A 57671-nucleotide genomic window follows, 5' to 3' on the forward strand; every position below is an offset into this window, starting at 1 on the left:
TCTCCTCAATATCGTGATCTCCTTCCGCCGCGCAAGCGCGCATCTCGGCTGTTGGGCGAAAGGAAGCGCGGCCATCGCAACCGTCTCGGCCCTGCTCGATGCCGCTTGACGCTCGCGCATAATCGTATACGTTATCCGAAAATTTAAGATAACGTATACGATCACGGCCCCGGGAGGAATGTTGCATGTCACCTCTTCTGGCGCCGTGCCTCGGCTACGCCACCGCTGTATTCGTAAGGAACTGAGACGGAAATGCGCACATCGAAAGTCATCCATGTCGTGAGCTGCCATGCCGAAGGAGAGGTTGGCGACGTGATCGTCGGCGGCGTCGCCCCTCCTCCGGGCGCGACCGTCTGGGAACAATCACGCTGGATCGCCAAGGACGAGACCTTGCGGAACTTCGTTCTCAACGAACCGCGCGGCGGCGTCTTCCGGCATGTGAACCTGCTCGTTCCGCCAAAGAACCCCGAGGCACAGATGGCCTGGATCATCATGGAGCCGGCCGATACGCCGCCCATGTCCGGATCGAACTCGATCTGCGTGTCGACCGTCCTGCTCGACACCGGCATCATCCCGATGCAGGAGCCGATCACCCGCATGGTGCTGGAGGCGCCGGGCGGCCTGATCGAGGTGAAGGCCGAATGCCGCAACGGCAAGGCCGAGCGCATTCATGTGCGCAACGTCCCGTCCTTTGCCGACAAGCTCGACGCGAAGCTGGAGGTCGAGGGCATCGGCACGATCACCGTCGATACCGCCTATGGCGGCGACAGCTTCGTGCTTGTCGATGCCGCCTCGCTCGGCCTCAGCCTCCAGCCCGACCAGGCGCGCGACATCGCCCGCCTCGGCGTCAAAATCACCGAAGCCGCCAATGAGCAGCTCGGCTTTCGCCATCCTGTCAACGACTGGAACCATATCTCCTTCTGCCAGATCACCGATCCGGTCCAGATGAAGGACGGCGTTCTCTGGGGAAAGAACGCCGTCGCCATTCGTCCCGGCAAGATCGACCGCTCGCCGACCGGCACCGGCTGCTCGGCGCGCATGGCCGTTCTGCATGCAAAGGGTCAGATGAAGGTCGGCGACCGGTTCGTCGGGACATCGCTCATCGACACGGAATTCCATTGCAGCATCGACGGCGCCGTCGATCTCGACGGCACGGCCGCGATCAGCCCGATCATATCAGGCCGCGCATGGATCGTCGGCACGCACCAGCTCATGGTCGATCCCGATGATCCTTTCCCGGCCGGATACAGGCTCTCCGACACTTGGCCCATGGATCTCTAGAGGAAAGCCAATGCGTCGCGAAGGACGGCATTCGCAGGAATGCCTTCCTCGCGATTTGAACTGAACGCAAATAACTGGGAGGATAATCTTGCGTACTTCGTGGAAATCGACCGTTTCGGTCGTATCTTTGCTTATCGCTCTTTCGCTGCCGGGCTTCGCCGTGGCCGACGAACCCGTCACCGGCGGCACGCTGCGGATTCTTGCGACCGGCGAGCCTGATCATATCGATCCTGCGCTGGCAGGCATGGTAAACACCAACAACCTGCTGCGCGCCATATCGCGGCAGCTGGTCAGCTACCAGGCTTCCAACGACCCCGATATTGCCATCAAACCGGTCGGCGATCTCGCGACGGAGGTTCCGCAGCCGACGGACAACGGCCTGACCTACACGTTCAAGCTGCGCCAGGGCGCCATGTGGAATGCACCTTCCGGCGCGCGCCAGATTACCTCGGCGGATGTGAAGCGCGGCTTCAAGCGGCTTTGCAATCCGCTCATGCAAGCCTCCACGCTGACCTACTTCACGGCACTCATCTCCGGCCTGAGCGAATTCTGTGACGGCTTCGCCAAAGTGCCGCCGACCGTCGCCGACATGAAGAAATACATAGAAGAAAATGACGTAAAGGGCATCGAAACGCCCGACGACCAGACGGTCGTTTTCAAGCTCAAGGAACGCGCGGGCGACTTCATCTACATGCTCTCGCTGCCCATGCCGGCTCCGGCTCCGATTGAAGTGCTCGACTATCTTCCCGACAGCCCGGAATACCGCACGCATTTCGTCGGAAGTGGCCCTTACACCATCGGCGAATACACGCCTGATACCAGCCTGAAGCTGGTGCGCAATCCCGCCTGGAAGGCGGAAAGCGATCCGCTGCGCAAGGCCTATGTCGACGATATCGAAATCACCATGGGGCTGCAGGCCGACGCCATCATGCAGCAACTGCAGTCGGGAGACGCCGATCTTGCCTATGACATCAATGTCCCGACGGCCATCCTGGCGACTCTCGCCGCCAATGGCGACGATAAGCTGACCGCGCTATCGGCCGGCAACACGAACTTCCTGTTCATCAACACCGTCTCCGACAACAACAAGGGCGCGTTGAAGGACATCCGCGTGCGCCAAGCGCTGGAATATGCCATCGACAAGGCCGCGATCGTGCAGCAGTGGGGCGGCCCGAAGGTTGCCGAACCCGCCACGGGTATTTTGGGGCTTGGCGTGCTCGGGCATCACAAGTTCGACCTCTATCCCTCGCCGGAATCCAAGGGCGATCCGGAGAAGGCCAAGGCCCTGCTCGCCGCGGCCGGCTTCCCGAACGGCATCACACTGAAGATGCCCTATCGCAACAAGGATCTGGAGGTGGCAACGGCCGCCACCATCCAGGCCAGCATGGCGCGCGCCGGCATCAAGCTTGAACTCGCGCCCGTAACTGCCGCCGACTACTACTCGAAATTCATGACCAATCCGGTGAACACGAAGAACGGCACCTGGGATATCGCGCCCGTGGGCTGGACACCGGACTGGGTTGGCGGCGCTGCGCGATCCGTCTTCCAGCCGCAATTCACCTTCGACGGCACGCATCAGACCTACAACTACACTGACTACAACAATCCGAAGGCAAACGAGATTGCCGCGAAGGCAATCAACGCCACCACGCCGGAGGAAACCGGAAAACTGTGGGCTGAGGTCGATGAAATGGCCATGGCCGACGCGCCGGTGGTTCCGCTGATCGCCAACAAGAACCCGCGCTATCGCAGCGAAGCGGTGAAGAACTTCCAGCCCTATGCCCTGGGTGTGGAAGGCGATTGGACCAACCTCTGGATCGAACGCTGATCCGTCGCTCCCATGCATGGCGCCGCGGCTCCGCTGCGGCGCCTGAACGCAATCTCGGTTAAAATGCGAGGTTACCCTTGACCATTCTGGAGGCAAAGGGGCTGACGGTCGATATCCCGACCGAGGATGGCGTCGTACATGCCGTACGCAACGTCTCCTTTTCGATCAGGCCCGGTTCGATTTTCGGCATTGCAGGCGAATCCGGCTCGGGAAAGAGCGTGCTGACACAGGCCGTCATGGGGCTCCTGCCCAATGCCGATGTTCGCGGCGAGGTCTGGCTCGAGGGCCGGAATCTTCTCAGCCTGCCGCAATCGAGCATGCGCGCCTTGCGAGGCGGGCGCATCGGCATGGTCTTTCAGGACCCATTGTCGAGCCTGCATCCCTTCTACACCATTGGCTCGCAGATCGCCGAGGTCCTGCATACGCATGAGACGATCGATCGCGAAGCCGCTCGCGCCCGGGTGATCGATATGCTCGGCAAGGTTGGCATCCCCTCGCCCGCCGAACGTTTCGACAGCTACCCGCATCAGTTTTCAGGCGGGATGCGCCAGCGCGTGATGATCGCCATGGCGCTCATCCTCAATCCTGCGCTCATCATCGCCGACGAGCCGACGACCGCGCTTGACGTCACCGTTCAAGCTCAGATCATCGATCTGCTCGACACCATGCGGCGCGATTTCGGCACCACCATCATTTTAATCACGCACGATCTCGGCCTGCTGTCGAGCGTCGCCGACGATGTCATGGTCATGTATGCCGGCAACCGGCTCGAATACGGGCCGGCCCGCAGCGTTTTCCGATCACCGGCACACCCCTATACGGCGGGATTGCTGCGATCGACACCGGCAAGCTACGCGCCGGGCACGCAGCTGGTTCCGATCAGGGGGCGTCCGCCGAGCCTGCTGACAACGCCTGCCGGATGCATCTTCGCGCCGCGCTGCAGCGAGCAGCTTGCCGACTGCACGAAACGGGTTCCGCCCTTGCGCGTCTATAGCGACGGCGTCGAATCCCTCTGTCTGCTGGAACCGAAGACCGCGCCGCCTTCGCTTGCCGGGACCGTCGGGAAAACCGGGGCCAAGGCTGCCCACTCCGAACAGATCGCGAGGATTGAAGACGTCCGCCTCACCTATCATGTCGGCAGCTTCTTCGGGCAGAAACGCACCCTCGAAGTCCTGAAAGGCATCGACCTGACGATTGCGCGCGGAGAAACGGTCGGCCTCGTCGGTGAAAGCGGTTGCGGAAAGTCCACTCTGGCTCGCATCGTCGCCGGACTGACGCCGGCGACGTCGGGCAAGATCAACGTGCTTGGCCACGATATGAGCAATCTCAAGGGCCGCGAATGGCGCGAGATGCGCCGGCAGATCCAGCTCGTCTTCCAGGACCCGTTCGGATCGCTCAATCCGCGCCGCCGCGTGGGTGCCATCATCGGCGATCCCTTCCGCCTGCACGGTGTCGCGTCGGGAGAGGAGCGCCGCGAAAAGGTGCGGCATCTGATGGAGACGGTCGGCCTCAATCCAGAGCACTATAACCGCTTTCCGGCGGAATTCTCCGGCGGCCAGCGCCAGAGGATCGGCATCGCGCGCGCCTTGGCCCTCAATCCGGCGCTCATCATCTGCGACGAACCAGTCTCGGCACTGGATGTATCGATCCAGGCGCAGGTCCTCAATCTGCTCAAGGAATTGCAGCGGGAGCTGGGCCTGACCTATCTGTTCATCTCGCACGATCTCTCCGTCGTGCGCCACATCTGCGACAGGATCGCCGTCATGCAAGGCGGCAAGATCGTCGAGCTGGCCGCGTCCGAGCAGCTCTTCGCCGATCCGCGGCACCCCTATACCCGCACATTGCTATCCGCATCGAAAACACTTTCCGTCGCCGATGATGGAAAGCCCCCGAGGTCATTGATCGAGACGAGACAGGTGACAGCATGAACGACGTCGCAACACCAGATGCTTCAACGCAGACGGACGTGGTGCAGCGCGGCTCGCTCGAGCTGACGCTGCGCCGCCTGCAGCGTGACAAGGCGAGCATGATCGCCCTCGGCGTCATTCTGGTCATCGTCGTGCTCGCGATCACGGCGCCCTGGATCGCCGCGTTGACCGGGCATTCGCCCATCGAGCAGTTCCGCGATACCGGTCTTTCGCCGGCCGGCATTCCTGTCGGACCGGGCGAACAATTCTGGCTCGGCACCGATCAGCTGGGCCGCGACGTGCTGGTGCGGCTCGCCTATGGCGCCCGTATCTCCCTGCTGGTGGGAGTATTCGCCTCTGTGCTGGCATCAACGATCGCCGTGATCGTCGGCACGACGGCAGGTTATCATGGCGGCCTGACCGATATCGTGCTCAGCCGGCTGATGGATCTCGTCATGAGCGTCCCTTTCCTGCTCTGCGCCCTTGCGCTCGTATCGGCCTTCGGCCCTAGCCTGATGCTCAGCGTCTGCGTGATCGTCTTCTTCAGCTGGGCTCCAATGGCGCGCGTCATCCGCGGTCAGGTGATCTCGCTGCGCAAGCAGGATTTCGTTCAGGCGAGCCGCTCGCTCGGCGCTGGCCCTCTTTCGATCATGGTCGTCGACATCCTGCCCAATCTGGCGGCTCCCATCATCGTCTACACCACCATGCAGATCCCCAGCTCGATCGTCTTCGAGGCGACCCTGTCGTTTCTCGGCATGGGAATCGTGCCTCCGACGCCGAGCTGGGGCGGAATGCTGGCGGACGCATCGTCCAACTCCCTCTACCTCGTCGCCTGGTGGCTGGTCTTCGTGCCCGGCACGGCGCTGCTGCTGACGACACTTGCCTTCAATATCCTCGGCGACGGTCTGCGCGACGCGCTCGATCCGAAGAGTGCACGCACCGTCCGTCGTTTCAGGCTGCAATCCAAGGGAGCGTCCAAGCGATGATCCGATTTCTTACCCAGCGCCTGATCTTCGGCGCGGGCGTCCTTCTGATGCTCTCCGCCTTCGTGTTCTTCCTGTTCTTCGTTGCGCCCGGCGACCCTGCCCGCATGATCGCCGGCGACAAGGCGACCGAAAGCCAGCTCGAACAGATCCGCAAGAATCTCGGCGTCGACCGGCCGATCGTCGTGCAATATGGCGCCTTCATGCAGAAGGCACTGTCAGGCGACCTCGGCTTTTCCTACCGCAACCAGCAGCCGGTCGCGCCGATCATCGTTCGACGGATTCCCGTGACCCTGTCCCTTGTTTTGGGCGGCGCGCTGCTTTGGCTCGCCATCGGCATCCCGATGGGGATCATGTCGGCACGATACGCCGGCGGCCTGCGGGACCGCATCGGACAAGCCTTCATCCTCGTGGGTTTGAGCTTTCCGACCTTCGTGCTCGGGATGATGTCACTCTATCTCCTCTACTTCATCCCCAAGCAGGCAGGGTTCACTCTCTTCCCTCCCGGCGGGTACAAGGCACTGTCGACCCAGCCGCTGCTTTGGGCATGGCATCTCGTGCTGCCGTGGACCACGCTGGCCTTGACCATGGCCGCGGTCTATGCCCGGTTGACGCGCGGCCAGATGCTCGACGTGATGGGCGAGGACTATATCCGCACCGCTCGCGCCAAGGGCCTCAGCGAGCGGCGCGTGGTCTGGAAACATGGTCTTCGGGCGGTGCTGACGCCGCTTGTCACCCAGCTCGGGGCCGATATCGCCATGCTGCTCGGCGGTGTCATCATCATCGAACAGGTCTATGGGCTGCAGGGCGTGGGCGCGCTTGCGGTTCAAGCCGTCGCCAATCAGGATCGTCCCATCATCATCGGCGTCGTATTGCTCGGCGGAGTGTTCATCGTCATATCCAATATCGTCGTCGACCTCTTCTACGTGTTGCTCGACCCCCGCGTACGCTGAAAGACCATCATTATGATCGTTTCCGAATACACCATCCCCGGAATGCATATCCGCGATCACGTCCTAACCGTGCCACTCGACTGGTCCGATCCATCCGGCAGGACCATCGAGTTTTTTGCGCGCGAGGTCGTCGATCCGGTCCGCAAGGCCGAAACGCTGCCGGTTCTCTGCTTCCTGCAGGGCGGCCCCGGCGGCAAGTCGCCCCGCCCCACGCGCGGCGGGCCGTCATGGCTGGTCGAGGCCCTGAAAACGCATCGCGTCATTCTGCCGGACCAACGCGGCACGGGGCGCTCCACTCCGGTCGACGCGGCGACGATCGGCCAGCTCGATGGCGAAGCGGGTGCGGACTATCTGGCCTGCTTCCGCGCCGATTCCATCGTCAGGGATCTGGAGCATTTCCGCAAAACGGCGCTTGAGGGCCGCCGCTGGCAAACACTTGGCCAGAGCTATGGCGGCTTTCTTACCCTCACCTATCTCAGCCAGGCGCCCGAGGGCCTGTCCGCCTGCTATATTGCCGGCGGCATTCCCAGCCTCCAGCCTGACGCCGATGAGGTCTATCGCCACACCTATCCCCGCGTGCGAGCCAAGAATGCCGCTTACTACAAGCGATATCCGGGCGATGTCGCGCTCGTCGGCAAGATTGCGGATTTCATCGACGGAAACGACGTGCGCCTGCCCGACGGCGACCGGCTGACCGTGCGTCGCGTCCAGACCGTCGGCCTCGATTTCGGCATGGCGCACGGCTTCGAGAACATTCACTGGCTGATGGACGAGGCCTTTGCGGACGGGAAGCAGGACAGGCTTTCGGATCACTTCCTGGCTTCGGTCATGAACCTCACCTCCTATCACGGCAATCCGCTGTTTGCGGCCATCCATGAGGCGATCTATGGAGAGGGCGACGGCGCGACGGCCTGGTCAGCCGAACGGCTGCGTGCCGATTTCCCCGAATTCGATCCGGCCGCGCGGCCTTTGCTGTTTACCGGCGAAATGATCTACCCTTGGATGTTCGAGGAGATTTCCTCCCTCAAGCCGTTCAGGGCGGCTGCCGAAACACTGGCTCAGCGCCCGCATCATAGCGCGCTCTACGATCGCGATCGTCTCGCAGCAAACGAAATCCCGGTCGCCGCCGCGATCTACCATGACGACATGTATGTCGACGCCGGCCTTTCGCTGCAAACCGCGCGCGCAGTCGGCAATCTGGATTTCTGGATCACCAATGAATTCGAGCATGACGGCATTCGCCAGTCGGCATCGGTGTTCGAACGGCTTGCCGCGTTCGTCGCGCAAAAGGGCGGGCCGCTTGCGGCGGAATGATCGTGGGGATGACGATGAGCAAAACTGAAAATACCAGCAGGCTGACCAATGTACGCACCTGGCTTGCAAGGGCGAAGCTGGATGGCTTGATCGTCCCGCGAACGGACGCCCACCAGAGCGAAGTCACGGCGGCGCATGACGATTGCCTGGAACATATAAGCGGCTTCACCGGCTCCGCCGGCATGGCGTTCGTGCAGCAGGAGCAGGCGCTGATCTTCGTCGACGGACGCTATCAGGTGCAGGTGCGCAACGAAGTGGATCTATCCGCCTTTGCCGTTCATCATCTCCATGACGATCCGCTTGATCTCTGGCTGAGGCATCGCGGAAAGCCGGGTTGGCGGATCGGTATTCACACCCTGCTCATCAGCGGCGCCCTCTATGAAAAGCTGCTGGCGGGATGCAAGGCGGCGGGTGTCGAACTGATAACGCTCGATGCGGATCCGTTCGATGAAATATGGATCGACCGGCCGCCGCGGCCGGTCGGTCTCATCCGGGCAATGCCGCCTGCGGTTTCCGGAGAGACGTCGGCAAGCAAGCGCGATCGGATCGCGGGCAGACTAAAGGCGCTGGGTGCGGATCAGCTGGTGGAGACGTCGCCCGACAACATTGCATGGCTGCTGAATGTGCGCGGTTCCGATGTCGCCATGGACCCCGTGCCGCATTCCTTCCTGCTGCTCGATGCCGACAATCGCGCGCAATGGTTCGTCGATCACCGCAAGCTCGGCAACGATCGGGTCGAGTTCGAATTGTCCGATGTCACGATAGCCGACCCGGAGGACTTTCTCGGTGCCGTCGGAAAGGCGTCAGCAGGCAAGACGACGCTGATCGACCCCGACTTCGCGCCGCAAGCGGTCCGCGCCCGCATCAAGGCGGCTGGGGGCCAGACGATCGAGCAAACGAGTCTTCTTGCAAGCGCCAAGGCCACCAAGAATGCCACGGAGCTGGAAGGCTTTCGCGCCTGCCACATCGAGGACGGCATCGCGCTTACCAATTTCCTGGCCTGGCTCGACAGAGAATGGCATCGCCGGCAGGCCTCGGAGTTGCTCCTGACCGAATTGGACGCAGAGGAGCAACTGATCGCCTTTCGCGCCAAGCATGCCGGCTATTTCGAACCGAGCTTCCGCACGATCTCGGCCGCGGGCGGCAATGCGGCCATGTGCCACTATCATGCCCAACCCGATACGAATGCCGCCATCGAAGAGAACAGCTTCTATCTGATCGATTCCGGCGGCCAATACGCCAACGGGACGACGGATGTGACCCGCACCGTCCTGTTCGGCGAAGCTAGCGATGAAATGCGGGAGACCTATACCGCGGTTCTGAAAGGCTTCATCGCACTGGTGACGGCGCGCTTCCCGCTTGGAACACAGGGGCACCAGCTGGACGCGCTGGCACGCCGCCCGCTATGGGACATGGGACTGGATTACGATCATGGGACGGGGCATGGCGTCGGCCACAATCTACTGATCCACGAATATCCGCACCGTTTCGCGAAAAAGCCCAACCCGCACAATCTGGAACCCGGCACGATCATGACGGTCGAGCCCGGCTATTACAAGGCGGGCGCCTTCGGCATTCGGATCGAGAACCAGGTGGAGGTCGTGGCCGACAAGCCGGGCTTCTGCCGCTTCGATAGCCTGACGCTGGCACCCATCGATCTTCGCATGGCCAACCTCGACAGCCTGACGGCGGCGGAAATCGATTTTCTAGACACTTATCACGCACACGTTCGTTCGCAGCTTTCGGAGAAGATCGACCCTGAGACCCGCCCCTATCTCCTCCGGCATACGCAGCCAATCGCGCAACGCCATCAGGCTAACGAGCGATGATATCGCCCCGACTGACACTCAAGCGCCAGGTCGCGCACGGCCCGCGACAGCCGATGCGCCTAAGTCAAACGGAAGCAGAGTTCCGACACTGGATGACGTGCCGGGCTTCTTGCGCGATACCACTCCCCAATCTCAGCCGCCGCGGGTTACACCGTTGTGTGCAACGCCATGGCATATCCCGACTGCCCGTATTTGTTCGAAGCCGCGATGCAGCGGAGATCCCACAACATCACGTCACCCTGAAAATCCTCTGCGCGCTTTCGGAGGCCAACGGATTTGGGCAACGGTTTCGAGCATTTCTCCAGCGGCTTTTGCCCGCCGATCAGAATTTTCCGACCATCAGGCAAAGGATGATGAACATCATCTGAGCGGCGATCTGCGCCGTATTGGTCGTGGAGTCGTATTGCGGCGCGACTTCCACGACATCTGCCCCAACGACGTTAACCCCCTTCAGGCCGCGAAGAAGCGCAAGAGCCTGTCCAGGCGACAGACCGCCCACTTCGGGAGTGCCTGTGCCAGGGGCGAAGCCAGGATCGATGCTGTCAATGTCGAAGGAGATGTAGGTCGGATGATCGCCGACCAACATCCGTGCCTTTTCAACAAGAGCCTCGATGCCGATACCGGCCACCTCTTCGGCGTGAATGACCGTCATCCCCGATTCATACGAGAATTCCCAAAGATATTCGGCTCCTCCTCGAATTCCGATTTGGATCGTGCGATCGGGGTCGAGAACGCCGTCCAATACGGCAAGGCGAAACGGCCCGCCGTGCTGAAATTTTGCGCCTTCGTATGGTCCGGCCGTGTCGCAGTGGGCATCGATGTGGATCAGGCCAACGGGCTGCTTTTCACCAACGGCCTTCAAGATCGATGACGTGATTGAATGGTCGCCACCCACGCTGAGCGGCCTTATCCCGGCGGCCACAAGGCGCTTGTAGAACGCCTCGATATCGGAATGGCAGCGCGCGAGATCATATCTGCTCTCCATCGGCACATCGCCGATATCGGCAATCTTGGCCTCCGAAAAGGGGGCACACCTCAGGACATGTTCGTAGGGACCAATGCGTTCGATGGTTCTCAACGCCCGGGGGCCGAACCTGCTTCCGTTCCGGTTGGTGACACCCAGATCCATGGGAACTCCCACAAGCGCCACATCGATCCCGCCAAAATCGGGGAGGTCCTGAGCGTTTGGCAGGTATGGCGCATCAAGGAATGTCGGGACACCGGCAAATGGCCACCTGCGCTTGTCGCTTCCGTTGAACTGAGACTTGGCGACCTTTGCAAAATCCGCGTCGAAAATATCTCCCCCCGACGCAGCCAAATACTTTTCCCTGAGCGCGCGCAGCTTCTCGGTATCCATTGTTTGATTTCCTCCTTACGTTGATGTCACCTTTGGCCCGGAACCTGACATCATGCCCAAGTCGGCCAGCCGGCCATTGCGATAGGCGCGCCAATGTGGCGTCACCCAATCAGCGTCTTTCTTCGCGCCAGCGCTCCACCTCTTCAACGCGCGCCTTGCCGCCGCGTGGCCCATGGACAGTGACCGAACGCGAGGCGGCGGCGACGGCAAAATCGAGGGCATCGGCAAGGGGCTGGTTGCGGGCGAGACACCATGTGAGCGCTCCGCCGAAGGTATCGCCGGCGCCGGTTACGTCTGCTACGGCAACTGGGTAGCCGGCTACATGCGCGCGGCTGTTCCCGTCAAATGCTTCCGCACCCTCGGCGGCCAACGTGCGCACGACCCAACCAATCTTATTGTCGCGTATCCAACCGCCAATGCGGGAAAGGTCATCATGACCGAAGGCGTTTCGGAAGCCGACCTGGTTGAAGATGACGACGGCCGCTTCCGTGAGATAAGGCAGATCCTCAGGCGCGCAGCCACCCACATCAAGGTCGAAGATGGCGCGGCGGCCGTGACGGCGCAGATCGGCCAGTAGGTCGGCCTGCCCAAGCGGACCTTCCTCGGTCTCCGCATGCAGACGGCGAACGCGGTAAAGTGTGGTGTAGAGGAAGCCCGGCTGACGCAGAGCCGCGAGCGTTGCCGGCGCCAGCCACATCGGCTGTTCGCCCATCTCGACCGTAAGGACGACGTGCTCGCCATCTATCAGGAAGATGAAATTGCGCGATTCCGGAATGGCGGGATCCGTCAGCATATGATCGACCCCGACACCGTTTTGCCTGAGATCGGCAATCATGCGGTGCGACAGCGGGCTATCGTTCAGCAAGGAAATGAACTGGGTGTCACCGCCAAGGGTCGCATGTACGACCGCTGCGTTTGCGATTGAGCCACCGATCTCGGCTGGCAGTTCCCTGACCATGCCCTTGTCGGCACGGCCGGGCCAGCGATCGGCGGTGTAATATTCGTCAAGCGCCACGTCGCCGATGAAAAACGCCGTCATGCGCCCGACCCTTCGTTGGTGCGGACTTGCAGCGGTCCGGCGGCAACCGGGACCCACGGGCTTTCGCCGAGGCCGCAAATCGCCATCCAATAATAGGAGGTCGGGCCGGAGACGCCTCTGCAGGCATCATGCCAGACGTTGCGGTGCATCACCACTCCCTGCCCTGGAGCGATGATGAACGCCTCGATATCGTCGCGGTGCGGCGCGCTGGCCATCGAGGCCGGTGCGACGGCAAGAACCACCGCTTCGGCGGCGCAGAAGATCGCCTCTTCCGTCTGCGGATGCCGCTCCATGGCCGTGCAGTTCCAAGGGGCGCTTCCACCGCGCGTCATGCCGAGATGGCCCGAGCCGCCAATCAGCGGCCTGCGGGTGAACCCGTCGGTCCATCCTTCGCCCGTCGTCCGGATTACATCCGGATCGGCATCGCCGATAAGATCATAGACCTTGCCGTAGCGGGCGAAATTCTCGGCCGTTACATGCCGTGCGACGATGGAGCTCATACGGTGCTCCGTGCGGTGCGAACGGCCCGCATCAGGCGGGCGACATGCGCGGCCTCGACGCGGCCGGTATCTTTGTGGTTGTCCTTGAACCAGCTCCCAACGATTGCGCCATCGGCTTCAGCGAGCTGCTCGACGGCATTTGCTTCGGTGAGGCCGGCGCCGATGAGAAGCGGAGTGCCGGCTCCAGTTGCCGAGCGGAAGCGCGCGACCTTCTCCATATCGGTCGGTTGACCCGTGGCGTCCGACGTGACGACGAGACCGTCGCAGCGGGCGGCGCCGATGCGCACATCCTCTTCTTCCGGCCGGCCCGAAAGGATCGGCTGATATTTGAAGCGCACGCCGCCGAGCAACAGCGCCTGGACTTTGGCTCTCCTTGCAGCGAGATCGGCAGCGAAGGTCATGTCGGCCTCCGGCGGCAAGTGACCGGCGACGGAATCGACCTGGAGGAAGGCGACCGGATATTGCTCCGCCAGCGCGAAAGCGCGCTCGTTGTCGCGCAACACGTTGACGCCAATCTTCGAGCCGAGATCAAGGACGCATAGCCGCTCGAGCACACGCTCCACATCGTCGGCGTCGCCGAAGTAGTTCTCGACCACCAGCCCGTCGACACCTTCGCCGGCCATGATGCGGGCTTCTTCCTCGGCCTGCGCACGCTTTGCGGCGGGGCCGTCGCCGGACAGGTGCAGCATGCCGAGAATGGGTTTCGAGGTAGTGAAAGTCTCGCCGAAGCGGCTCATGTCAGTTCTCCTGCGTCACACCGCTGTCAACGGGTGCGGTCTCGCGCCCCCAGCGCGTTGCGAATTTCATCTGGACGGCCGGCGAGTAGACGATCGACGTGCGCTCGACCAACCGGTCGTCGGCGTCAAGTACATCCCCGCTGGCGCAAAGATAGCCCGGCACGTCAAGTGCCGGAGCAAAGACCTCCCGCAGGCGATCGGACGGCGGCACGACGGTGAGCAGCAGTTCCGAGCGGAGGGGATGGCGGTTATAATCGCGGCGCAGCACCTCGTAGAGCGATTGCTCGCCGAAATCGTAGGCATCGATGCCCGGATAGAGGGAAAGATCGAGCTGCGAGGTGTCGACGTTCAGCCAGCTGATCGTTTCGCCGTTGGCAAGCCCTCGTGCACGCACCAGGAGGAGTTCGCCATTGTCCACCCGGTGCTCCAGCACCCTCGTTACCGGACGCTGGCCCTGCCGGCGGGCGAGCTCCGTGAAACTGCCGAAGTTCCAGATATTGTGGCTGATCGGGCGATGCGAGACGATCGTGCCTCTGCCGCGAACCTGCTGAACCAGCCCTTCCGACACCAGGAGCGCCATGGCGTTGCGCACCGTGGTACGCGCAATGCCGAACTGGTCGCGCAACTGGTTTTCCGATGGGATCGATTCTCCTTCGGAAAAATCCCCGCTGAGTATTGCGGCCCGTAAAGCCCGATAGAGCTGCCGGTAAAGCTGCTCGCTCGAATAGAGGTCGAGACGAAGGCGCGACAGTCTGTCGTCCAGGCGTTCGCCTGTTGTTTTGGCATCTGATGTGGAAGATTGGGTCAAGGCAGGCTCCGACGGAATCTTGTTACTTATTGGCTCCGTTTATCTTGAACTCTTCGACGCCTGCTTCTTTCAAGCCATAGCGATCGAGGATCTGTGCATAAGTGCCGTCCGCCTTTAGCTTATCGAGCGTGGCGCGCACGGCATCGCGCAGCTCACCGTTCGCCTTTGCAAAGGCGATGCCGTAGTAATTCACGTCGCCCACCTGGCCGATCTGGTAAAACTTGCCCGGTTCCTGCTTCATCAAATCAAGCAGGCCTTCGAGGCCGATGACCGAGGCTTGCGCACGGCCCTGGCGGATCTGCATGATATGCTCGGCCTGGGTCGGGATCTGGATGACGTTGATCAGCTTGCCTGCCGGGCAGATGGCCTTGCCGAGATCTTCCGCCCAGGTGACCCAGCTCGTTCCCGTCGCCACCGCGACCGTCTTGCCGCAAAGGTCGGCTTCGGTCTTGATCTCGCTTTGATGGTCGGTGGTCGTGTAGAAGACGTTGCCCGTCTTGAAGTAGTCGATGAAGTCGAGCTGCTTCTGGCGTTCGGCCTTGTCGGAGAAGGCGGTGATGACCATGTCGGAGCGGCCGGTCACGACCTGCGGGATGAGCTGCGGAAACTCGACGTTCTGGAATTCCGCCGTCAGGCCCAGACGTTCGGCGACGGCTTTGGCAAGGTCGATGTCGAAGCCCTTGAGTTCGGTCGAACCGGCATCGCTGTATTCCATCGGTGGATAGGCGAGGCTGATAGTGAAGTTAAGCTTGCCGGCCGAGCGCACCGCCTGCGGCACGGCGGCAGCCAGCTTCTCGTCGCCGGCGGCATGAGCCGCGCCGCTCGCCGCAAGGCCTATAAGCGCGGCCGAGGCGAGCCCCAGTACCTTTGAAAGTCCCTTTTTCATTGTCCGTTCTCCCATTGTTGGACAGAAAAGTTTTCACGCGAGCACGCGGCTCAGGAATGAGCGCACGCGCGGATCGGCGGGGTTGCTGAGCACTTCGCTGGGCGGGCCGATTTCGCGGATCTCGCCGTCGATCATCACCACGACCCGGTCGGCGACCTCCCGGGCAAAGCCGATTTCGTGGGTGACGACGATCATCGTGGTGCCGCCGCGCGCCAGATTGCGCATGACCTCCAGCACCTCGCCGACAAGTTCCGGGTCGAGGGCGCTCGTCGGCTCGTCGAAGAGCATGACGCGCGGCTCCATGGCGAGCGCGCGGGCGATCGCGACGCGTTGCTTCTGACCGCCAGAAAGCTGCGAAGGATAGCTTGACGCTTTGGCGGCCATGCCGACCTGCTCCAGCAGATCCATGGCGCGCGCTTCGGCTTCCGCGCGCTTTATTCCACGCACCACCATCGGCCCCTCGATAACGTTGCCGAGCACCGTGCGATGGGCGAAGAGATTGAAATGCTGAAACACCATGCCGAGCTGGCTCTGCTGGGCGCGCAGATGCCGCACCGACAATTCCTGCAGGGCGCCGTGCGATAGCGTGTAGCCCATAATGGCTCCGTCCACCCAGACATAGCCGCCGTTCGGCGTTTCGAGATGATTGATGCAGCGCAAGAACGTGCTCTTGCCGCTGCCGGAGGGACCGAGGATGCACAACACCTCGCCATAGGCGACATCCAGGTCGAGGCCCTTCAGAACCTCGTGATTGCCAAAACTCTTGCGGATTCCGACCGCCTTGACTGCGAGACTCATGCTTCCCTCGTGGTGACAGGTCGCCGTGCCCAGCCCGAGAACCAGCGGCGCTCGGTGGTAGCGTTAGCCGCGTCGCGGCCGAAATGGCGCTCGAGATAGTATTGGCAGATCGAAAGAACCGTGGTGCCGGCCAGGTACCAGATGGCGCAGACGAACAGCAGTTCGATGACTGCGCCGTTGATGAAGTAGATGCGCTGTGCCGCATTCAGCATCTCGCCCATGGCGATGGTGGCGGCAAGCGAAGAGAACTTCAGCATGCCGATGGCGCTGTTGCCTAGCACCGGCAGGATCAAGCGCAAGGTCTGCGGCAGGATGATGCGGCGCATGGTCTGGCCGGGAGTCATGCCGAGCGTATGCGCCGCTTCCTTCTGGCCGCGATCGACGGAAGCAATGCCGCCGCGCACGACCTCCGTGAGATAGGAGCCCTCGTTGACGCCGAGCCCAAGGACGGCAGCGACGAAGGGCGTGACGACATCGACCATGCGGGCATCTATGAGGCCCGGAATATGCAGCCGGGGAAAGACCAGCGCGATGTTGAACCAGATGAGAAGCTGCAGCAGCACCGGTGTGCCACGGAATATCCAGACGTAGAGCCAGGAGGCAAAGCGCAGGATCGGGTTTTCCGAAAGTCGCATGATGCCGAAGGCAAAGCCGAGGAAGACGCCGAGCACGAGGGCGCAGGCTGAAATCAGCAGGGTCCAGCCGAAACCGGTAACGATGACACCCGCCGTCAGAAACTGGCCGACCACGGTCCACTGGATTTGCCCGACGGCGAACGCATGGCCGATGACAATCAGGAGGATGAGAACAAGGCCACCGCTGACCCAGCGTCCGGGGTGCCGCAGGCGACGCACGGTCACCTCGGGACCAGGGAGATCCGCAAGAGACAATGTGGCGGTTTGTTTTGGATCAGACTGTGACATGATTTCCAGATTGTAGGGTTAGGCCTACAACTAGATAGAAGCTCGACCTGATGAAGTCAAGCAGCATTTGTCCGGACGGCTTCCGCTTCTAAAACCGATGCTCCGTTCAGGCTACAAGAGGTGGGTCCGTAGAGAAAAATACAGGCTTCACACGAACCGCTCGCCGACGGGATGCTTTTGGCTGGGAATTGAAGCGGGATCGGCAACCGATGAGAAACGGCAGATCGCATCAATCATCATCTGCGGATGGATCGTGTCGTACGCTGTGAAACGCGTCATGGGCACAGGATGGTCAGCACATCGGACGGGACCATACCGCCTCCGCCGGAGCACCAGGCCTTGAACCTGGTTGTTATAGCCATCTCGCCACATGCCGCTACGTGCGGCAATCCATGAAGCAACGCCATCGTCAGGAATTGTATCGCCTCTGGCGACAGTCAATAGCATTTTCCTACATTTATCCCTCCTGAGCGACAGCACATATTTCCTCCCGAACCAGTCGATGACGCCCGTCATCGGCTCATCCGAAATCCATGAACGACCATCCGTTCCCGTTCCGGTTCGAGAGGGAATCCAGGAGCTAGACCAATGAGATCGCTTTCGAAGCGCTGGGCCCTGTGGGGCGCCGGCATGAGCGTGGCTGCGTCCGTTTCCGGCGCGGCGCTTTATTTCAATCCTCCGCACGACGCCGCTGCCAGCGAGCAGAGTAAACCGGCGGCAACGGCCGTGCCGGTCACCTATGAGACGGTTCACACCCGTAATGTCGTGAGCTGGCAGCAGTTTTCGGGGCGCCTCGAAGCGATCGAACGCGTCGACGTTCGCGCCCGTGTCGCCGGTGCCGTACAGTCCATCCATTTTCGCGAAGGCGCACTGGTCCGCCAGGGCGACATTCTCGTGACCATCGATCCGGCGCCCTACGAGGCTCTGGTGGCACAGGCTGAAGCGCAGGTCATCGGAGCCGAAGCCCGGCTCGACATAACAAGGATCGAGCTTGAGCGTGGTCGGCGGTTGCTCACCAGCAAGGCGATATCGCAAAGCGATCTCGATCAGCGCGCCGCGGCGGCAAGCGAAGCGCAAGCTAATCTTCGCTCAGTACAGGCGCTTCTGCGAACCGCGCAGCTTAATCTCGATTTCACCAATGTTCGCGCGCCCGTCTCCGGCCGCGTCGGCAGGATCGACGTGACGCCCGGGAACCTGGTGGATGCCGGCTCGGCATCGGCATCGCTGACACGGCTCGTCTCTGTCGATCCGATCTACGCCACCTTCAATGTCGGGGAACAGGTCATCGCCGAAGCGCTGGCCAAACTCGGCAGCGATACCGACATCGGCCGTATCCCCGTCGAGATCGGCACGCTCTCCGACGACGGAACTCCGGTCCGGGGAAGACTCCAGCTCGTCGGCAACGAGGTCGATAGCGCCAGCGGCACCATCGTCGTCCGCGCCGTCTTCGACAATCCGGAAGGCCGGCTCATGCCCGGTCAGTTCGTGCGCGTCCGCATCGGGCAGCCGGAAGCGGACAGCCATGTGCTGATTTCGGAACGCGCCATCGGCACCGACCAGGACAAGAAGTTCGTCTTTGCGATCGGCGCGGACAACACGATCGCCTATCGCACGGTCCAACTCGGCGAGACCGCCGATGGCATGCGCATCATCCAAAGCGGCCTTCAGGACGGCGATCGCATCGTCGTCAGCGGCCTGCAGCGGGTGAAGCCCGGCGCCCTCGTCGATCCCCGGCCAACCGATCTCAGTGCGGCCGCGCAATAGCGGCGGCCGCCTTTCCCAATCCTTTTCCATGGAGAGCAAAATGAATATCTCCCGTTTCTTTGTGGATCGGCCGGTCTCTGCCGCCGTGCTCTCGATCCTCATCGTCGTCGCAGGCCTGATCGGCATGCGGTCCCTGCCGATCTCAGAATATCCGGAGGTCGTACCGCCTTCGGTCGTCGTCACCGCGCAATATCCCGGCGCCAACCCGAAGGTCATCGCCGAGACCGTGGCGACCCCGATCGAGGAGCAGATCAATGGCGTCGAAAACATGCTCTACATGTCGAGCCAGGCGACCTCGGACGGCCTGCTGACGCTGACCGTCACCTTCAGGCTCGGTACGGACGCCGACAAGGCGCAGCAGCTCGTCCAGAACCGTGTCAGCCAGGCCGAGCCGCGGCTGCCGCAGGCCGTGCGCGATCTCGGCGTGACGACGGTTAAGAGCTCGCCCGACCTGATGATGGTCGTGAACCTGCTGTCGCCGGACGATCGCTACGACATCACCTACCTGCGCAACTACGCCCTCCTGAACATCAAGGATCGGCTTGCCCGCATCGACGGTGTCGGCCAGGTCATGCTCTATGGCGCCGGAGACTATTCGATGCGTGTCTGGATCGACCCGCAAAGGGCGGCCGAACGCGGTCTCTCGGCCACCGATATCGCGAACGCCGTGCGCCAGCAGAACGTTCAGGCCGCCGCCGGCATCATCGGCGCTTCGCCGAGCGTTCCCGGCCTCGACATGCAGTTCTCGGTCAACGCCCAGGGCCGCCTGACGACGCCGGAGGAATTCGGCGATATCATCGTCAAGTCGGGCGCCAATGGCGAAATCACCCGCCTGCGCGACGTCGCCCGCATCGAGATGGGGGCAGCCGACTATTCGCTGCGCGCGCGCCTCGATGGACAGCCGGCCGTGGCCATCCCTGTCTTCCAGGCACCGGGCTCCAATGCCATCGCCATCTCCGATGAGGTGCGCAAGACCATGGACGAGCTGCAGCAGGCGATGCCCGACGGCGTCAGATACGACATCGTCTATGACACCACCCAGTTCGTACGCACCTCGATCGAGAAAGTCGTCGATACGCTGCTGGAAGCCGTCGCTCTTGTCGTGATCGTCGTCATTCTGTTCCTGCAGACCTGGCGCGCGTCCATCATCCCGCTGGTCGCCGTTCCGGTGTCGATCATCGGCACGTTCGCCGTGATGTACCTGATGGGTTTTTCCATCAATGCGCTGAGCCTCTTCGGCCTGGTACTGGCAATCGGCATCGTCGTCGACGACGCGATCGTCGTGGTCGAGAATGTCGAGCGCAACATTGAACATGGCCTGTCGCCGCGGGAAGCCACCTATCGGGCCATGAAGGAAGTCTCCGGTCCCATCATCGCCATCGCACTCGTGCTCGTCGCCGTCTTCGTGCCGCTGGCCTTCATCTCCGGCCTGACCGGTCAGTTCTACCGCCAGTTCGCGCTGACGATCGCCATTTCCACCGTCATCTCCGCTTTCAACTCGCTGACGCTGTCTCCGGCACTCGCTGCCCTTCTCCTGAAGGATCGTCACGCGCCGAAGGATCTGCTGACACGCGGCATGGATCGTCTGTTCGGCTGGTTCTTCCGCGGCTTCAACAAGGCGTTCAGCCGCGGCTCGAGTGCCTATGGCAAAGGCGTCGGCGGCCTGCTGTCGCGCAAGAGCATCATCATGGTCGTCTATCTCGCCATGATCGGCGCGACCTACGGCCTCTTCCAGCAGGCTCCGGGTGGTTTCGTTCCGGCGCAGGATAAACAGTTCCTGATCGGCTTCGCCCAGCTTCCCGACGGCGCGACGCTGGAACGTACGGAAGATGTCATGGGGCGTATGGACAAGATCATCCGCGATCAGGAGGGTGTCGGCCATGCGCTCGCCTTCACCGGCATGTCTATCAACGGCTTCACCAACTCTTCCAATGCCGGCCTGATCTTCATCCCGCTGAAATCCTTCGACGAACGCAAGGGCGCCGGCCTGTCCGGCAATGCCATCGCCGCGGAGCTCAACAAGAAGCTCGGCACGATCCAGGATGCCTTCATCGCCATCTTCCCGCCGCCGCCCGTCCAGGGTCTCGGCACGACCGGCGGCTTCAAGCTGCAGATCGAGGACCGCGCCGGCCTCGGTTACCAGGCACTGGACGATGCCAAGAAGGCTTTCCTTGAAAAGGCCGCAACGGCTCCTGAGCTGACGGGTCTTTATTCGAGCTACCAGGTCAACGTGCCGCAGCTCTTTGCCGATCTCGATCGCGCCAAGGCCCAGCAGCTCGGCGTCTCGGTGACCGACGTCTTCGATACGCTGCAGATCTATCTCGGCTCGCTCTATGTCAACGACTTCAACGCCTTCGGCCGCACCTACAGCGTCCGTCTGCAGGCCGATGCCAAGTTCCGTGCTCATGCCGGCGATATCGGCCAGTTGAAGGTGCGCTCGGCTTCCGGCCAGATGATCCCGTTGTCGGCGCTGATGAAGATTGACTTCGCGACCGGTTCGGAACGCGCGATCCGCTACAACGGCTTCCTGTCGGCCGACATCAACGGCGCGCCTGCGGAGGGCTATTCGACCGGTCAGGCCCAGGCCGCCATCGATCGGATTGCCGCTGAAACCCTGCCGAAAAGCATGGGCTTCGAATGGACCGACCTCACCTACCAGCAGATCATCACCGGCAACTCGGGCGTCCTGGTCTTCCCGCTGGCATTGCTGCTCGTCTTCCTGGTGCTGGCCGCCCAGTATGAGAGCTTCACCCTGCCGATCGCGATCGTCATGATCGTGCCGATGGGCGTTCTGGCTGCCCTGACGGGCATCTGGCTGACGGGTGGCGACAACAACATCTTCACCCAGATCGGCCTCATCGTCCTTGTCGGCCTCTCGGCGAAGAACGCCATCCTGATTGTGGAATTCGCCCGCGAGCTGGAATTCGAAGGCCGCAAGCCGGTTCAAGCGGCCATCGAGGCCAGCCGGTTGCGCCTGCGCCCGATCCTCATGACCTCCATGGCCTTCATCATGGGTGTGGTCCCGCTCGTCACTTCGACGGGCGCCGGCGCCGAAATGCGGGCCGCCATGGGAGTCGCCGTCTTCTCCGGCATGATCGGCGTCACCTTCTTCGGCATCTTCATGACGCCGGTCTTCTACGTGTTGGTTCGCAGGCTCTCGGGCAATCGCCCGCTGCCGCAGCACCACCCGCAGAACGACAACCAGGCGCAGGTCATGCACATCGCCGCCGAGTGATCCCAGGAGATGCGGGGCAATGGCCTCGCATCTCCACTCTCCAGATCTTCCATACCCCCAAATTCAGGAGCAAGACATGCAACACAGATATCAGATCGACGAACGCTGGCCGCCCTATGCGAGGGAGCGGCTACTCTTCTTCTGCAGACCATTTGAATATATGGCCGCAGGCATTGCCGTCATGGCACTCGCCGCGGGCGCGATGATGGCCATCCTGTAGCAATCCCATATTGCCAACCAAGGGCTCCGCTACTCCAGCGGAGCCTTCAGCACATCGGCGAGATGCTCGAGCACGACGCGCGTCTTCGGCGGCATCCGGCGGCCGAGCGGGATCAACGCATGCACCGGCGGACCATCGACATCCACTTCCGGCAACACCTTTACCATCTCGCCGGACAGGACATGCGGATGAGCGACGCGATCGAAGATTTGACCGATGCCGAGGCCATTCCTCACCGCATCGATCATCGACCGTCCGTCACCGACCACAATGCTGGCATTCGGTGAGAGCTCGGACGTATGCGGCCCCTCATAGATCGTCCAGGGCCGAAGCCGGCCCGAACCTGCGCGGAAAATGACAGCCTCCTGAAGGAGAAGATCGCGGATGGAGGTGATCGGCTCGCGCGCCGCCAGATAGGCGGGCGACGCGTAAAGTCCAAGCCTCAGATCGCAAAGCTTGCGTACTGTGATCTCGCCCTCCGACGGCAGAGAGCCAATGCGCACCACTATATCCCACCCCTCGCCCACCGCGTCAGACTGGCGATCGGTCAGAGAGAGTTCGATACTGACGAGCGGATATTTCCTGCGAATCTCAGGCAATGTCGGAATAAGCAGCCCGCCGAAACCCACCGGCGCATCCATTCGGACACGCCCAGCCGGCTGCTCCCGCCGCGCCGCCAGCGCGATCTCCGCCTCGCTCAGCCCTTCGAGCGCGACCCGGGCCGCCTCAAGATAGGTCTCCCCATCCTCCGTCAGCCGCACCGCCCGCGTGGTGCGCTGGAAGAGCTTCGTCCCGAGCCGCTGCTCCAGGCGCTGGACCGCCTTGCCGACATTGGACTTGCTGGTCTCCAGCTGCTCGGCGGCGCGGGTGAAACTCGCATGCTGCGCTACCGCGACAAAGGTGGCGATGTCATGTACCGGCGGCGAAGTCAGGGCCATTGTCGCTCCTTGCTCTACAAGCACCCACTCCCGTCTCGTTAACACGCCGCGCCCGACACTGGAAAGGAATTGCTGGATGGGAGACGTTGTCTCCCCAAGGGAGACACTGCTGCGCCGGGCAGACGGTTTATCCACCGACCGCCACACCTCATATTCGCAGCCGGCAATGCCGCTATGCCAAGACCAGGTTCCGGCATCGCATGGGGCAGGCCGGGTATCGCCGTCGTTCTCTCTCTCCCGACGGCGATACCTTCTTTCGCCAAACCTTTCGGCATGCACATGTTCGCATCGGCAGCTCATCATAGGCAAAACCTCGCGGCTCTCCTGCTCCTTGCAGGCCTCGGTCTGGTCATGATCTCGCATGCCGCAAACACTGCGATGCCTCCGCGCCTCGTCCGGGAAGAGACACCCGCCTTTCGAACACTGCCGCGATGGACCGGCGAAGAGCCATGCAGGCGCAGATAGGAATCGCCCGACGATATTTGTCGCCCGACGAGAGACAGACAATCGCGCCGCGCGGCGTTTATCGCCGTGAAGCGAAATTGCACTTTGTCATGCGAAGCGGTCGAGCAAACCGCAAAACCACAACGAGGTTTTCGTCATGACAATAGGTTCCAATTCTCCAACAAGGCAGGGACAGCTTTCGGTGCTGCTGGCAGTCTGCCTTGCGGCGCTCATCCTGCCGCTCAGTTTCTCGGGCGCTGCCATGGCAACCCACACCATCGGTCAGGAACTCGGCGGCACCGCCGCCGCCATGAACTGGATCACCAATTCCTTCATGCTGACCTTCGGCGGCTTCCTGATGACGGCAGGCGCGCTTTCCGACGTCTTCGGCCGCAAGCGCATCTTCATATCAGGCGTCGTCCTTTTTGCCCTCGCCTCGCTCGGCCTCAGTGTCGCGCCGTCGCTCGGAATCCTCAATGGCTTGCGCGCAGTGCAGGGCCTGGCGGCGGCCGCGGCGCTTGCCGGCGGATCGGCGGCGCTCGCACAGGAATTCGAGGGGCATGCCCGCACCCGTGCGTTCAGCATGATCGGCACCACGTTCGGCGTCGGGCTTGCCTTCGGTCCGATCCTGTCGGGCTTCCTCATCGAAAGCTTCGGTTGGCGATCGATCTTCCTGTCAGGTACGTTGGTCGGCTCCCTCTCGCTGCTGATCGCCATCCCGCGCATGACGGAATCGAAGAATCCGGAAGCCGCCGGGTTCGACTGGTTCGGTGCGGCGACATTCACCGCGATGCTGTCGCTGCTGACTTTCGCATTGATCGAAGGCCCCGCCAACGGCTGGACCAGTGCTTACGTGCTGACGCTTCTTTTCGGTGCGGCTGCAGCCCTGATCGGTTTCGTGGCGCTGGAAAACCGCGTCCGCCAGCCTCTGCTCGATCTTTCGCTGTTCCGCTACGCCCGTTTCGTCGGCGTCCAGGTGCTGCCGATCGCCACGACCTATTCCTATGTCGTGCTCCTGATCCTGCTGCCACTGCGCTTCGTCGGCATCGAAGGGTATGACGAGATCGAAGCCGGCCTGCTGATGCTCGCTCTCTCCGCCCCCATGCTCGTCGTGCCGCTGCTTGCAGCCACCCTTGCCCGACGCATCGCCGCCGGCATGCTGGCCGGCACCGGGCTGCTGATCGCCGCCGCCGGCCTTTTCTATCTCAGCCGTATCGAAATCGGCGCCGATACCATGGCGCTTGTTCCGCCGCTTCTGCTGATCGGTATCGGCGCGGGCATGCCCTGGGGTCTGATGGACGGGCTCTCCGTCACCGTCGTGCCCAAGGAGCAGGCCGGGATGGCAACGGGCATCTTCAACACCACGAAGGTGGCCGGCGAGGGCATCACGCTCGCCATGGTCAACGCCATCCTCGCCGCCTTTGCCGCATCAGCCCTGCAGCAGGCGATCTCCGGCAAGTTCAACGGCGACGAAATCGGCGCGGCCGCCAGGCATCTCGCCACCGGCGATCTTGCCCGAGCTGCCCATCTGCTGCCAGGAATTTCCCCTGAAACATTGGCGGCAACCTATGGCACGGCTTTCGATGCGCTGATCTATGTGCTGATCGCAATCACACTGCTTGCCGCTGCAGTCGTCTTTGGGCTGCTCGGCAATACGAAGGCCTCTGAGGAGGAAGCAAACCCGGTCGTATCGCCGGGGGAATAGCAAAACAGGGCCACTATGGACAAGGCTCGTAACCGTCGATCGCACCATTCCGATTGGAGGTGCTGGAAACGGTTACGAGCCTTTTCTGTTCAATTGAAAGCCCCGAAATGGCAGCTCGACATTTGCCGCAAGCCGCAGGCTTCCGGCTTAGTCCGTCCGCAAAGCAGGGCGGAGTACCTGGTTTGGCGATTGGAAACTCCTCAGCGAAGTCTTGCGGAAGATTGCAGCTGGGCCGCCTCGACATCGGCGGCCAGCCCTTCCAGCGCCTCGTCCATGATGCCGAGCGCTCTCAGCCCATCGCGCGTGCGGAAGAGATAGTCCGCGGAGCTGCCGATGCTGCCGGAAGCTGTCGCAAGCCGCTGCACCCTCGCCTCATGGGAAAGACCGCCGGCATAGGCGCTTGCAAGCGGATCCATGGTAAAGGCGATACCGCCGCCAAAGCGCATGCCACTTTCGTCGAGCAAATCGACCCAGCGCGGGATATAGGCATGGGCCACCATCTCCCGCCGCCATAGCAGTTCCAGTTCATGAGCGAGGTCTTCCTCGGCCAAGCGCAATGCGACGCCATCGCAGGCGCCGCCTTCGTCGAGGCCGAGCACGAGGCCGGGATTATCGGGCGAGCCGCGCCCGGAGACGGTGGCCACGCAGAAGGACCTGTGCCAGCCGCTGATGCGGGCAGGCCGCTGCTCAACACTGTGAATGACAGGATTCCAGATCAGCGATCCATAGGCAAACACCCAGATATCGCCCGCCGGTCGCACGGCAAGTATCGACGCCAGCGAGTCCCGGCGCTCCTCTTCGGTCAGAAGCCGCAGTGTCGGAGCATCACCGGCAATCAGGGCCTCGAACGTGCCACTCAGCAGCAGGTCGCGCGAAAGGACCTCTTCGCCGGAGCATAAGACAGGACCGCGGACCTTGTTATTGACGGTCATGGCGTTCCCACTCTTCGATACAGGCGATCTGTCCGGAAACGAAGGCTATGTAGCCGGCAATGGAAGCGACGGCGGGATAGGACGTCTCATAGGACCATGCCGCCTTGGCATGGTACCGCCCGTCGACGGCAAGATCGAAGTAGCTGGCTGCGCCCTTGTAGGGGCAATGGCTGCTGTGATCGTTGCGGCGGAGGTAATCCATCGCAACGTCCGCGCGGGGGATGTAATGCACGGGCGGCAGGTTCGCCTCCCGCAATGTCAACGCGTGCAGGCTGTCGGCGACGATCCTGCCGCCGGCGCGAACCACAACCCGCGAAGGGTTCGGCCGCAGCCTGATCGGATGGTCGTCGTCCGGAATTTTCATGCGTGGGTCGCTCATGGACGTCCTCGAATAACAGGATGTTGGCGCCCATCATCCATGCGCACGCGCGCGTGATAAAGGAGGCTTTTACGGACAAACTGTCTCTCTCATCGCAACAATAGCATCGCCCGCTTTATCGCCGTGCAGGATACAGAGAGTCTCATCTTCCAGCGTTTATCGCATCATGTTCCTCAGCCACATTTGCTTCAGAGCGAACGGCAGGCCATCGCAGCCGGCTCCGACAGCAAAGGATGAGACCATGTTCGATTTGAAAATAGGCTCCAGGAACGAAGGCGACCTGTCGCTTTCTCGCAGACAATTGCTGCAGGCGGCAGCAGCAATCGGCGTCGCGCTCGCGCCCCTGCCGAGCTTCGCCGCTCCAGCCTCCGCTACCGGGCTCGTGCCCTTCAGGATCGACATCCCCCGGGCCGATCTCGACGACTTGAAGCTTAGGCTCGCCAGGACCCGCTGGCCCGAGCGGGAAACGGTTTCGGATGCCTCTCAGGGCGCCCAGCTCGAGAAGGTGAAGGCCCTCGTCGATTATTGGCGCACGACATACGATTGGCGCCGCCTTGAGGCACGCCTGAACGCCTATCCGCAGTTCAAGACCGAGATAGACGGTCTCGGCATCCATTTCCTGCATATCCGCTCAAGGCATGAGAACGCCCTGCCACTCATCATGACGCATGGCTGGCCGGGCTCGATCGTTGAATTCCTCGAGGTGATCGAGCCGCTGACCGATCCGACGGCGCATGGCGGCAAGGCAGAGGATGCCTTCCATGTCGTCCTGCCATCGATCCCCGGCCACGGCTTCAGCGACAAGCCGACGGAAAAGGGCTGGAACCGTACCCGGATCGCTCATGCCTGGGACGAGCTGATGCACCGGCTTGGCTATGACAGCTATGTCGCGCAAGGCGGCGACTGGGGCAGCGTCATCACCACGGAAATGGGTCGGCTGCAGGTCAAGGGTCTGAAGGCGATGCATATCAACCTGCCCTTTGTCGTTCCAAACCCCTTCCCCTCCGATCGGACGCCGGACGAAGAGGTCGTGAGCGAACAGCTGAAGCTTTTCAGCGAAGGCTCCGCCTACTTCCAGATCCACGCCACGCGACCGCAGACCATTGGCTATGCGCTTGCCGACTCGCCCTCCGGTCAGGCGGCCTGGATTTATGAGAAGCTCGCCTCCTGGAGCGACAGCAACGGCGATCCCGAAAATATCTTCACCTATGATCAGATGCTCGACGACATCATGTTCTACTGGGTCACCGACAGCGGCGCATCCTCCGCGCGGATGTATGCGGAGAATGCCGACCTGACCTTCAATTCGATCCCCGTCGCTATCCCGACCGGTGTCTCGGTCTTCCCCGGCGAGATCTTCACGCCTCCTAGAAAGTGGGCGGAACGGACGTTCAGCAACCTGGTCTATTGGAACCGCGCGGAACGGGGTGGGCATTTCGCCGCCTTCGAACAGCCGAAGATCTTCACGAGCGAATTGCGGGCCGCATTTTCGAGCCTTCGGAACAAATGATCGGCCTTGCGGGCCACATTATCTCTCCTGAAGAGACAGAGTATCGCATTCTCGCGGATTTATCCGCGAAGTTCGACGCAATAACCTTCTTCCATCGACATCGCTTCTCACAAAAGGAAACAAGACTATGAAACTCTATATCGCCGACGACACCTGCTCCCGTGCAGTCCAGCTCATTGCCAACGAAATCGGCCTCTCCCCCGAGTTGATCCACTTCGATGTCTTCGGCAAGAGCACCTCCAATGGTGATGATTTCGCCAAGGTCAATCCGCTTCTCTACGTGCCGGCGCTGTCGCTGGACAATCAGGAGGACATACTGGCGGAAACGATCGTCGTCATTTCCTATCTCGCGGACCAGCATCCGGCGGCGGGACTGATTCCCGTTCGCGGCACGCTGGAGCGCGCCAAGCTTGACCAGTTGCTCGTGTTCATGGCCACGGAAATTGCTCAGAAGCATATTCCGCTCATGCGCAAGCTTCTGACCGCCGAGGGTATCGCGTTCACCACCAACAAGCTGCTCACGGCTTACAAGGTTCTGGACGATCGCCTTGCTGACGGGCGCCCGTATCTGTTTGGCGACACGTTCACCGTGGCCGACGCCTATGCCTGGGCGACCATGTGGGGCAGCCGTTCCGGCGTGAATATCGACCACCTCAAGAACTTCGCCGCCTGGAAGGACCGTATCGACGCACGCCCTTCTGCCGTCAAGGCGCTGCGCGACGAAGCCGAAATCGTCGCGTTCCATAGAGCCCAGATCGCTGCCCACGCTGCCTGAGCTACCAAAATAAGGAGCTGCGGGATCCACGCCGCAGCTCCCTCGCCTGGAAAACACCCATCAGGAGGATCATCCCATGCATATCGCCCTGACATCCAGGACTGCGATGGTCTCCATCAGTAACGAACACTCATCGGTGTCCGCCATCTAGCGGGCGTAGTTGAAACGTCATTCCGCATCACGATCCATCTGCATAGCGTTCATTGCTCTCCCACTCGTGCGCGGCCGGGAGGCATGGGATAGCCCCTGGCAGCCGATGTTCAGGCCGCACGCGAGGAGAACTCGCCTCCCTGCCGCTGATGAGAACCTTCCCGGCCCGGTTCGAGGCGGAAATTCGCAAGCAGATCTTTCAATTGTTCGGCTTGGGAGGCGAGGTTTCCGCTGGCCGCGGAGGTTTCCTCAACCATTGCCGCATTCTGCTGCGTCCCCTGGTCGATCGAATTGACCGCGATGTTTATCTCGCCCAGACTGGCGGACTGTTCGTGTGACGCCTTGACTATGGCGACGACGTGCCCGCTGATCTCCTGCACATCCGCGATAATGGCCTGCAATGCCGTGCCGGTTTCACCGACCAGCGTAACGCCGGATTTCACCTCATGGTCGGATTTGGCGATAAGCGCCTTGATTTCCTTTGCCGCATTGGCGGATCGCTGTGCCAGCTCGCGCACTTCCTGGGCGACGACGGCAAAGCCTTTGCCGGCATCTCCAGCGCGGGCGGCTTCGACACCGGCATTGAGTGCCAGGAGATTTGTTTGAAAGGCGATTTCATCCATCATGTCGGTGATCGATCCGATCGCCCGTGACGAACGCTCGATCTCGCCCATCGTCTTTACCGCCTGTTGAACGATCGCGCCGGACTTTTCGGCGCTTGCGCTCGTCCGGGCAACGACGCCACCGGCTTCCTCAGCCCGCTTTGCGGCATTCCCCACTGTCGCAGTGATCTGACTAAGGGCGGCGGCAGTTTCCTCGACCGATGCGGCCTGACGTTCCGTGCGTTTCGACAGATCATGAGCAGCCGAGCTGACCTCGCTTGCCGCGCCGTCGATCGACAAGGCGTTTTGTTCGACCGACTGCAGGGCCTTGCGCAGGATCTCCACCGAATTGTTAAAATCGAGCCGAAGCGTGTCGAGCGCGGGGATGAAGGGTTCCACGATCTTGCATGTCAGATTGCCATCGGCAACCTGACCCAGCCCCGCGCCGATCTCGTTCACGGCGCGGACCCGCCCGGTAATGTCGGTGGCGAACTTCACCACCTTTGTCACCTTGCCGTCCTCATCGAAGATCGGGTTGTAGGATGCCTGGATCCAGACCTCGCGCCCGCCCTTGCCGAAGCGCTTGAACTCTTCCGCGACGAACTCGCCGCTGCGCAACCGCTGCCAGAACGCGGCGTAAGCCGGGCTATGCTGATAGGCGGGATCGACGAACATGCCGTGGTGGCGCCCGACGATCTCGGGCAGTTGATAGCCGAGCGTCGAAAGGAAATTCTCGTTGGCGGTCAAAATCTCGCCTTCAGGCGTGAACTCGATAACAGCCTGGGCGCGCGAAATAGCGGTAATCTTGCCCTGCGCATCGCGGGCGGCCGCCACCAGACCGGTGGCTCTGTCGGCCTCCGTGCGCGCCTGTTCCTCATTGTAACGAGCAATGGAAAGCAGCTTGTGGGTCTGAGCGATCGTCCAGACCAGGGCCACGGTTTCGAGCACAAGGATCACCGCGTGCAAAATCACGCGGCCGAGACTCCCGCCGCCGTAGAAAACGAGAGTGTCGAGGCTCAAGCCGAGACCCAGATGATGTACGGCAACGAGCGCCGCGCCTAACAGAATGACGCGGATGTCATACATGAGGGCGCTGATCGCCAATGCTGCGAAAAACGCCATGTGAATGTCGGTTTGCCAGGGATGCCCTCGCGTGGCGATCAGCAGCGCCACGATCTCCGTCATGAGCGCGGTCACGATCATCAGCCGCAGGGCGTCACCCTGGCGCATCGCGACATAGGTCGTGCCGAGACCCAGAAGTCCGACAATGGCTAGTACGGATGCAAGGCCGAAGGAACCCTGAATGGCCCAATCGACGGTGAGGGTCGTCGCCGCCAGAAAGGCGACGATTGCACAGAGTGCTATGCTGGACAGCTTTCGGACATGATCAAGCGTCATCGGACTACCTTGAGACAGGTTGAGTTTGTTGTGTCAGCGGCTCGCAAAGACCTCTTGCCGCAAGAGTGAAAAGCGCACCTGCGGAGCGAACGCGCGATGCGAACTCTGAGTCAGGCGCATAAGCGACGACCACGTTGGAAAATCGGGAGGGAGCGACGATTGACCCGCCGGCGGCCACAACGACTTTCCACGCTGTCACTTCGTCGGTGAGGGCGGGGAATACGACAGCCATTTGCCCCGTGGATGGCGGCGCGTAGTCCGCAACAAGAAGACATGCGACGGTGAACAGCGCCATGAAGAGGGCAGGCAGGAGCGCGGAGATCATAAGTGGTGGCGACGCAGCGCTTATCGGGAAGCTATCGACCGCCTCCGCCGAGTCATGGTCCTGCCGATGACGAAAAATCCTCAATGCCCTGCCCCTCCCTCCGACCAGCCCTGCTATGCATCCGTTCGATCATGGCGGCCATTGGCGACGAGAGGATCGATGCGTGTATTCGATCAATTCTCACCGGAGGAAGGAAGCATGCGGACGCGCCGCGCTTCCTTTGCCTGACCCTGGCGAACCTCGAACGTCGTTCACCCAGGATATCTGGCCCCCACCAATCTTCCTCGAAAGAATGAGGAATATCCGTCCACGGCTTTTCAACGATAAGATCAACAGATCCAGCGCCGATGCAGCGAGCCGCAAACCGATATATTCGGAGTTACTCTCTCCCAAGCTTGAGCATCCGGATCGAAGGTCATTTAATACCTTAATGGTTAACGATCCGGTACGAGGTATACGTTGGAATCGGTGAGGGAAGAGACCGGGGATCGTTTATGGCATCTCGGAATCGACGCCCCCAACCATCATGCCACGTTCAATCTTGACTCATCGCGCCATGCTCCTGTCGTTCTCCGCGAAAGACGCAGGCATTCTTCTGCAGTTCCGAAGGAGTTGAACCCCTCCCGCATGGGATGCTCGGCGAGAGGAAGAGGAACGAAGCATGAGCGGCACCCCTCCTCGACCCTTGCGAGGATCCCGAGGCAGACCATCTCGATCGGAACGCTTGCGACTGTGATGATTGGGAGCCTGTTTGAATTTACCCTATCGGCAAACCCTAGGGAGTATACAGCCCTTGCTGGAATTCGAGCCAAGCCGGCAAAAATCCTGACAGCTGTCAGGGTTCGCGCATTGCCGTGGACGGGATGGATGACAATTTTGGCAGGCTTATTCAAAGGAGCTTTTGAGCGTAGAGGCACGGTGTAACCATTAGTCCATTTCAAAACCCTGACAGCTGTCAGGATTCTGAAACAGACTGTAAGGAGGTCTTGGCCGCTGAGGCCGCCGGGCAAACCCCGAGGTATCGCGGCGAGGGGCTTAACGGTGGCATTCGACGTCAAGCGTGCAACGTGATCGATCTGCCGGCAGCCGGCCTGCTACGCACAATAGCTGCCCGGACAGAAGTCTCGTGTCCCAACGGCAGAAATGCGCGGGACTGATCTTGGCTGTCACCGTGCGCTACTTGCTTTGAAGGGTCTCGGCACCCGCCTGACTATCGGGCTTTGACCACTCCAGCCTCGACGAGCTTGACAGGCAAGGGTGCGCATCTCTCTGATGAAAGAGATACATCGTGAGTGCTCGAACAAATATACGACGCCAATCCAACTTCAAGTTTCCACTAGCGGCACTCGCTGAACGCTGAGAAAGGATGGATCATTGCCGTCTGCCCCTGAGCTCCTCATAACCGAGACCGACGGATGGATCGTCAGTCATCGAGTGAACTCGTCTCTTCCCGGCTATCTGATCATTGCCTCGAAACGGTTCGCCAGCGATCTGTCCGAGTTGCCTGATGACACCTTGCGCGAGCTTGGCCCGCTGCTGGCTCTGACGCAGATCCTTCTTCGCCGGAAGTTGAATGCCCGGCGCGTCTATATCGGCCGATATGGACATGTACCCGGGCAATCGTTCCATTTTCATATCATCCCGATCTACCCGTGGGTAGAAGAGTTGTTTTGGCTCGACGAGCGATACCGAGTGCTTCAACAATTCACGGAAGGGACCGCGGAAGAAACAACCGACGGCGCCGAGCTGACGCTGTTCGCGTGGCGCGAATTCTGCGAGCGTCTCCAACCGCCACTCATCAAGGGGCCAACGGTTCCAGAGGTCGTCGAACTGCTCAAAAAAAGCATATCGTCACGACCGTCACCGATCAATCTTTGAACGGATGCAAAACGTCCGATCATGCCTGTCGAGGCCCTGCTGACGCCACTGTCGCCGCGACACAGGAAAGAGGGAATCCTGGTTGGGATTTGGAGGGGGAATTTGCTTGACTTATAGGCGCGACTATCGTGCTATATGTTCCATAGCGGTCGAAATTATCGTCCGGATGGCTAAGTTCGAAACTTGATAGCCTTTTGATTTTTCAGAGTAAATTTCTATATGTGAAGCTATCTGGCAATTAGCTTCCATCAGCCATACAGTCGCTGGATATGCCTGTTCAGCTGTGTGCTCGGCCCTTTGATCGAGAGCGGAATTCCATCATAATCGGCTCTGATGGCGGCTTTTTCACCGCATTCTGGACCTCTTTTGAAGGCTCGAAACGGGCAGATCGCAAGTGCCGCGACGTGCTTTATTCTCCCGAAAGGCCCCTTCCGGACTGAAAGGCTTTCGAAGGGGATGCAAACCGCATCCGGGATAGCGGCCTGATTTCCGCCTAGTGATGCAGCCACGTTTTGAAGCGATGGCAGAGGGAGTTTGTCAGAAATGCCACCTCTTGCCCTCTCCCTGAAACTGCGGCGCTTACCCGAAGCCCAACCGGCCTTTTGGGTCTCGAATGTCACCGGAGCATTACGAAATTGTAAGGGTGCTATTCATTTTCGGTTAAGTCTCGATGGGGCATCAAAGTCATGCGTAAACACGCAGCATCAACCCCCAATGCTTACGAGGCTCACATGAAAAACCTGTTTCTTGCTTCCGCCATCGCCCTGGTATCCGTTGTCGCCGTCAGCGCCCCGTCCCAGGCTGCTCCGTTCCATCGTCATCACCATGATTGCGTCGTCAAGAATGTAAAGCACAAGGTTCACGGCCATTGGGTCGTTCGCAAGGAACGCGTTTGCCGTTAATTATCGCATTCCTGTCGTCGGTAGTGATCGGCGATAAACTGGACGGCCATAGCTGAGTGGATCGGCTGTGGCCGTATCGTTTCATGGGCAGCAAACTTCATAGCGTCGTTCGATCTGACTGAACCTCGGAAGCCGGATCTTGGGAACAAGCCGTCTGAAATACCGGTCTCGCTGAAATCGGTGCCTTTTGGTTAGTCGTCTCACGACCTCATGACGAAACCTTTGCCTGGCACAGCGCCACCTCCGCTGTTGGCTCGAAGCAGCGCGGTCAGGACAGGGCCAAGCGAGAACGCCCCCCGCTTTGCCTTTGTCGAGAGATCTCGCAGGTAGGCTCCGGCTGAGTTGATATGCCCGGATCGTTCGAGGATGCAGGCCGTCGTCGCGGCCGCGTTTTCCGGCCCCATCATGTCACAGGCATCCTGGTAGGCTCTCGGGCTGATACCAAGCATCGATCGCACCACAACGGCGGCGGACATCATGTCTCGCCAGCTGTTGATTGTGCCTGTCGGACCATAGGCGTTTATCTCGGGGCAGGCTTTCAGCACCAGGTCGAGTGGAAATACTTTCATCGCGCCGTCAAAGGACGGCTTTCGGTTTTCAGGTTTTGCTTCCTGCTCGTTTTCAAAACTGACTTCAGATTCAGAGATGGATTCTGGATTTGAATTCTGTATGTGGTGCTCACCATGAGCATCATTGGTGCTATAATTCTGCGTTTTTTGCTGTGTTTCCAGAAGCTTGACGATTTCGCTCCGCAAACGCTCCATATCATGGAGGATCGAGGCGATCTCTATCATCGCGGGAGAGCGTGGAATGCGCCCGATGAGGTGCGAGAAGCACTCTTCGATGAAGAGCCAATCACCCGCCGCACCTTCCTCGATCGCCGCTGCAATCAGCTTGCGAATGTCGCGCCGGCATATGGTGAGGTTCTCCCTTGCGCGACGAAGGGCAAGACGATCGGCAACGACCTGCTGTGCCACGGAAGCCAATTCCTCGGCGCGCCAGAGAAGTGGGGAAATATCGAAGCCGAATGCGCTTTCGATCTCACCGGCCCGGTCTTTCCTGGCATAGCGCTTGCCATTGGCGCTATCCCTTCGAAGGATCAGGCCGGCTTCGATAAGAAGAGCGAGATGCCGGCGGAGCGTTGCGCCCGCAATACCATGAGCACGCAACGTCAATTGCGCGTTTGAGGGAAAGACGACAAGCTGAGCATCCCGACGAAGTTCGTTCTCGGGATAGAAACTCAGCAAGGCGCTGAGCACCGCAAGGCTGCGATCCTGTAATCCCAATCGTTCTCGTGCCTCGGAGACATCTCGAAAGATTTTCCATTTGTCGGCCGATCTGACTCGGCCCGTTTCGGCAGCGGCAATCTGCCGCCGCACCAAGGCAAGCGCCAACGATCGCCGCCCGAATGGCGTCGTTATATGTCCTTCCTGCATTTTCCTCACCTTCAAGAAGGCAAAAGAAATCCGCTCACCAAAAACAGTGCCTAAATACTCTTGACTAGGATTCGGGGAAATGCGATTCTTCAGTTGCTACATTGAAGAGAAGGCTTCCACGACGGCAACGTTTGGGGGCCTTTTTCTTTTGCTTGGCTTCCTTTCCAATCAAAAAAACCTGACAGCTGTCAGGAGTTACGGTTATCTCGCTGACGGGAGAAGCGCTCGATCAAGCCGGGCAGTTCTCCTTCGACAAATTTTATGAAGTCCGCGCCCCGCGCTCCTTCGCCCAGGATTCGAACCTCTTTCGGTAGTACCACACAGGCACCAAGCCGCGTTCCCGAGGAATCGGCAATCGGGATCTGGGGGGTGCCGTTCGGACCGGAGCGTGGCTTGATCGCGTTCAGCGCCAGCTGGAATCGCTCATCCGATGTTTCGTGTCCTTCACGCGTGCCTGGCAGGATCGCACGCACAGCCTGCAACGCATCCGGCGCGGCTGAAATCATTTTAGCCAGCTCCAGCCAACGCGGGCGGCCGATCTTCGGAGCCCTGCCGATCGATGCGATCACATCTGTGGGGATCGCGCGATAGACGCTGCGCATGCGGGCAAGTTCCGCATCCTCGATCGAAAGAGCAGCATAGATATGCCGCGCCTTAATGCCGGCGTCGTCCATACGGGCGGCGAACAGCGCGCGTTCGATCCAGGTCAGATCCTGCCTGCTGGCGTTCTCTATCCCTTGGGCCAAAACGAGGTCGAGATCGGAGATCTGCACCTCTATGGCGCGTACGGTGCGCCCGAGTTCAAGTGCGGCGCGCCATCTCCGGTGGCCGTAAATAACCTGATATCGATCGCCCGCGGATGGATGCCGCCGAACCTGGATCGGAACCTTCTGACCTTCCTCCTCGATCGAGCGCTTGAAGAGCTCGAAGTCATGCGGGTTGTCGTCCGGCAGACGATCCGGATAGGGGGAGGGATCGATGAGATTTGGATCGAGATCCTCAATCCAGCCGCCGCCGGCTTCGACGATGGCACGCAGTCGATCGCGCTCGGCACGAATGTCGCCAATCGCACGGTGCGCAGCACCGATGACGCCCGCTCCAACGCGGGCCGGCTGAGCCGGGGCAGGGGCGGGCGAAGGTTGGCTGGTCGCGGCTTCTTCACTTTCCAGTTCGGCTGAAAGCAGACCAAAGCTGGCGACGATGGATTTTCTCGGGCTCTTGCTCATCCTCGCCCCCAGCTTGCATTGATGAGTTGTACGATCGCTTCATTGACAGCGTCGACCGACTCGCGTGCACGCTTATGCGTATCGCGACCGATCTGCCCCATTTCCAGTTCGTAAATCGAACGCTTGGCAAGCCCCGCCGCCTCGACGGCCGTGCTTTCGATCGCCGTCGGCAAGAGGACGTCGGAGCCGAAAAGATGGCGCAGCAAGGCCACGACTTGCGACTGGGGCGCATCGTTCGGATCATGGCGCGTGACGAGATAGCGAATGAAATCCTGGTCGAGCTGGGCGCCGCTCTCGTTGAGCACGCTGATCAAGTCGCCCATCATGAGCAGGAACTGGCTCATCGACGCCACGTCGAGCATGGCGGGGTGGACCGTGATGATCATGCTCGTGGCTGCATAGATCGCACTGAGCGTCAGGAAGCCGAGCGACGGAGGCGTGTCCAGTATGACGACGTCGTAGTCCGCTTCTATCTCGGCCAGAACGAGCTTCAGCCGCTCGAAAAAGATGGCGCCGGAAGCTGACTTCTGGGCGAGAACGCGAGGGGTCTCGTGCTCGTACTCCATCACTTCCAGATTGCCCGGAATAAGGTCGATACCGTCGAAATAGGTCTTGCGGATGATGTCGCGAATTGGACGCCGTTCGGCCTCCTCATATCGCAATGCCGCATAGATGGTCTCGTTGGCGCCGACGTCGATTTCCGGTTGTGCGCCGAACATCGCCGAAAGCGATGCCTGCGGATCGAGATCGAGGGCAAGGACGCGATAGCCGTGCAGGGCGAGATAGTGCGCGAGATGAACGCAACTGGTCGTCTTGGCGCTTCCGCCCTTGAAGTTGGCGACGGCGAGAACTTGAAGATGTTCACCAGGGCGGCGGCGCGGCAGGAAACGCAGGGCCTCGGCGGGCTTCTGTTTGGCAAACAGCTCCCGCAATTCGTTGATCTGGGCGAGGGTGTAGACCCGGTGGTTGTTCTCCAGCCGGCTGGGCGCAGGCCCTCTGCCTTCGCTCGACATCAGCTTCAAGGTCGAATCCGGAATGGACGTCAGCTTGGACACTTCGTTGGTCAGGAACTGACGGAGCATCTTTTCAGACTTCGGCGGATACATGCGCGTTCTGAGCTGCTGGAGCTGACCCGACAATATCGTCGCATGGCGCGCAATTTTGCTGCCTGCGTTTTCCTTGGAAGGAGCTATTGTCTCCGTGCGGTTTGCTATCGCCATTTGTCCCTCTTGGCGGCCTGTCGCCGGTTTGCCGACCTTTGCCCGCCAGAAGATAGAACACGATTCTGTCAGGGCGTCCAGAGATTAACGGTTAACGCCCGGTTAACGTGTGACAGTCGGGACTCTCTGTTGCAGCGCTCAATACACTGCTTTTTCTGACTTTTCTCGGAGATGCCGCCGCTGACGGCCGACGCAATGACTCACACTATTTAACAGCATCGTTCGGCAACCGCCAATCGATAGACCTATATCCGGCTAACTTTGCCATGATTCTATCGGCGAGAATCGCCGCATGGCGCGAGGTGAGTCGGGGCTTCCTCGCAGAGAAATGCGCGGCCGCGACTGGAGCGTCGCAGGCAAGAAACGTGTCCTCGGCAAGGTTCGGCCGGATATCTCCGCATGCAAGGCCGCATCGCGGCAGCGTCAAATCCCTGAGGTTGGCAGGGACAATTGCATCATGCGGGCCTCGGTGCGATCGCACCGTATCTTATAACTGATCTGCCCTAAGACTGCAGGATGTGTTTGCGCGTCAGCTCCTGCAGCATGGTCACGTCGCGCTTTTCGATCGCATCGACCATCTGCTGATGTTCGCGGCCGGACTGCTCGACGCGGGCGCGCGTGCGCCATTGCGACACCGGCGCCGAGGAGGTGCGCTGCCGGATTTCGGTGATCAGCTCGACGAGCTCCTGATTGCCGGCAAGCGCCAGCAGATGTCGATGAAAGGCGAGGTTGGCTTCGTAAAGCTCGAGCAAGGTGCCATTGAGCACGAGATCGTCGAAGCGCAGGGCAAGTGCGCGTAAATGCGCAATATCGGCCTTGCCGGCGTTTGCGACGATGCGGTCGCTGACCGCCACTTCGAGAATGACGCGGATGTCGCTGACTTCCTGGGCGCGGCGTCCGTCCTGCTCGTGGACATGATAGCCGCGGTTCGGAATATGCTCGACGAGCCGCTTCTGCACCAGCCTGTCGAGCGCCCGACGCACCTGCGGGCGCGTACAGTTATAACGTCGTTCGAGGTCGATCTGCTTCAGCCATGTTCCGGGCGGAAGCCTGCCGGCCAGAATGTCCTGGAGAATGAGCTCGGTCACGTCGGGCGTTTCCCCCTCGTGTGTCCGCGCTGTCGCTTCAGCTTCCAGCGAGTTCATGCAGCTCTCCCAGACCTTCCCAATTTGGCGATGACTATCATAGGTCCGCATTTTTCAACAACGACGCTCGTTATCGTTGCCGAAAAAATATTCATGCTCATCTCTTGCGCATCCATTTTAATTGGCACATAAATTGGTACCAATTTAGTATCCATTATGCGAGGCAGATAGCAAGCCCATGCAAAATTCCGATGCGGTCTGGGATATCGTCGAGAAAAAACGCGCCGAATTCTTCGCGCTCAGCGACCGGATCTGGGAGATTCCGGAAACGAATTACCTTGAGTACCGGTCCGTGGAAGAACATGCCCAAATGCTGGAAGACCAGGGCTTTCGGGTCGAGCGCGGCATTGCCGGACTGCCGACGGCGGTCATGGGCGAGGCCGGCGAGGGCGGTCCGGTCATCGCCATCCTCGGCGAGTTCGATGCGCTGCCGGGGCTGAGCCAGGAGGCCGGCATTGCCGAAGAGCGGCCGCTCGTCGATGGCGGCAATGGCCACGGCTGCGGCCATAACATGCTGGGCGCCGGCTCGATGCTAGCCGCTGCCGCGGTCAAGGATTTCCTCGCCGAAAACGGGTTGAAGGGCAGGGTTCGCTATTATGGCTGCCCGGCCGAGGAGGGCGGTTCCTCCAAGGGCTTCATGGTTCGCGCGGGCGTCTTCGACGATGTCGACATCGCGATTTCCTGGCATCCGGCTGCCTTTGCCGGTGTCAACAACCCCATCTCGCTTGCCTGCAACGAGATCAACTTTCACTTCTCCGGCCGTGCGTCACATGCGTCCGCGACGCCTCATCTCGGGCGCAGCGCGCTCGATGCGGTCGAGCTGATGAATGTCGGGGTCAACTACATGCGCGAGCACATGCCCTCGACGGCGCGCATCCACTACGCCATCACCGATGCTGGCGGCGCAGCGCCCAATGTGGTGCAGGCACGCGCCACGGTGCGCTATCTCGTGCGCGCCCGCACCCTGCCGGAACTTCTTTTGCTGGTCGCCCGCGTCAAGAAGGTTGCCGAAGGCGCGGCGCTGATGACCGAGACCACCGTTCGCAGCGAGATCATCAGCGGCGATGCCAATCTTGTCGGCAACACGACCCTCGAGGAATGCATGTTCGCCCAGCTGGAACGGCTCGGGCCTCCCGTATTCGATGATGCGGACCGCGAGACGGCGCGCAAGTTTCAGCAGACGTTCAATGCCGAGGACATAGCCGCCTCCTATGGCCGCTTTGCCCTGAAGCCGAAAAAGGGGCAGGCGCTCTGCGAAGAGATCTTTCCGCTGAATGCCGGCGATGGCACGCTGGTCGGCTCCACCGATGTCGGAACGGTCAGCTGGGTCGTTCCGACCGTGCAGATGCGCGGCGCCACCTACGCCATCGGCACGCCCGGCCACTCCTGGCAACTGGTCGCGCAGGGCAAGCTGCCCGCCGCCCACAAGGGAACCGAGCATGCCGCCAAGGTCATGGCGAGCACGGCCGCCGAACTGATCCGCAATCCTGCGCTTATCGAGGCGGCCAAGGCGGATCACAAGACGCGCCTTGAGGGTACGCCTTTCGTCAATCCGATTCCCGACGACGTCGAGCCGCCGCTTCCGGAGAAGGTCCATGGCTGAGGCGCTTCCAAAGCCCGACCGCGAGCGCCTGATGGCGCATATCGGCGAGTTTGCGCGCCGCGTAAAGCTGTCGGGAACGGCCGAGGAGCTGGAAAGCTTCCGCTATCTTCAGGCGCGGATGGATGCCTATGGTTATCGCACGACGCTTCTGTCCCACGACGCCTTCATCAGTCTTCCGGGCGCGGCCAGGGTCGAGGTCGACGGCGAGAGCCTTCGCTGCATCACCCATTCCATGTCGGCCGCCACATCGCAAACAGGCGTAACCGGCGACCTCATCCATGTCGGTGAGGGCAGCGAAGCGGATTTCGCCGGGAAGGACGTTGCCGGCAAGATCGTTCTGGTCGATGGCATCGCAACCGAGGAAGTCGCAGCCTTGGCAAGTGCCGCCGGTGCGCTCGGCGAACTTCATATCAGCCCGAACGAGCATCTCTATGAAATGTGCGTGTCGCCGGTCTGGGGCAGTCCGTCGCAACATACGCGCGGCAAGCTGCCGGCGACGGTCATCTGCTCGATCGCCAAGGACGATGGCGATCGGTTGCGCGGGAGACTCGCACGCGGCGAGGCGGTGGCGGCAACGCTTTCGGCGGAAGTCGATACCGGCTGGCGCAAGACGCCGCTGCTGGTCGCCGAACTCCAGCCGGCAGGAGACGACGCGCCGTTCGTGTTGTTTTCCGGCCATCACGATACCTGGCATTTCGGTGTGATGGACAATGGCGGCGCCAACGCGACAATGCTGGAGGCCGCGCGCATTCTTGCCCTTCGTGCCGCCGAGTGGCGGCGGGGCTTGCGCATCTGCTTCTGGTCCGGTCACTCGCATGGCCGCTATTCCGGCTCGGCCTGGTATGCGGACGAATATTTCGACGAACTCGATCGCCGCTGCGCCGTCCATGTCAATGTCGATTCCACCGGCGGCGAAGGTGCGACCATTCTCACCAATTCCGGCGTCATCGATGAGCTCAGGCCTCTGGCCGCGGAGGTGATTGAACGCGTTGCCGGGCAGAAGCATGCCGGCAGACGGCATGGCCGCGCGGCGGACCAGTCCTTCTGGGGTGTCGGCATCCCCTCGATGTTCGGCAGCCTCAGCCATCAGCCGCCGGGCCCGGTCAAGATGCTGACGGCGCTCGGCTGGTGGTGGCACACGCCGCACGACACGGCAGACCATATCGATCCGGACAATCTGAGCCGCGATACGACGATTGTTCTTGAGGTTCTGTGGCGGCTGCTGACGTCGCCCGTCCTGCCGCTCGACTACTCCGTCTATGCGGCCGCCCTTGGCGAACAGATCGCAAGGCTGCAGGAGGAGCTTGCCGGCCGCCTCGACATTTCCGGCCTTTCCCGGGCCGTTGAGGAATTGGCGGGCTGCGCGCAAGCGATACTGGAAACGGGAGATTCATCGCCGGAGAAGGCAGGACGCATCAATGCGTCGCTGATGCGAGCCGGCCGCCATCTCGTGCCGCTCAACTACACGAGCGGCGAGCGCTTCCACCATGACAGCGCACTTCCCCACCCGGCCTGGCCATCGCTGGAGGGTTTGCGCGCCCTGGCGGCGCTGCCTGCCGGGTCGCCGGATACGGCGTTCTACGCTGTTCACGCGCGTCAGACGAGAAATCGCGTTGCCCATGCGCTCAGGGAGGCCAATGCGGCCTTGCGAGCGGCGCTGGAGGACTGACGCGGCGAAAACCGAATATGACAACAGGCCGCCCAAGCGGCTGAAAAAAGGGAACGAAAATGAAAAACAGACATCTGCTTGCCGCCGTATTCGGCGCGATTGCCTTCCTCGCTCCGCTGACCGCCGGCGCCAAGGACTGGACGCATGTCAAGGTCGGCATCGAGGGGGCTTTCCCGCCTTGGAATCTCATGGATTCGAGCGGCAAGCTCGCCGGCTTCGACGTCGATCTCATCAATGACCTCTGTAAGCGCGCCAAGGTCGATTGCGAGCTGATCGCCGGCGAATGGAACGCCATGATCCCGAGCCTCAATGCCGGCAAGTTCGATCTGGTCATGACGCTCGGCATCAACGAGAAGCGCAAGCAGGTGGTCGATTTCACCGTGCCCTATGCGAGCGGTGTCGCAAGCTTCCTGCTTCTGAAGGATGGAACGGTGCCGCTGTTGCCGATGTCGGGCGAGCGGCTGAACCTCAACGACAAGGCCAAGGCCGATCCGGTGATGGCGGAAATCGGCAAGGCAATCAAGGGCAAGACCATTGGCGTCGTCCAGTCGACCAGCCAGGAGCAGTTGATCACCGGCTATTTCGGCTCCGACGTTACGGTGCGCGCCTACAAGAGTTCCGGCGAACGCGATCTCGACCTGAAGGCAGGCCGTATCGACGCAGCTTTCGATAGCGGCGTCTATGAGACTTCCGTGCTCGGCAAGCCCGGCAACGACGATCTGACGATGTCTGGCCCGCTGGTGAAGGGCGCGATGCTGGCAACCGAAGTCGCGCTCGGCATGCGCAAGGGCGAGACCGATCTGAAAGCGAAGTTCGACGACGCCATCAAGCAGGCCGCCAAGGATGGGACGATCAAACAGCTCTCGGAAAAATGGAGCAAGATCGACCTGACGCCGACCTTCGATACCAACTGATCGTCATGATGGCGCATCGTGTCCAGCCGAGGCCAAGACCATGACACCAGTTGCCAAAATCCGCTCTTCGGGGTCTAGCGCATGAACCAGCCTACACTATTCGAGCTTGCCGGCTTCGGTCCGGACGGCTGGGGACATGCTCTCTTGGCAGGGGCGTGGATGACCATTCTTGTCGCGATCGCCGGCTATGCGGTCGGCGCCTGCATCGGAACCCTTGGCGCATGGGGCAAGATCGCCGGCAACCGCTTCGCACGCGCAACGGCGGATGCCTATACGACGGTTCTTCGCGGCATCCCGGATCTGCTGGTCATCTATCTCTTCTACTTCGGCGGCAGCGCCGTCGTCACGGCCATCGGCAAGCTCTTCGGGGCGGACGGTTTCCTTGGCTTTCCGGGCTTCCTTGCCGGTTCCCTTGCGGTCGGCGTCACCTCCGGCGCGCAGTTTACCGAGGTGCTCCGGGGCGGTTTCAAGGCCGTGCATCCCGGCGAGATCGAGGCCGCCATCGCCTGCGGAATGCCGCGCTGGCTGCGCCTGCGCCGGATTATCGCGCCGCTGACCTTGCGCCACGCACTGCCGGGTCTCGGCAATGTCTGGCAGGTCGTGCTGAAGGAGTCCGCGCTGGTATCGATCACCGGCGTCGCCGAACTCTTGCGGCAGGCGCAGGTCGGCGCCGGCTCGACGGGACTTCCATTCGATTTCTACCTGATCGCCGGGGTGATCTATCTGATGATATCGACCCTTTCCAGCCTCATCATCCAGCAGGCCGAGCGGCAACTGTCGCGCGGTGTGAGGAAGCGCTGATGGATTGGCAATTCCTGGAAGAGACCTTCGTAAGCCTCGTCGCCGCCATCCCGCTGACGATCGAGCTTGCCGTGACCTCGATCTGCCTCGGCGCCATCCTCGCCTTGCTGCTGGCGCTTGCACGCCTTTCCGGCGTCATCGTGCTGGACTGGTTCGCCCGGCTCTATGTCTTCGTCTTCCGCGGCACGCCGCTCCTCGTCCAGATCTTCCTGATCTATTACGGACTTGGCCAGTTTCCCGCCATACGCCACAGCATTTTCTGGCCGTTCCTGCGCGATCCCTATTGGTGCGCCGTCCTGGCGCTGACCTTGAACACGGCCGCCTATGCCAGCGAGATCATTCGCGGCGGCCTGCTCTCCGTGCCGCATGGGCAGGTGGAGGCGGCGCGGGCCTGCGGCATGCATCGGCTCATGATGTTTCGGCGCATCGTGCTGCCGCTCGCCATCCGCCAGGCCCTGCCGGGCTATGGCAACGAGATGATCTCGATGGTCAAGGCGACATCGCTTGCCTCGATCATCACGCTGATGGAGGTGACGGGTGTCGCCGCCAAGATCATTTCGGAAACCTACCGCGCCATCGAGGTCTTTGCTGTTTCGGGCGCGATCTATCTCGCGATCAATTTCGTGCTGACACGCCTCATCCAGCTTGCCGAATACAGGCTGAGCCCGCATTTGCGCCCGCCTCTCCCGGTGACGCGGGACATTGCCGCTGCAGCGGCCCCAGCAGGAGAACCGCAATGACGGCCACGCCAGTCGCACTCAGCGTGCGTGACATGCACAAAAGCTTCGGTCCGGTCGAAGTGCTCAAGGGGATATCGCTCGATGCTCTCGAAGGCGATGTCGTCTCGATTCTCGGTTCGTCCGGCTCGGGAAAATCGACGTTCCTGCGCTGCATCAATCTGCTCGAAGTGCCCGATTCCGGAGAGGTGACGGTTGCGGGTGAAACGATCCGCATGCAGCGCAACGCCCGCGGGGCACACCGGCCTGCAGATGGAAGACAGGTGGATCGTATCCGCTCGCAGCTCGGCATGGTGTTCCAGAGCTTCAATCTCTGGTCCCATAAGACCGTACTTGAAAACGTCATCGAGGCGCCCGTCTATGTTCAGGGTCGTGCGCGTGCCGAATGCATCGAAGAGGCGGAAGCCCTGCTCGCCAAGGTCGGCATCGCCGACAAGCGTAATTTTTACCCGGCTCACCTTTCCGGCGGACAGCAACAGCGAGCCGCCATCGCGCGGGCGCTCGCCATGCATCCGAAGGTCATGCTGTTCGACGAGCCGACATCGGCGCTCGACCCCGAACTTGTCGGCGAGGTGCTGCGGGTCATGCGGGCCCTTGCCGAAGAGGGGCGCACCATGCTCGTCGTCACGCATGAGATGGGCTTTGCCCGCGACGTCTCCAGCCGCGTGATCTTCCTGCACAAGGGCGTCGTCGAGGAAGATGGCAAGCCGCAGGAGGTGTTTGCCGGATCGCGCTCCGAACGCTTCCGCCAGTTCATCAGCCAATAATCTCAAGCTCAATCAAAATGGGGAACTCGATCATGAAATACCTGACCGGATTTTTGACCGCGATCATGATGGTCATAACGCTCGCCACGGCGAGCGTCGTGCGTGCTGAAGAGAAGAAATGGACGCATGTGACGATCGCAACGGAGGGTGCGTTCCGCCCATGGAATTTCACCAAGGCGGACGGAAGTCTGGACGGCTATGAAATCGAGCTGATCAAATATCTCTGCGACCATATGAAGGTCGAATGCACGACCGTCATTCAGCCGTTCGACGGCATGATCCCGGCGCTGAATGCCGGCAAGTTCGATGCGATCATTTCCGGCATGTCGGCAACGGCCAAGCGCGAGGAAGTCATTGCCTTCAGCGATTCCTACGGCACGACCGGCCAGACCTTCGCGACGCTCAAGGATTCTCCGCTCGCCGGCCTTCCCTTGAAGGGCGAGGTATTTTCGCTGGCAACGGACGAGGCCGGCGCCGCCAAGGCGGTGAAGGAGCTCGAGCCGATGCTCAAGGGCAAGACGATCGGCGTGCAGACGGCATCGATCGCCGCAACCTTCCTCGACAAATATCTGAAGGGTGTCGCCGACATTCGCGAATACAAGACGACCGAGCAGCACGATCTCGATCTGAAGGCCGGCCGTGTCGATCTCATCATGGCGTCCATGGCCTATCTGTCGACGGCAGCGGCAAAGCCGGGCAACGAGGATATGACCGTCACCGGCCCGCGTTTCCAGGGCGGTCTTCTCGGGCGCGGCAGCTCCGTCGGCCTGCGCAAGGACGATACGCAGTTGAAGGCCATGTTCAACGATGCGATCGCGGCGGCAAAGGCTGACGGCTCGATCGCAAAGCTGTCACAGAAATGGTTCGGCTTCGACGTAACCCCGAAGTGACCGGTCTTCGGCGGCGCCGGGCTTAGCCCGACGCTGCCATGGTGCGCACGGCGTTTGTCGGAACGCCGCGCTGTGCCAGAAGCGGCAGGACGTTGTCGCGGAAGTAGGGGAACTCCTCGACATAATCGACGAAGGACAACGTCGTTCCCTTGAAGCCCGCCGCATGGAGTGCCGCTATGCCGTCCGCGACCTGTTCCGGCGTGCCCGTCAGCGGATAGCCGCCGTGGCCGGCCGCCATGCGGTCGCGGATCATGGCCAGGAGATCATGCGGGAAGGATTGCGCATGGGCGAACTGGAGGCGGACGAGATTATCGACCGCACCCCAGTCGCCGTTCTGCCGAACGAAGTAGTCCCAATAATCCGTCGCTTCCTTCTCCGTGGGGCGGCAGACCACATGCGAGAATGTCAGGACATTGACGTCGCGACCCGCTTGCCGCCCCAGCTCCTTGAGGGCGGCGATCTCATCCTTGGACCTTTCCAGATCGATCGCCGGCGTGAAGAGAAAGTCCGCGTTGCGGATGGCGAACTTGCGCCCCTGATCCGAGCCGGCGGCGTTGAGGATCGGCATCGGACGGGCCGGCCGCGGGTCGCCGAGAACGTTCTTCAGCTTGAAATATTTGCCATCCCAGTCGAATGCCTCTTCGCTCGTCCAAAGCATCCTGACGATGTCGTACCATTCCTGGGCATAGCCGTAGCGCGTTTCATGGTCATCCGGCAGGCTCAGGCCGAGCGCCTCGTATTCGGGCTTGTTCCAGCCGGCGACGATATTGAGGCCGATCCGGCCGTTGCTGATCTGGTCTATGGTCGCGAGCTGCTTTGCGACGACGACCGGATGATTGGCGGCGGTGTGCGTCGTCGCGAAAACGGTGATGTTCTTCGTTCTCGCCAGCAGGCCGGCCGCCCAGGTCATCGTCTCCAGAACGCCGCCGTGGAAATTGGTCTCGCCGCCATAACCGATCCAGCGGGCGATCGGCAGCATGAAGTCGATGCCGGCGTCGTCGAGCAATTCGGCGAGCTTGAGATTGTTCGCCCAGGACGCATCCCAGCGTTCCGGAATCTTGGTGACCGACATCCCTCCCGAACAGTTGGAAGCGAATGTTCCGAGCAGGAAATTATCCCCATCGAACATGGAATTTGGTGGCGTTTTCATTGCAGGTTCCTCCTCCTGGTATGGATACGCTTTCGATTTTATGATAGAAAGTCTATTATAAATTCAATCTGAAAACAACAGCTCGTTCTGTTCGAAATGGGAGGGGGAAAATGTCCAAGCATCCAACGGTGTCGGCGAAGCATTCGCGGCCAGCGGTCAATCGTTCCTGGCATCTGGCCCGCACCCCGGACGAACTCGACGTCGCCGAGCTGGAATATGCCTTGATCCGCAGTTTCGAGGGGTTCGGGCACTGGCAGATGCAATGCCTTTCGGCCGTTGCCGACTTCGCGGCCAGCGGCCCCGAAAATGCGCTCCTGCACATGATCCGCATGAACGATCGGCCCAAAAGCATCAGGGATCTCGCGCATATGGGCAATCGCGATGACATTCCCAACATCCAGTACAGCCTGCGAAAGCTGATCAAGGGGGGGCTCGTCCGCAAAAGCGGCAGCGGGCGTTCGGGTGTGGTCTACGAGGTGACGGCCTATGGCCGCGAGGTGACCGACGCCTATGCCGACGTGCGCTCGGATTTGCTGATCGAGGCTGTCAAGCGGGTACCGGATCTGATGACCCGGCTTCAGGACGCGGCTCACACCCTCGAACTATTGACGGGCATCTATGATCAGGCCGCGCGTATTGCGGCAACCCACCGCGCTGCCGGCACCCGGGAACAGCGATTAAAGCCGTCATGACGCTTTTCCCGGCCGTGGTCCGACATTGTCCCATCCGAGAAGCCGCGCCGTAGTCCGGGTTATCCGAATTGAGCTATCGATAGCCGACGATCCACGATCGGGCTTGTGACAGTTTGCGACAATCTGGTGAACTTTCTGGGGTATCTTTGCGACACATACCGGCTATAATGCAGCCGATCGTTGAACCAGTTCAAGGCGTTCGATTTGTGCAAAGGGATTCCTATGCAGCCGAGCAAAACCGTGTCGATTGACGAATTGCCGGAGAATACAGCACTCGCGGTCTATGAGCTGATAGCCCGCACGTTTCGTGAGTATTCGGAGATTCTTTACATTCGTGTCCCGGATATCACCGACGATGGCGTCAGCATCGGAGGTGTTGAAATTACGATCCGCAAAACCGCCGATGACAGCATTTCGCCGCTTGCCGGAGTTCCCGAGTCCGACCAGCAGGCCGCTTACGCCGGCGGATGACGGGGTGAGTTGAAAGAGGCGCAGCGCGGCAATTTTTCCGTGGGCGCCAAAGTTGCTTCAAACCTGCGGAACTGAAGCGTCCCATCGATTTTCCGATAGCGCCAGGTGACAAAGCAGTCTCCCTAAAAGCCTCCTTCGACAATCAAAGGCTGGGCCGTGTTGAGCCAGCCAGCGAAGGCAGTCGCCTCCGCCCTTGCGGCGGGGAGAATCATCTTGCGCACCTCACTTGGGCTATGGCGTAGTCATGCGGGAGGTCCTCGCTGTGAGGCGAGGCTGGTGGAACCGGAGAGGTATGGCCTCGGCGCGTGCGCGATATCTTAATTTCCTGGAAAAGGATCCCAACCGGCAACAGCACCTCTGTGGACGAAAGAAAGAGGGCTATGGAGGCCTGATCGAAAGTTCCGGGCTGCTGTCGGGTCTCGCGCCACCTGAATGCTCCCACGAACGGCATCGCTGCAAGGCCGAGCCGGAAGCAAACGGTTTCGTTAATGTTTTCAAGATGCCTTTAGGAACAGCTTAAATATTTTCCCGATAGAATCGAAAAGTAGTTTTCTCGAGGAGAATAGGCTTATGGGGTTTGATGGAAACTCTCGGGATCGCGGTCTCCCTGTTCGGCGGTTTCGGACCCTTGTATCGGCAATACTTGTGATTGCATCGTCTTCCGTCGCATATACAAATGCCAATGCTGCCGAGAGTGCGGGCGCCAGGGGCAAGACCATTCAGCTGTATATGAAGAAGTATGAGAAGAACAATGTGGTCTTCTATAGCGGCAGGTCGCTTGCAAGGACGACGAAGGTCTCATCCGAAGCCTATTTCAAGGGGTCGCCCTATATCTGTACGCCAAGCGGGTTCGGAAGAACGTCGCATTGCCACAACCGCGGCATATTTTGATTGAGCCGGCGATTGTCGCCCGTTGCTCCCGATGAAAAATAGGGGCATTTCTCGGATGGCGGTTCGACGAACAGGTGGGACGAAAATCTCGCCGTCATCCTCGCATTGGCCCCTATAGGTATTCGACTTCAACCGGGCAGGTGTTTGCGGACATAGTCGCCCGGCCGGAGTTTCAGAACCTCGTCATCATGCTTGATCGGATTATGACGGAATATATACCATTTTCCGCCTGATGCGCGCTTCTGATAGATGATCCCGCTTCCCTGACGATGCAGAAAGCAGGAAACGTTGGGTGCCGCGCTCTTCCGGCTGTACCAGATGGCGCTCATGCAGAGCTTCCCCCGATCGGTCGCGTACCAGGTGCCCCTTGCATAGGATCTCTGAGCGCCCGTATGCGACCAGGCTGTAAAGCGGTCATGATGACGCGAGAAAAAGCCAGCACCGTCCTTCCATATCCAGGAACGACCCGCGTAGAGCTTTTTAAGCGCCGCGGCGCTCATCGGAGCGGCTTGATGGGCCGCGCGCGCCGTCGTTCGGTCGATTTGATGCTGTGTCGCCGCGCTCGCGGTGCCGGCCAGGGCCAGCATCAGGACCATGGCGCTCAAGATAGTGAAGCGGAACGAAGACATGTGTTTCTCCTCGAACTTCCGTGACGGCAGTCAGTTCAACAGCGGGCTGGCAACGCGCCAGTCCGGTCGGCCCAGACCGTCCGGCCAGGGATAGATCTCACGGTCGTTGAAATAGACGACTGCTGTCAGATCGGGAAATTCTGCATGGGGTTTGTTGGCCTCCTCGGCCCATGCGTGAACATAGGCCTCATTTCCCTGATAACCCAATTCGGCGATGACGATGGGCTTCTTGAAGCGCTTGACGCGGTCGTAGCCGGGCTTGGTCGCTTCCACAAAGGTCGAGTCCCGTCCCAGTTTGAGTTGATCGAAAGGCTGGTAGCCGAAGACCGACAGCCCGATCACATCCACAAACTGATCGCCGGGATAGTAGGCCTCGAGCCCTTCCTTCCCCATCGGCGACCACATGTATTTCGCCGAGGGCAGGCTCTTGCGGCATACGGTGATGGCGTGCCTGTACGCTTTCACGTAGTCCTCCGGCCTCCAGTAGGCCCATGTGAACTGCCCGTTTTTCTCGTCCATTTCCTGGGCCCAGCGAATGGTGACCGGCCTGTCGAGCTTGGCTGCCGCAGAACAGATCGCAGTCATGTTGGAATCGTAATGGCCGGCGAGAATTCCGCTCAGAAGATCGGTCGGTGTGACGCGCCAGTCGCGGGCCCACGACCAGGGCTCGATCGTAATCAGCAGAGACCGTCCACGCTTGCGGGCATAGTCGTTTGCCGTACTCAAGGTCGACAGGTCGACGTCCTCCCACGGCAGGAAGAGATGCTCGATCTTCGGATTGGGGTCGTTGGAAAAGTCTCCGTTCGGATCGTAGGCACCGGCCGGTAGCGATTCCGCAGTGATGATCGGCCGCTTGTCGTGAAAGAGAGGTCGGTTTTCGGCCTTTGCGTCCAGGCCGCTGCTGGCTGCGTATACACCGCCGCACAGGATGCATGTCGCAAGCAAAGCACTCGTCAGCTTTGACAGGGTTTTCATCGGATTGTCTCCTTCCCCTATTCGGTCTTGCGGACGTTCAGGGAGGCTTTCATGGCCTCCAGTCGCTGCGAGACCAGATCGTCGGCGATCAACTTGGCCGCCTCGTCGGTTTCCTTGGTCACGGGATGGCGGAATACGAACCACTCTCCGCCTGTTTCCCGCTTCTGATAGATCGTTCCGTCATAGATGCGGTGGACGAAGCAGGTCTTGGCCGGAAACTGGCCGTTCGTCGCGTGCCAGGTCGCATCGAAACAGAGACGCCCCGCGTCGGACACGGTCCAGCGACCCTCGGCCCAGGATTGCCCGCCCGTTCCATCGACCCAGGCGGAAAACCGCCGGTCGTTGTTCTGCATCCGCCCCGCGCCATCGGGCCAGCGCCAGCTCTTGCCATGATAAAGCATGTAGAGCTCGGCGGCCGTCATCGGCCTTGCGCCATCGGGCACTTTGGTGGTCGCCGCGGCAATGGCCGCATTGCCCTGCGTGGCAAACCCGAGGACGAGCGTGAGCGCTATTGCCCCGGCAGCGACAAAGGAGGTCGTGTTCCCTGATGGCGTCATCTTATCTCTCCCGCATGGTGATTGAGGCGTGCCTTGCCGTTGTTGCTTTCACGGCTCGCCGTCGGTTTCGCTGCGCTGCGCTGCGCGTTCTTTTGGGTCGCCATGGCCGTTCCATTCGGCAAAGTCTGCGCCGCTGACCACCAGGTCGACATATCCGGTTCCGATAACAGCTATTTTCATGTGCGTTCCCGCCAATAGCGTCCTTTCCGTCATGAGCCCCTAGTTGTTCGTGTTGCTCGCGCGCCAGTGCGGATTGAGCACCAGCCTATGCAAGCCGCGTCCGCCGATGCCGGCTCCCGCCACCGAAAAGCGATCGTCGAACAACGCGTAGCCGTTGGTGTTCCAGGCCAGCGATTGAACACCTTCGCGGCCGTGCTCGATCATGCCGGCAAAGGGCAGGGCAGTGAGCGCGAGCAGACCGCTGGCCAGCGCCGGACGGTAAAAGCGCTTGTTGGTGCTGACCGTGTTCTCGCGAGCGTGCTGGAGGAGGATGACCAGCAGCAATGTCGTGTAGATGGCGGCATTCATGATTGCAAAGATGTAGAAGCCGCCGGTTTCTTCGCCGGCAGTGACAAACAGCACCGGCAGGATGGAAACCAGAGAGAGCATGGCGTAGGGCGCAAGCACTCGAAACGGTATCGGATCGACGTCCGACGTCCCTTTCGGGGTAACGCGGAAATCCACGAAGGATCCAGTCGCCCAATCGCGAACAGCCGCCAATGCCCCAACGAGCGCCCATGGCCACCTGGCAAACAGGAACAAGGTCATCTCCCAGCTCAAGATCCCGGCATCGAACGGCCTGAACGTACGTGTGCTGCGCCACCGATAGGCAAACAGAACGAGCAGGATCGATTGCGGCAGGAAATGAAGGAGAAAGTCCGGATAGGAGACGTCAACAAAGGTCTTTCCCCGGCTAAGCGCAATCACAGGCAAGATGAACATCACGGCCATGAAGAGCGAGAAGAGCGAGTACCAGACCTGCGAAAACAGGAACTGCATCTTGAGACGCCACGGCAATCGCCTGATCAAATCGGGCGAATACCGCAGCAGGATCATCATCAGGCTGCGCGACCATTGGAATTCCTGCGTGATGAGATCGGCAAACGTGCGCGGGCCGTCGCCATGGGCGATGGCATCGAGCGCATGAATGCCGCGCCAGCCGTGCGCGTTCATCATGAGGGTTGTGGAGTGATCCTCCGCCAGCTCGGGACCCAGCCCGCCGATGCTTCTGAGGGCCGTGGTGCGAACGGCGTAGTGCGAGCCGATGCAAAGCGGCGCCAGTCCGCGATTGAATCCCGCCTGAAGCGACCCGTGCATGCTGGCTTCCGCGTAAAGTCGGCCGCGCGCCGACCAGCTCTCTCTCGCATTTTGATCGCAGATGCTTGGCGCGGATACATAGCCGACCGCCGGGTCGGCGAAGGGGCGGAGCATCTGGAAAAGATACCTTTGTTCGGGCACATGATCGGCGTCGAGCTGCACGACGAAATCATAGGCTTCATAGCCGTAGTGATCGTAGAAGAAGGCAAGGTTGCCTTCCTTGCAGCGCGTGCGCCGCGGCCAGGTCTGGCGATGATAATCTTCACGCCCCTTGCGGGTGGACACCTGGACGCCATGTATGCGGCACCAATCCAGCGTCGAGGGCGACGGATCCTCGTCTGCAAGCCAGGTATCGTGTGGTACGTCCTGCGCGAGCATGGCGCTCAAAGTCCTGGATACCACCGCAAAGGGCTCCGACGGCGCCTTCGTGACCACCATCGCGACGCGGCTGCCCACCGGCAGCCGCAGCCGCCCGACCGGTCTTTGCGCGCGAAAGAAGACGATTATGAAATAGGCCGGAATGATCGTCACCCATGCAAGCACCAGGGTCAGCAGCACGGACCCCATGGGATCGACATGATGCGAGGGCGTGAACCACCAGCTCCAGAAATAGGCGAGCGCGGCAAGCCACAAGGCGGCACAGGCGATATATTCGGCGCGCTGGCGACCCTGCAGGACCGGCGTCATCAAAGGCTCGTCCTGCACGACCTGGGCCTGTGTCCGGATCGAACTCATCCCCGCACCTCCAGCCCGAAAAACGGCGCGGCAGTGCGTATGATCGTATCGATGTCCGAATGAAGGGCACGGAAGCCCAGTTTTTCGGCGGCAAGGTCCGAGGCCGCATAGAGGGCAGGCGGGTCGCCGGGCCGACGCGTACGCATGGCGACAGGAACGGGACGGCCGCAGACGCGCTCGATCGCATTCACGATCTCCTTGATGGAGGTGCCGCGTCCGGTGCCGAGATTGACGGCAAGATTGTCGCCGCCCGCCAGCAGATATTCCACCGCCAGAACATGTGCCCGGGCAAGGTCCATCACATGAATATAGTCGCGGACGCATGTTCCGTCCGGCGTGTCGTAATCGTCACCATAGACGTCGAGCGTCTCGATCGAACCTCCGGTCGCCAGCAACGCCCGCGGAATGAGATGCGTTTCCGGATCGTGCCATTCGCCGAGTTCGCGCTCCGGATCGGCCCCCGAGGCATTGAAATAGCGCAGCGCCGCATAGGTGAGCCCGTAGGCGGCCGAATAGTCGGCGAGCATATGTTCGGCGATCAGCTTCGTCCTGCCGTAGGGATTGATCGGACGCGGCGTCTCGGATTCGCGGATCGGCAGGTGAGACGGAATTCCGTAGATGGCGCAGCTTGACGAAAAGATGAGCTTGTCCGCTCCCGTCCGGCGCGATGCTTCCAATACCGACAGCGTGCCATTTACGTTGTTGGCATAGTATTTTGCCGGATTCCCGACGGATTCGCCGACATAGGCCGAGGCGGCGAAATGGATGATCGCCGCAGGCTTGTGGTTTTCGATCGCTTCGGCAAGGCGCTGCGTGTCGAGGATATCCCCTTCCACCAACGGCCCCCAGCGCACGGACGTCCGGTGACCGGTCGACAGGTTGTCATAGACGACCGGCACGAAGCCTTGTTTGTGGAGGAGTTTCGCGGTGTGGCTGCCGATGAAACCGGCGCCACCCACGACGAGTATTGTTCGCCCGGCCATCACGCAACCTCGAAAAGCTCGCTGCTTGCCCGAACCAGCTGGCGTTCGAAATAGGCGATCGTGGACGTCAGACCGTCCGTCAGGGCGACCGACGGCTCCCATCCCAGCTCTCGCTTTGCGACCGTGATATCGGGTCGGCGCTGGCGGGGATCGTCGACCGGCAGCGGCTTGTAGACGATTTTTGACGACGACCCGGTCAGGGCGACGACCTGCTCGGCAAGCTCGCGCACGGTAAATTCGGCCGGATTGCCGAGATTGATCGGCGTGTGGACTGCCGATTGGCTGCCCATCAGGCGGACGAAACCTTCGATCAAATCGGCGACGTAACAGAAGGAGCGGGTCTGGGAACCGTCGCCATAGACCGTAATGTCATGTCCCTTGAGGGCCTGGACGATGAAATTGGAAACGACACGGCCGTCATCGGGACGCATGCGCGGGCCATAGGTATTGAAGATGCGGGCAATCCTGATGTCGACGCCGTGCTGGATGTGGAAATCGCGGAAAAGCGTTTCGGCAGAACGCTTGCCTTCATCATAGCACGAGCGGGGGCCGAAGGAGTTGACGTTGCCCCAATAGGTCTCCGGCTGCGGATGCATCTGGGGATCGCCGTAGATCTCCGAGGTGGACGCCTGGAAGATGCGCGCCTGATGATGCGTGGCAAGTTCCAGAAGATTGAGCGACCCGAAGACACATGTCTTCATCGTATGGATCGGATCGGCCTGGTAATGCGGCGGAGAGGCCGGGCAGGCCAGATTGTAGATCTCGTGGACGGGTATATCGAGCGAGGCGATGATATCGTGACGGATAAAGCTGAATGTATCATAGCGGAGCAGATGCCATAGGTTTTCCATCCGCCCGGTGGAGAAATCATCCACGCAGATAACCTCGTGACCTTCCTGCAAGAGCCGGTCGCAAAGATGTGAACCGAGAAATCCCGCCCCTCCCGCAACAAGAACCGTGTTTTTTCTAGTATTTTTCGGAGATATGCTCGTAGATTTGAACGCAATGCCCATCAAACCCTCCAGGAATTCGGGAACGCAACCGCATAGGCAGAGAGAAACCATGTTTCACCCCTCCGATGTGGCGTATACAACTGTGAATTATTGCTGCAATTTCTGATTACAGTTTACTAATATTTAACTATGCTGTCGTTATCAGCGTGTGCGGAAATTTTACTTTCTGTCCATTTTTTGGACTGAAGTGCAGTGAAATCGCTTTTCAAGATTTATACTGCAATGGCGCGAATGTGGCGCCGATGGCGAAATATATCGATTGGGCTTACTTCGATCTCTATCGCGTACAGACATATATGCTGGAACTTTCGACGCAGGGTCGCGGGACGAGGATAGATATCGTAAGTCAAGACTGACGGAATAAGCCCGAACGAAGAGATGGCGCCCCGCGGTGCCGCCAACCTACCCGGCTTTTCGCATTCATGTTTGAAAGCCCGGGCGCTTTCGGTAGTTCGATCATCGGCTCTGCGATGAAGAGACGGATCCTTTCGGCATCCGCCTGTCTTGATCGGCCGCGTGAGTCTTACTCACGCGGGATATGGCCGCGTGTCATCCAGCATCGATCTTTCATCCATGCGGGCCACGAGCGGCTATCGTCACGTCAATCGTAAATCCAGGCGCGGATGGAGCTTCTTCAGATTCGGCAACGACTTCATTTGCCAGGGGATCTGCGAGGAACCGCATACGGTGAGGTGGATATCGGGATGCTTGCGTGCCTCGATCGTCAGTTTGGCGAGCAGGTTGATGCCTGAAGAGTTCAGGAACTGAAGGCCGGTCAGATCGAAAGTCGCCTTGCCGCCGTCTCCATGAAGGACCGACCTTGCGAGATCATAGACCGGCGCATAGGCGTCGGGACCGGCGAGCCGCATGGTTCCATCAAAATACAAGATGCTCCCTTCGGACCAGACGCGGAACGCTTCTTCTTTAATTTCCATAGGGAGGCCTCTTGCGGGGTTCACGACGGTGAAATTGCCATCGCGGCATAGGTTTGCAGTTTCGTCCGCTTATGCGGACCGTCTTCATCGAAACGCCAGGCCAATTGTACCTGATAGTCGCTCATCAGAGTCAACAGTCCTAACCCGGATGCATTGCCGCCCGCAAGAACGCTTGCTTCGATCTGTTCTATGAGGAGATCGCCGGGGTCGCCATCCGTCACCTTCAGCAATAGCTGCTGAAAGCGTGTCGTCGCCTCGTGGTCGATCAGATTGACGATCCGCATCCTGAAATCATGAGTGTCCATCACGGCTTCGATGACGATCTCGCCGGCTACGCGAAACTTGATGGCGTTTTCGATGAGCTCGTTCGTCAGGTAGCCGATGTCATGCCGCGCTGTCTTGTAGTGGCGCTCGGACGAGCGGAAGCTGAGAGCCATCGTCTCGGCGATGAAATCCGAGGTCATGGCCGAATGGCGCCAGGCGAGATGAAGCGGCCCGTCGAACAGGCAGATCCGCAGGGCATTGGGTGCGTTGAAGGAAACCAGATGTTCCGTGCCGTATATTGCAGTTGTCATGCTCTCACCTGTGCCGCATTACCACGAGGGTGATATCGTC

At 60.7% G+C, this 57671-nt stretch carries 52 protein-coding genes and 1 pseudogene (1 of these 53 running past the window's edge); 25 read left to right on the forward strand and 28 right to left on the reverse strand.

Going from position 1 to position 57671, the window contains the following annotated elements:
* Positions 1-252: 252 nt before the first annotated feature.
* The 8 genes and pseudogenes from ACQZ6J_RS29760 to ACQZ6J_RS29795 all read left to right on the forward strand — a co-directional run.
* On the forward strand, positions 253-1281 hold the full coding sequence (locus ACQZ6J_RS29760; RefSeq protein WP_449086665.1) for a trans-3-hydroxy-L-proline dehydratase: 1029 nt from the start codon (positions 253-255) through the stop codon (positions 1279-1281).
* A gap of 88 nt (positions 1282-1369) precedes the next feature.
* On the forward strand, positions 1370-3109 hold the full coding sequence (locus ACQZ6J_RS29765) for an ABC transporter substrate-binding protein (protein ID WP_449086666.1): 1740 nt from the start codon (positions 1370-1372) through the stop codon (positions 3107-3109).
* Between the two features lie 77 nt (positions 3110-3186).
* Positions 3187-5037: an ABC transporter ATP-binding protein gene (locus ACQZ6J_RS29770; protein ID WP_449086667.1), complete on the forward strand. Its 1851-nt coding sequence runs from the start codon at positions 3187-3189 to the stop codon at positions 5035-5037.
* Positions 5034-6002, forward strand: a complete 969-nt coding sequence (locus ACQZ6J_RS29775; RefSeq protein WP_449086668.1) for an ABC transporter permease — start codon at positions 5034-5036, stop codon at positions 6000-6002. The genes ACQZ6J_RS29770 and ACQZ6J_RS29775 overlap by 4 nt, the downstream gene beginning before the upstream one ends.
* Positions 5999-6952, forward strand: a complete 954-nt coding sequence (locus ACQZ6J_RS29780; RefSeq protein WP_449086669.1) for an ABC transporter permease — start codon at positions 5999-6001, stop codon at positions 6950-6952. Before ACQZ6J_RS29775 ends, ACQZ6J_RS29780 begins: the two co-directional genes overlap by 4 nt.
* Before the next feature lie 12 nt (positions 6953-6964).
* Positions 6965-8266, forward strand: a complete 1302-nt coding sequence (locus ACQZ6J_RS29785; RefSeq protein ID WP_449086670.1) for an alpha/beta fold hydrolase — start codon at positions 6965-6967, stop codon at positions 8264-8266.
* A 14-nt stretch (positions 8267-8280) separates the two neighbouring features.
* Complete coding sequence (locus ACQZ6J_RS29790; RefSeq protein ID WP_449086671.1) at positions 8281-10095, forward strand: aminopeptidase P family protein; 1815 nt, start codon at positions 8281-8283, stop codon at positions 10093-10095.
* An 88-nt stretch (positions 10096-10183) separates the two neighbouring features.
* Positions 10184-10283 (forward strand): annotated as a pseudogene (locus tag ACQZ6J_RS29795) (IS481 family transposase); the annotation flags it as partial.
* Between the two features lie 134 nt (positions 10284-10417).
* Here the strand turns inward: ACQZ6J_RS29795 and speB are convergent.
* The 9 genes from speB to ACQZ6J_RS29840 all read right to left on the reverse strand — a co-directional run bounded on the left by speB (position 10418) and on the right by ACQZ6J_RS29840 (position 17659).
* On the reverse strand, positions 10418-11452 hold the full coding sequence (gene speB / locus ACQZ6J_RS29800; protein ID WP_449086672.1) for an agmatinase: 1035 nt from the start codon (positions 11450-11452) through the stop codon (positions 10418-10420).
* 109 nt (positions 11453-11561) lie between these two features.
* Complete coding sequence (locus ACQZ6J_RS29805) at positions 11562-12491, reverse strand: carbohydrate kinase family protein (protein WP_449086673.1); 930 nt, start codon at positions 12489-12491, stop codon at positions 11562-11564.
* Entirely contained in the window at positions 12488-12991 is a 504-nt protein-coding gene (locus tag ACQZ6J_RS29810) for an ureidoglycolate lyase (protein WP_449086674.1), read from the reverse strand. Before ACQZ6J_RS29810 ends, ACQZ6J_RS29805 begins: the two co-directional genes overlap by 4 nt.
* The gene (locus tag ACQZ6J_RS29815; RefSeq protein ID WP_449086675.1) at positions 12988-13728 is read right to left on the reverse strand and encodes a BtpA/SgcQ family protein; all 741 of its coding nucleotides are present in this window, start codon (positions 13726-13728) and stop codon (positions 12988-12990) included. The genes ACQZ6J_RS29810 and ACQZ6J_RS29815 overlap by 4 nt, the downstream gene beginning before the upstream one ends.
* A 1-nt stretch (position 13729) precedes the next feature.
* On the reverse strand, positions 13730-14536 hold the full coding sequence (locus tag ACQZ6J_RS29820; RefSeq protein ID WP_449086676.1) for a GntR family transcriptional regulator: 807 nt from the start codon (positions 14534-14536) through the stop codon (positions 13730-13732).
* Between the two features lie 22 nt (positions 14537-14558).
* Positions 14559-15422, reverse strand: coding sequence for an ABC transporter substrate-binding protein (locus ACQZ6J_RS29825; RefSeq protein ID WP_449086677.1), 864 nt, complete (start codon positions 15420-15422; stop codon positions 14559-14561).
* A 33-nt stretch (positions 15423-15455) separates the two neighbouring features.
* Positions 15456-16220 (reverse strand): amino acid ABC transporter ATP-binding protein, encoded by a 765-nt coding sequence (locus ACQZ6J_RS29830; RefSeq protein ID WP_449086678.1) that lies wholly within the window; start codon positions 16218-16220, stop codon positions 15456-15458.
* Positions 16217-17143, reverse strand: coding sequence for an amino acid ABC transporter permease (locus ACQZ6J_RS29835; RefSeq protein WP_449086679.1), 927 nt, complete (start codon positions 17141-17143; stop codon positions 16217-16219). Before ACQZ6J_RS29835 ends, ACQZ6J_RS29830 begins: the two co-directional genes overlap by 4 nt.
* A gap of 147 nt (positions 17144-17290) precedes the next feature.
* Positions 17291-17659 (reverse strand): hypothetical protein, encoded by a 369-nt coding sequence (locus tag ACQZ6J_RS29840; protein WP_449086680.1) that lies wholly within the window; start codon positions 17657-17659, stop codon positions 17291-17293.
* A gap of 72 nt (positions 17660-17731) precedes the next feature.
* Here ACQZ6J_RS29840 and ACQZ6J_RS29845 point away from each other — a divergent pair, with 72 nt between their 5' ends.
* The 3 genes from ACQZ6J_RS29845 (at position 17732) to ACQZ6J_RS29855 (ending at position 22362) form a co-directional block, all read left to right on the forward strand.
* Positions 17732-18907, forward strand: a complete 1176-nt coding sequence (locus ACQZ6J_RS29845) for an efflux RND transporter periplasmic adaptor subunit (RefSeq protein ID WP_449086681.1) — start codon at positions 17732-17734, stop codon at positions 18905-18907.
* A 40-nt stretch (positions 18908-18947) separates the two neighbouring features.
* Positions 18948-22142 (forward strand): efflux RND transporter permease subunit, encoded by a 3195-nt coding sequence (locus tag ACQZ6J_RS29850; RefSeq protein WP_449086682.1) that lies wholly within the window; start codon positions 18948-18950, stop codon positions 22140-22142.
* 76 nt (positions 22143-22218) lie between these two features.
* Entirely contained in the window at positions 22219-22362 is a 144-nt protein-coding gene (locus tag ACQZ6J_RS29855; protein ID WP_449086683.1) for a hypothetical protein, read from the forward strand.
* A 29-nt stretch (positions 22363-22391) separates the two neighbouring features.
* Here ACQZ6J_RS29855 and ACQZ6J_RS29860 read toward each other — a convergent pair whose 3' ends face one another.
* Positions 22392-23300 (reverse strand): LysR family transcriptional regulator, encoded by a 909-nt coding sequence (locus tag ACQZ6J_RS29860; protein ID WP_163991939.1) that lies wholly within the window; start codon positions 23298-23300, stop codon positions 22392-22394.
* Between the two features lie 601 nt (positions 23301-23901).
* Between ACQZ6J_RS29860 and ACQZ6J_RS29865 the strand changes: the two genes are divergently transcribed.
* The gene (locus ACQZ6J_RS29865) at positions 23902-25449 is read left to right on the forward strand and encodes an MFS transporter (RefSeq protein ID WP_449086684.1); all 1548 of its coding nucleotides are present in this window, start codon (positions 23902-23904) and stop codon (positions 25447-25449) included.
* A gap of 200 nt (positions 25450-25649) precedes the next feature.
* Here the strand turns inward: ACQZ6J_RS29865 and ACQZ6J_RS29870 are convergent, their stop codons facing one another.
* Together ACQZ6J_RS29870 and ACQZ6J_RS29875 are read right to left on the reverse strand one after the other, a co-directional pair.
* On the reverse strand, positions 25650-26381 hold the full coding sequence (locus ACQZ6J_RS29870) for a gamma-glutamylcyclotransferase (RefSeq protein ID WP_449086685.1): 732 nt from the start codon (positions 26379-26381) through the stop codon (positions 25650-25652).
* A complete protein-coding gene (locus ACQZ6J_RS29875; protein ID WP_163991945.1) occupies positions 26368-26760 on the reverse strand; it encodes a DUF427 domain-containing protein in 393 nt (130 codons plus the stop codon). Before ACQZ6J_RS29875 ends, ACQZ6J_RS29870 begins: the two co-directional genes overlap by 14 nt.
* A 241-nt stretch (positions 26761-27001) precedes the next feature.
* Between ACQZ6J_RS29875 and ACQZ6J_RS29880 the strand changes: the two genes are divergently transcribed.
* On the forward strand, positions 27002-28270 hold the full coding sequence (locus ACQZ6J_RS29880) for an epoxide hydrolase family protein (protein ID WP_449086686.1): 1269 nt from the start codon (positions 27002-27004) through the stop codon (positions 28268-28270).
* 127 nt (positions 28271-28397) lie between these two features.
* Positions 28398-29045, forward strand: coding sequence for a glutathione S-transferase family protein (locus tag ACQZ6J_RS29885; protein ID WP_449086687.1), 648 nt, complete (start codon positions 28398-28400; stop codon positions 29043-29045).
* A 260-nt stretch (positions 29046-29305) separates the two neighbouring features.
* Here the strand turns inward: ACQZ6J_RS29885 and ACQZ6J_RS29890 are convergent, their stop codons facing one another.
* Positions 29306-31195 (reverse strand): methyl-accepting chemotaxis protein, encoded by a 1890-nt coding sequence (locus tag ACQZ6J_RS29890; protein WP_449086688.1) that lies wholly within the window; start codon positions 31193-31195, stop codon positions 29306-29308.
* Between the two features lie 1699 nt (positions 31196-32894).
* Between ACQZ6J_RS29890 and ACQZ6J_RS29895 the strand changes: the two genes are divergently transcribed.
* The gene (locus tag ACQZ6J_RS29895; RefSeq protein WP_449086689.1) at positions 32895-33398 is read left to right on the forward strand and encodes an HIT family protein; all 504 of its coding nucleotides are present in this window, start codon (positions 32895-32897) and stop codon (positions 33396-33398) included.
* A gap of 731 nt (positions 33399-34129) precedes the next feature.
* Positions 34130-34300, forward strand: a complete 171-nt coding sequence (locus ACQZ6J_RS29900) for a hypothetical protein (protein ID WP_204326805.1) — start codon at positions 34130-34132, stop codon at positions 34298-34300.
* A gap of 200 nt (positions 34301-34500) precedes the next feature.
* On the opposite strand, the gene repC is transcribed toward ACQZ6J_RS29900, so the two are convergent.
* The 4 genes from repC to ACQZ6J_RS29920 all read right to left on the reverse strand — a co-directional run bounded on the left by repC (position 34501) and on the right by ACQZ6J_RS29920 (position 39327).
* Positions 34501-35736, reverse strand: a complete 1236-nt coding sequence (gene repC / locus ACQZ6J_RS29905) for a plasmid replication protein RepC (RefSeq protein WP_449086690.1) — start codon at positions 35734-35736, stop codon at positions 34501-34503.
* A gap of 188 nt (positions 35737-35924) precedes the next feature.
* The gene (gene repB / locus ACQZ6J_RS29910; RefSeq protein ID WP_449086691.1) at positions 35925-36962 is read right to left on the reverse strand and encodes a plasmid partitioning protein RepB; all 1038 of its coding nucleotides are present in this window, start codon (positions 36960-36962) and stop codon (positions 35925-35927) included.
* Positions 36959-38182: a plasmid partitioning protein RepA gene (gene repA / locus ACQZ6J_RS29915; protein WP_163991956.1), complete on the reverse strand. Its 1224-nt coding sequence runs from the start codon at positions 38180-38182 to the stop codon at positions 36959-36961. The genes repB and repA overlap by 4 nt, the downstream gene beginning before the upstream one ends.
* Positions 38183-38685: 503 nt before the next feature.
* Positions 38686-39327 (reverse strand): GntR family transcriptional regulator, encoded by a 642-nt coding sequence (locus tag ACQZ6J_RS29920; protein ID WP_449086692.1) that lies wholly within the window; start codon positions 39325-39327, stop codon positions 38686-38688.
* 178 nt (positions 39328-39505) lie between these two features.
* Between ACQZ6J_RS29920 and ACQZ6J_RS29925 the strand changes: the two genes are divergently transcribed.
* The 7 genes from ACQZ6J_RS29925 to ACQZ6J_RS29955 all read left to right on the forward strand — a co-directional run bounded on the left by ACQZ6J_RS29925 (position 39506) and on the right by ACQZ6J_RS29955 (position 46708).
* Entirely contained in the window at positions 39506-40930 is a 1425-nt protein-coding gene (locus ACQZ6J_RS29925; RefSeq protein ID WP_449086693.1) for a M20 family metallopeptidase, read from the forward strand.
* A complete protein-coding gene (locus ACQZ6J_RS29930; RefSeq protein ID WP_449086694.1) occupies positions 40923-42599 on the forward strand; it encodes a M28 family peptidase in 1677 nt (558 codons plus the stop codon). Before ACQZ6J_RS29925 ends, ACQZ6J_RS29930 begins: the two co-directional genes overlap by 8 nt.
* A gap of 59 nt (positions 42600-42658) precedes the next feature.
* Positions 42659-43513 carry a transporter substrate-binding domain-containing protein gene (locus ACQZ6J_RS29935; RefSeq protein ID WP_449086695.1) on the forward strand — a complete coding sequence of 285 codons (855 nt, stop codon included), beginning with the start codon at positions 42659-42661 and terminating at the stop codon, positions 43511-43513.
* A gap of 81 nt (positions 43514-43594) precedes the next feature.
* On the forward strand, positions 43595-44314 hold the full coding sequence (locus tag ACQZ6J_RS29940) for an ABC transporter permease (protein ID WP_449086696.1): 720 nt from the start codon (positions 43595-43597) through the stop codon (positions 44312-44314).
* The gene (locus tag ACQZ6J_RS29945) at positions 44314-45054 is read left to right on the forward strand and encodes an ABC transporter permease (protein ID WP_449086697.1); all 741 of its coding nucleotides are present in this window, start codon (positions 44314-44316) and stop codon (positions 45052-45054) included. The genes ACQZ6J_RS29940 and ACQZ6J_RS29945 overlap by 1 nt, the downstream gene beginning before the upstream one ends.
* Entirely contained in the window at positions 45051-45818 is a 768-nt protein-coding gene (locus ACQZ6J_RS29950; protein ID WP_449086698.1) for an ABC transporter ATP-binding protein, read from the forward strand. Before ACQZ6J_RS29945 ends, ACQZ6J_RS29950 begins: the two co-directional genes overlap by 4 nt.
* A gap of 65 nt (positions 45819-45883) precedes the next feature.
* Positions 45884-46708: a transporter substrate-binding domain-containing protein gene (locus tag ACQZ6J_RS29955; RefSeq protein ID WP_449086729.1), complete on the forward strand. Its 825-nt coding sequence runs from the start codon at positions 45884-45886 to the stop codon at positions 46706-46708.
* A 22-nt stretch (positions 46709-46730) separates the two neighbouring features.
* Here ACQZ6J_RS29955 and ACQZ6J_RS29960 read toward each other — a convergent pair whose 3' ends face one another.
* Positions 46731-47858: an LLM class flavin-dependent oxidoreductase gene (locus ACQZ6J_RS29960; protein ID WP_449086699.1), complete on the reverse strand. Its 1128-nt coding sequence runs from the start codon at positions 47856-47858 to the stop codon at positions 46731-46733.
* 110 nt (positions 47859-47968) lie between these two features.
* On the opposite strand from ACQZ6J_RS29960, the gene ACQZ6J_RS29965 reads away from it, so the two are divergent.
* Together ACQZ6J_RS29965 and ACQZ6J_RS29970 are read left to right on the forward strand one after the other, a co-directional pair.
* Positions 47969-48550: a winged helix DNA-binding protein gene (locus tag ACQZ6J_RS29965; protein ID WP_449086700.1), complete on the forward strand. Its 582-nt coding sequence runs from the start codon at positions 47969-47971 to the stop codon at positions 48548-48550.
* A gap of 180 nt (positions 48551-48730) precedes the next feature.
* Positions 48731-49021 (forward strand): hypothetical protein, encoded by a 291-nt coding sequence (locus tag ACQZ6J_RS29970; RefSeq protein ID WP_163991975.1) that lies wholly within the window; start codon positions 48731-48733, stop codon positions 49019-49021.
* Between the two features lie 1019 nt (positions 49022-50040).
* Here the strand turns inward: ACQZ6J_RS29970 and ACQZ6J_RS29975 are convergent.
* From ACQZ6J_RS29975 to ACQZ6J_RS30020, 10 genes are all read right to left on the reverse strand, one after another.
* Entirely contained in the window at positions 50041-50541 is a 501-nt protein-coding gene (locus tag ACQZ6J_RS29975) for a DUF995 domain-containing protein (protein WP_449086701.1), read from the reverse strand.
* Between the two features lie 30 nt (positions 50542-50571).
* Positions 50572-51516, reverse strand: coding sequence for a glycoside hydrolase family 26 protein (locus ACQZ6J_RS29980; protein WP_449086702.1), 945 nt, complete (start codon positions 51514-51516; stop codon positions 50572-50574).
* Between the two features lie 17 nt (positions 51517-51533).
* On the reverse strand, positions 51534-52073 hold the full coding sequence (locus tag ACQZ6J_RS29985; RefSeq protein ID WP_449086703.1) for a DUF995 domain-containing protein: 540 nt from the start codon (positions 52071-52073) through the stop codon (positions 51534-51536).
* Positions 52074-52121: 48 nt separating this feature from the next.
* Positions 52122-52253, reverse strand: coding sequence for a hypothetical protein (locus ACQZ6J_RS29990; protein WP_449086704.1), 132 nt, complete (start codon positions 52251-52253; stop codon positions 52122-52124).
* Between the two features lie 39 nt (positions 52254-52292).
* Positions 52293-54125: a glycosyltransferase family 2 protein gene (locus ACQZ6J_RS29995; protein ID WP_449086705.1), complete on the reverse strand. Its 1833-nt coding sequence runs from the start codon at positions 54123-54125 to the stop codon at positions 52293-52295.
* Positions 54122-55108, reverse strand: coding sequence for a UDP-glucose 4-epimerase GalE (galE, locus tag ACQZ6J_RS30000; protein WP_449086706.1), 987 nt, complete (start codon positions 55106-55108; stop codon positions 54122-54124). The genes ACQZ6J_RS29995 and galE overlap by 4 nt, the downstream gene beginning before the upstream one ends.
* The gene (locus ACQZ6J_RS30005; protein ID WP_449086707.1) at positions 55108-56121 is read right to left on the reverse strand and encodes a UDP-glucuronic acid decarboxylase family protein; all 1014 of its coding nucleotides are present in this window, start codon (positions 56119-56121) and stop codon (positions 55108-55110) included. The genes galE and ACQZ6J_RS30005 overlap by 1 nt, the downstream gene beginning before the upstream one ends.
* A 596-nt stretch (positions 56122-56717) precedes the next feature.
* The gene (locus ACQZ6J_RS30010; RefSeq protein ID WP_163991988.1) at positions 56718-57056 is read right to left on the reverse strand and encodes a slr1659 superfamily regulator; all 339 of its coding nucleotides are present in this window, start codon (positions 57054-57056) and stop codon (positions 56718-56720) included.
* A gap of 20 nt (positions 57057-57076) precedes the next feature.
* Positions 57077-57631, reverse strand: coding sequence for a slr1658 superfamily regulator (locus ACQZ6J_RS30015; protein ID WP_163991990.1), 555 nt, complete (start codon positions 57629-57631; stop codon positions 57077-57079).
* Between the two features lie 4 nt (positions 57632-57635).
* Positions 57636-57671 carry the 3' end of a SpoIIE family protein phosphatase gene (locus tag ACQZ6J_RS30020; RefSeq protein WP_163991992.1) on the reverse strand. It continues 2325 nt past the right edge of the window, so only the last 36 of its 2361 coding nucleotides appear in the window; the start codon falls outside the window, past its right edge; the stop codon is at positions 57636-57638.

The organism is Rhizobium sp. A37_96 (genome assembly GCF_053521765.1).

Excerpts from the sequence above, each read along its gene's own strand:
- ACQZ6J_RS29760 (WP_449086665.1), top strand. The coding sequence starts at position 253 with ATGCGCACATCGAAAGTCATCCATGTCGTGAGCTGCCATGCCGAAGGA.
- ACQZ6J_RS29775 (WP_449086668.1), top strand. The coding sequence starts at position 5,034 with ATGAACGACGTCGCAACACCAGATGCTTCAACGCAGACGGACGTGGTG.
- ACQZ6J_RS29780 (WP_449086669.1), top strand. The coding sequence starts at position 5,999 with ATGATCCGATTTCTTACCCAGCGCCTGATCTTCGGCGCGGGCGTCCTT.
- ACQZ6J_RS29785 (WP_449086670.1), top strand. The coding sequence starts at position 6,965 with ATGATCGTTTCCGAATACACCATCCCCGGAATGCATATCCGCGATCAC.
- ACQZ6J_RS29790 (WP_449086671.1), top strand. The coding sequence starts at position 8,281 with ATGAGCAAAACTGAAAATACCAGCAGGCTGACCAATGTACGCACCTGG.
- speB (WP_449086672.1), bottom strand. The coding sequence starts at position 11,452 with ATGGATACCGAGAAGCTGCGCGCGCTCAGGGAAAAGTATTTGGCTGCG.
- ACQZ6J_RS29805 (WP_449086673.1), bottom strand. The coding sequence starts at position 12,491 with ATGACGGCGTTTTTCATCGGCGACGTGGCGCTTGACGAATATTACACC.
- ACQZ6J_RS29810 (WP_449086674.1), bottom strand. The coding sequence starts at position 12,991 with ATGAGCTCCATCGTCGCACGGCATGTAACGGCCGAGAATTTCGCCCGC.
- ACQZ6J_RS29815 (WP_449086675.1), bottom strand. The coding sequence starts at position 13,728 with ATGAGCCGCTTCGGCGAGACTTTCACTACCTCGAAACCCATTCTCGGC.
- ACQZ6J_RS29825 (WP_449086677.1), bottom strand. The coding sequence starts at position 15,422 with ATGAAAAAGGGACTTTCAAAGGTACTGGGGCTCGCCTCGGCCGCGCTT.
- ACQZ6J_RS29830 (WP_449086678.1), bottom strand. The coding sequence starts at position 16,220 with ATGAGTCTCGCAGTCAAGGCGGTCGGAATCCGCAAGAGTTTTGGCAAT.
- ACQZ6J_RS29835 (WP_449086679.1), bottom strand. The coding sequence starts at position 17,143 with ATGTCACAGTCTGATCCAAAACAAACCGCCACATTGTCTCTTGCGGAT.
- ACQZ6J_RS29840 (WP_449086680.1), bottom strand. The coding sequence starts at position 17,659 with ATGACGGGCGTCATCGACTGGTTCGGGAGGAAATATGTGCTGTCGCTC.
- ACQZ6J_RS29845 (WP_449086681.1), top strand. The coding sequence starts at position 17,732 with ATGAGATCGCTTTCGAAGCGCTGGGCCCTGTGGGGCGCCGGCATGAGC.
- ACQZ6J_RS29850 (WP_449086682.1), top strand. The coding sequence starts at position 18,948 with ATGAATATCTCCCGTTTCTTTGTGGATCGGCCGGTCTCTGCCGCCGTG.
- ACQZ6J_RS29855 (WP_449086683.1), top strand. The coding sequence starts at position 22,219 with ATGCAACACAGATATCAGATCGACGAACGCTGGCCGCCCTATGCGAGG.
- ACQZ6J_RS29860 (WP_163991939.1), bottom strand. The coding sequence starts at position 23,300 with ATGGCCCTGACTTCGCCGCCGGTACATGACATCGCCACCTTTGTCGCG.
- ACQZ6J_RS29865 (WP_449086684.1), top strand. The coding sequence starts at position 23,902 with ATGACAATAGGTTCCAATTCTCCAACAAGGCAGGGACAGCTTTCGGTG.
- ACQZ6J_RS29870 (WP_449086685.1), bottom strand. The coding sequence starts at position 26,381 with ATGACCGTCAATAACAAGGTCCGCGGTCCTGTCTTATGCTCCGGCGAA.
- ACQZ6J_RS29875 (WP_163991945.1), bottom strand. The coding sequence starts at position 26,760 with ATGAGCGACCCACGCATGAAAATTCCGGACGACGACCATCCGATCAGG.
- ACQZ6J_RS29880 (WP_449086686.1), top strand. The coding sequence starts at position 27,002 with ATGTTCGATTTGAAAATAGGCTCCAGGAACGAAGGCGACCTGTCGCTT.
- ACQZ6J_RS29885 (WP_449086687.1), top strand. The coding sequence starts at position 28,398 with ATGAAACTCTATATCGCCGACGACACCTGCTCCCGTGCAGTCCAGCTC.
- ACQZ6J_RS29890 (WP_449086688.1), bottom strand. The coding sequence starts at position 31,195 with ATGACGCTTGATCATGTCCGAAAGCTGTCCAGCATAGCACTCTGTGCA.
- ACQZ6J_RS29900 (WP_204326805.1), top strand. The coding sequence starts at position 34,130 with ATGAAAAACCTGTTTCTTGCTTCCGCCATCGCCCTGGTATCCGTTGTC.
- repC (WP_449086690.1), bottom strand. The coding sequence starts at position 35,736 with ATGCAGGAAGGACATATAACGACGCCATTCGGGCGGCGATCGTTGGCG.
- repB (WP_449086691.1), bottom strand. The coding sequence starts at position 36,962 with ATGAGCAAGAGCCCGAGAAAATCCATCGTCGCCAGCTTTGGTCTGCTT.
- repA (WP_163991956.1), bottom strand. The coding sequence starts at position 38,182 with ATGGCGATAGCAAACCGCACGGAGACAATAGCTCCTTCCAAGGAAAAC.
- ACQZ6J_RS29920 (WP_449086692.1), bottom strand. The coding sequence starts at position 39,327 with ATGAACTCGCTGGAAGCTGAAGCGACAGCGCGGACACACGAGGGGGAA.
- ACQZ6J_RS29925 (WP_449086693.1), top strand. The coding sequence starts at position 39,506 with ATGCAAAATTCCGATGCGGTCTGGGATATCGTCGAGAAAAAACGCGCC.
- ACQZ6J_RS29930 (WP_449086694.1), top strand. The coding sequence starts at position 40,923 with ATGGCTGAGGCGCTTCCAAAGCCCGACCGCGAGCGCCTGATGGCGCAT.
- ACQZ6J_RS29935 (WP_449086695.1), top strand. The coding sequence starts at position 42,659 with ATGAAAAACAGACATCTGCTTGCCGCCGTATTCGGCGCGATTGCCTTC.
- ACQZ6J_RS29940 (WP_449086696.1), top strand. The coding sequence starts at position 43,595 with ATGAACCAGCCTACACTATTCGAGCTTGCCGGCTTCGGTCCGGACGGC.
- ACQZ6J_RS29945 (WP_449086697.1), top strand. The coding sequence starts at position 44,314 with ATGGATTGGCAATTCCTGGAAGAGACCTTCGTAAGCCTCGTCGCCGCC.
- ACQZ6J_RS29950 (WP_449086698.1), top strand. The coding sequence starts at position 45,051 with ATGACGGCCACGCCAGTCGCACTCAGCGTGCGTGACATGCACAAAAGC.
- ACQZ6J_RS29955 (WP_449086729.1), top strand. The coding sequence starts at position 45,884 with ATGATGGTCATAACGCTCGCCACGGCGAGCGTCGTGCGTGCTGAAGAG.
- ACQZ6J_RS29960 (WP_449086699.1), bottom strand. The coding sequence starts at position 47,858 with ATGAAAACGCCACCAAATTCCATGTTCGATGGGGATAATTTCCTGCTC.
- ACQZ6J_RS29965 (WP_449086700.1), top strand. The coding sequence starts at position 47,969 with ATGTCCAAGCATCCAACGGTGTCGGCGAAGCATTCGCGGCCAGCGGTC.
- ACQZ6J_RS29975 (WP_449086701.1), bottom strand. The coding sequence starts at position 50,541 with ATGTCTTCGTTCCGCTTCACTATCTTGAGCGCCATGGTCCTGATGCTG.
- ACQZ6J_RS29980 (WP_449086702.1), bottom strand. The coding sequence starts at position 51,516 with ATGAAAACCCTGTCAAAGCTGACGAGTGCTTTGCTTGCGACATGCATC.
- ACQZ6J_RS29985 (WP_449086703.1), bottom strand. The coding sequence starts at position 52,073 with ATGACGCCATCAGGGAACACGACCTCCTTTGTCGCTGCCGGGGCAATA.
- ACQZ6J_RS29990 (WP_449086704.1), bottom strand. The coding sequence starts at position 52,253 with ATGAAAATAGCTGTTATCGGAACCGGATATGTCGACCTGGTGGTCAGC.
- ACQZ6J_RS29995 (WP_449086705.1), bottom strand. The coding sequence starts at position 54,125 with ATGAGTTCGATCCGGACACAGGCCCAGGTCGTGCAGGACGAGCCTTTG.
- galE (WP_449086706.1), bottom strand. The coding sequence starts at position 55,108 with ATGGCCGGGCGAACAATACTCGTCGTGGGTGGCGCCGGTTTCATCGGC.
- ACQZ6J_RS30005 (WP_449086707.1), bottom strand. The coding sequence starts at position 56,121 with ATGGGCATTGCGTTCAAATCTACGAGCATATCTCCGAAAAATACTAGA.
- ACQZ6J_RS30010 (WP_163991988.1), bottom strand. The coding sequence starts at position 57,056 with ATGGAAATTAAAGAAGAAGCGTTCCGCGTCTGGTCCGAAGGGAGCATC.
- ACQZ6J_RS30015 (WP_163991990.1), bottom strand. The coding sequence starts at position 57,631 with ATGACAACTGCAATATACGGCACGGAACATCTGGTTTCCTTCAACGCA.